Here is a 55,709-nt window from a genome sequence, read left to right on the forward strand (position 1 = left end):
CTGAGCGTCCATCAAAATCTGCACCGCTAGACAGCCAAGTCGTGTTGGCCGCGCGATCCAGCGCACCGATAGCTTGGGTCAATTCCTCCGCATCAGGTGCATGGGCCGCAGGCTGAAGGCCCGCCAAGGCGGCACGCCAATCGCGCGCAGGTTTAAAGCTCAAACCTCCGCTGGGCAAATCCGTCGCCACGACAAACGCCACAAGACGGTCGTTTCGTTCGGCCTGTTCCAAAATATCATCGATGCGCGCGATCTGCGCTGACCAAATCGGCGCATCCGCCCAAGTGCCATCGACCATCAAAATCATCGGGCCGGTATCAGCGTCTTCGATCTTTGGGTTTAAAACAGGCCCCGCAAAGGCCAAAATCAGCGCGGCAATCGCCCCCATACGCAACAGCATCAACCACCATGGTGTAGCTGCGGCTTGGGCATCGGTATCTTTTAACCCCAACAACAAGGCCACGCCTGAAAACCGCAAACGCTTGGGCGCAGGCGGCACAGCGCGTAACAACAGCCACAGCAGCGGCAAGACCAACAAGCCCCACAGCAACCAAGGCGTTGCAAATCCGATTGGCCCTACGATCCACATTAGTTTGCGCCCCCATCTAAGGCTTGGAACAACCGGACCAAAGCAACCTGTGCAGGTGTATCTGTGTGGTGACAATCGTATTGCCAGCCAGCTTGCCGCGCCAAGTTGTGCAATGCATCTTTGCGCTCAGCCAATCGGTCAAGATAGCGGGCCTTCAAATCACCGGCCCGCAGGGTTTCATGCGACAGTCCGCCCCCCATCGAGGTGAAAACAGTACGCCCTTGAAATGGAAAGGCTTCTTCAACGGGGTCGAGAATTTGAAATATTACGCCACGAATGCCGCGATCCGCAGCGGCGCCAACAGCACGCTCAATAGCTTCCATCGGCCCCAAGAAATCGGACATCATAACGGCACGCGATTGTGGCAGGTAATCCGCCCCATCCACTACGCCGAATTCATCAGTCTGAGGCGCACATAAAGCCTGCGCGATCCGCCGCAATTGCTGCGTGCCATTGCGAGGTGGCGTGCCCACACCATCCAAAGCCACCCGTTCGCCGCCATTCATCAGCAAAATCGATAGCGCCAGCGTCAACACTGCGGCGCGGTCCAGCTTGCTGGTTTCGTCAGTCAATGATGAAAACTGCATCGAAGCTGACTGATCACACCAAAAATGTACCGATTGCGCAGCCTGCCATTCTTGTTCGCGGACAAAAAAACCATCAGATTGTCCCGATCGACGCCAATCGATAGATCGCGCGGGATCCCCAGCCTGAGCTGGGCGATACTGCCAAAACTCAGACCCATTGCCAGCACGCCGTCTGCCATGCCCGCCCATCATCATGGTGCGCGCAAGCGCGTCAGCCTTGGCCAAAAGTGCAGGCATCGGGCCTGCAACCTGTTCGGCCTGCGCCCTGAGGTGGCTTGAAGAGAGCCGTGGATCACTCACGCGGCGGCCCTGTTTTTTAACGCGGCCAGCGCTGCGGCATCAATCAAAGGCCCAAGGGCTTCCCCCCGCGCGCGCGCCGAGAACGTCAACGCCATACGGTGGCTCAACACAGGACGCGCCAACGCCAGAACATCATCAGGGGACGGTGCCAAGCGACCATCCAACAAGGCTCGTGCGCGCACAGTCAACATCAAGGCTTGTGCCGCGCGCGGGCCAGGCCCCCAAGCGACAGAGTTTGAAATCGCGTCTGAGGCATCAGGCGTATCGGGGCGGCAAGAGCGCACCAGATCAAGGATCATCTCGACCACATTTTCACCCACAGGCATTTTGCGCAACAAGGCCTGTGCCGCAATCAACTCGGCCGCGCTGAGAACCTCATGCGCCTCTTCTTCGGTCTCGCCTGTTGTGGCCAAAAGGATCGCGCGTTCTGTGACCCGATCAGGATAGTCCACATCCACTTGCACTAGAAAACGGTCCAACTGGGCTTCGGGCAGCGGATAGGTGCCTTCTTGTTCCAACGGGTTTTGCGTGGCGAGCACATGAAAAGGCGGTTCCAACTCATGCGCCTGCCCCGCGATGGTCACAGATTTTTCCTGCATCGCTTGCAGCAACGCAGATTGCGTGCGCGGCGAGGCGCGGTTGATTTCATCTGCTAGCAAAAGTTGGCAAAACACCGGACCTTTGACAAAGCGAAAGGCCCGTGTTCCATCTGGTGCGGTTTCCAACACTTCTGATCCCAAAATATCGGCAGGCATCAAATCTGGGGTAAATTGGACCCGCGCGCCTTTGAGGCCCATGACCGTAGATAATGTGTCAACCAGTCGGGTTTTGCCCAAACCTGGCAGCCCAAGTAAAAGCGCATGACCACCACACAGCAACGCCGAAAACACCAAATCGACGACCTGTTCTTGACCGATAAAACGCCGTGTCACCGAGGCTTTGGCCTGCGCCAATTTGGCCCCAAGCTGTTCGATCTCAACCACAAGATCATTTTGCGACATGTCTTCACCTATCCTAGAATTACGTGCACTATTAGAAACAGGTCTGAGCCAAAGCACAAACAGACAATAGTGTTATGGTGCCAATAATGGAGTGATTTAGGGTGAACTTATCGTGAGTGTCTCAGCAGATAGCATCGCGGCTGCAATCAGCGCCGCAAAAACCCGAGGATTACCGCCCGTGGATCTTTGGAATCCGCCCTTTTGTGGCGATTTGGACATTCAAATCAAACGGGACGGCACTTGGTTCTACCTTGGAACACCGATTGGGCGGGTGCGGTTGGCGCGCCTCTTCTCTACCGTGTTGAAAAAAGAAGGCGACGCCTATTTCTTGGTCACACCTGCCGAAAAGGTTGGGATCACAGTCGAGGACGCGCCCTTTTTAGCGATAGATTTCGATGTAAAAGGCACTGGCACGGAACAGGTTTTGACCTTTCACACTTCGATGGGCGATGAGGCGGTTCTGGATGCGCAGCACCCTTTGCGTGTCGAGACGCGCACCTCAGGTGAACCTGCGCCTTATGTCGAAATCCGGTCAGGGCTTGAGGCGCTGATTGACCGCAAAAGCTTTTTCCGTCTGGCCGAATTGGCGGTTGAGCACAGAATTGACGGCAGGCAGCGCATTGGAGTCTGGTCCTCTGGTCAATTTTTCAGCCTCGACACGGCCTCAACAAGCGAAAGCCCTTAATGCCAAAAAGCGCCGCCCTTTAAGACAGCGCTTTTCGACATCATATCGCGATTGGATCAATCGCCAAGTTTGGCGTGAACCTCATCCAGATCAATTTCCGCAATTGGAAATTTGTTGGCTGGATTTTCAAAATCATATTTGAACAGTTGGAAATCACGTTTGTAGATTTCCCAAATCAAATGTTTGGACAGATCATCAAAGTAATCTTCAACAGGGTGAAGACGTTTGGGGCCATGCCCCTCGGACTCGTTGAACCGTGGAATATTGGCCAAATCCACTTTGTGCGGCGTTTGGATTGCATTTAGAACGTCTTGCATTCCATCGTTGAACGTCTCGGTGTAAACGATTTTGTCGTAACGCCCGCCGTTGGCGATGAATGTCGACACATGGCCAGACATCGCAGACCAATGGATGTCAGGGTCCATAGGGCGACGCCAACGGATGGTATCGCGTACAAACAACAAAAACCGACGGAACGATGCGATTTGGTCAAACTCTTGTTTGCCATCATCCCCGCCCACTTCGATGCCATATTTTTGCACAAGCTGCGGCACCATGTTACCGCGGTAGCGTCTGCCATTGCGCTGAATGCCGCAAATTTTGTCAAAGAAAGACGACAGCACACGCGTGTACGGATTGCGCACACAAGTGAAGGCGTAAGACTTATGCCTTTGCGCGTTCGCTTCGATCAAGGGCTGGCTGTTTTCTTGCGACCACTTATGCATTCGATCTTTGCTGTCATGGATATCGCCGTCGAAAAATTCGCCGTGATCTGAATAAAACATGATCTGACCAATGGTCGAGCACGCACATTTTGGAACAACGCGGTACACCACGCTTTCACTCTCGGTCATCCAAGTTCCTGGAAAGCCCATATAGACCCGTTCTCCTCAAGACTGCACACAAACAACGTTTTGCACTTTAAAAGCAAATTAGGCTTGTTTATTCAATAACTGGTTACGATTATAATCCATAATGCGGCAAAAATGAGGATACGGTTTCTATAATGGCACGAATTGCATTCATTCTTCTGTGCCACAAAGACCCAGAAGCGATTATTGATCAGGCGCGCAGATTGACTGCAGCAGGGGATTACATCTCAATCCACTTTGATGCGCGCAGTGGCCGCGCTCCATTTGAAAAGATTCGCGAAGGCTTAAAAGACAACCCAAACGTCGCATATGCCACCAAACGCATCAAATGTGGTTGGGGCGAATGGTCACTTGTTCAAGCATCCTTGTACGCGGTTGAGGCCGCTGAAAAGGCATTTCCGCGCGCGACACATTTTTATATGGTCTCTGGCGACTGCATGTCCGTGAAGACAGCAGAATACATGCATAACTTCTTGGACCAAGAAGACGTGGACTATATTGAGAGTTTTGATTTCTTCGAATCGGAATGGATCAAAACCGGGTTCAAAGAAGAACGCCTCATTTATCGCCACTGGTTCAATGAACGCACACAAAAATGGCGATTCTATCAAAGCTTTTGGCTGCAACGTCGTCTAGGGCTTCAACGCGAGATCCCTGACGATATTCAAGTTCAAATCGGATCGCAGTGGTGGTGCTTGCGTAGACGGACGATTGAATGGATTTTAGAATTCACGCGCAAACGTACTGATGTGATGAGGTTTTTCCGCACCACATGGATTCCCGACGAGACATTCTTTCAAACTTTGGTCAGGCATTTAGTGCCCGAATCTGAAATTCAGGCACGCACGCTGACCTTTTTGATGTTTACCGATTACGGCATGCCCGTGGTTTTCTACAATGACCATTATGATCTACTGGTCACACAAGACTTTCTATTCGCACGAAAAATTTCTCCAGACGCCGCAGAGCTCAAAAAGAGGCTTGGCGATTTGTACGCAGCAAAAGGTGTGGAGTTTCAAATATCTGGTGAAGGACGGTCTTTGTATAAGTTTCTCACTGGACGGGGACGCAATGGCCGACGTTTCGCACAGCGGTTTTGGGAAACCGAAAGCTCGCTCGGGCGTGACCGCGAATTGTTAATGATTGTCTGCAAGAAATGGCATGTCGCCAAGCGGCTTGTGGCCGAAATCAAAGAACACAGCGATGTGCCCTGCATCGAATACCTGTTCAATGAAGAAAGCACCCCCCTGCCCGATTTAGGGGGCATCGAGAAAAGTCTTGAGAAACGCACACGACACCGGCGCGCTTGGGTGCGTATGTTGTTCGATTACTTTGAAACTGATCGCTTGGTGGTGTGTTTGGATTCTGACGGGTTGGATCTGATCAAAGATTTTTACAGCGACCGCTCTGGCACGCGATTGTTGGAAATCGAATGCGAGTTTACCGACGATTATCTTGAAGGGCACGCCAAACGCGTGGGGCTTGCTGGCGACCAAACACCCCAAGATGCACTCGAAAAACTGCTTCCAACGCTTAAATCCGACATCAATCATGAATATGATGGCATTCGCGACGCAGATTTTGAGAACCATGAGCGTATTTCGCAAACAAAAACGCCAGAAGAAAACGCAGGCCCCATCGCGCGTTTTTTGAAAATATCGCATGAAGACGCCCTAAAAATCGCCAACACAGACTATTTATTTTACGACTAAGCCAAAGGACCACCCATGGCCTATATCTATGATGATCAAAACATCTTCGCTAAAATTTTGCGTGGCGAAATCCCGTCCAAACCTGTGTTTGAAAGCGATCATACCATCGCCTTTCCTGACATTTCACCGCAAAAAAGCATACATATTTTGGTGATTCCGAAAGGCCCGTATCGCTGCTATGACCACTTTGTCACCACGGCAAGCGATGCAGAGCAGCTCGATTTTTTCAAATCTGTCGCCCACATCGCCAAGCAGACAGGCACATCCGAGGCCCATGGCGGCAATGGCTATCGCTTAATCACCAATTCCGGCCCTGACAGTCACCAAGAAGTACCACATTTTCACGTGCATCTGTTAGGCGGCGAGACTTGTGGCCCATTGACTGCAGGCTAGGCACCACAAAAGACACTACCAACCGGACCAATCAAAAGCCCCGCTGACATCAGTGGGGCTTTTTTTATTTTGATCAAGTTTCAGGTTGGCTACGCCCAAGCGTTATTTTCCAGAGGTCAAATCCACAAAGACATCCTCAAGATCCGGGTCAACCGTGCGCACATCGCCAATGACAATGCCCGCCGCCTTCGCCGCATCCAAAATCACGTTGGCAGAGGTTTTCGAGCGCGAGTAGGAAAAGGCCAGAGATCCGTCAACTTTGCGATCCAAGGTGACCCCTTCAGGTAGATCAAAAACTTCAGGCGCTCCGCCTTCAGGCTCGATCACCAAAGTTTTCGCATCCATCGCCCCGATCAGGTTTTTGGTCGTATCGCGCGCAACAACTTCGCCATGATTGATGATCGCAATTTCGTCACACATTTCTTGGGCTTCTTCCAAATAATGCGTCGTCAAAATAATCGTGGTTCCGTACGTTTCGTTCAAGCGCCGTACATTGGCCCACAACATATGGCGCAGTTCGATATCGACCCCCGCGGTCGGCTCGTCCAGCACCAAAACTTGCGGGTTGTGCACAAGCGCTTTGCCCAACAAAAGACGACGGCGCATTCCCCCCGACAAAGTGCGCGCATAGGACTCGGCCTTGTCACTCAACCCGACCATCTCGAGAATCTCGTCAGATCGGCGATCCTTTTTTGGCACGCCGTAAAGGCCCGCCTGCACTTCAAGCGCACCGCGTGGAGTGAAAAACGGATCAAGATTCAATTCTTGCGGCATCACGCCAATGGCGGCACGTGATTGACGCGGGTTGACGTCTTGATCAAAGCCCCAGATCTTGGCTTGGCCAGATGTTTTGACCACAAGCCCAGCCAGAATATTAATCAAAGTGGATTTCCCAGCTCCATTTGGCCCCAAAAGCCCAAAAATAGACCCTTTGGGAATATCCAGATCGATGCCTTTAAGCGCCTCTTTGGCAGGCGCTGTACCTTGACCACGATAGGTTTTGCGCAGGCCTCTGATCTCAATAGCATTGCTTGTCATCGTATCTCCCTTTCGCGCGGGGGTTTCCTGCGCTGATCTGGTCGCACCCCCTTGCCCGTGGCGCGCGGATCGCTATCATATGTCGTTGACATAAGCCGTCCAAACAGGTTCGGCAACAGTGACCGCCTGCGCACCCCTTGTGCAAATCAAACAAGGGATGCACTCAGCCAAAAGTGAGCGACAAACATGACCACCGATGCCCCAGAAACCGAAATCGTATCCTCTTGGAAAGTGGCCTGTGATGGCTCCGAAGGCGCTTTAGGCCATCCGCGTGTTTGGTTGGTAATACCGCATGAGACAGGATTCGTTGAATGTGGCTACTGCGATAAAAAATTCGTACACATTTCATCGAAATTGGAAAGCGAAGCTTAAGCCGCGTTTTTCGCCCCTAACTATCAAGGGTTAGATTTTTCAAAACAGCCGCGCTGACGCCGGCTGTTTTGTCATGTTTGGCCTCATGACGCTTCACCTTAGAAAACACTGCGCAAGCTGGGCATTTTAACACGATCACAGCTTGCAGGTGGGGGACCCCTTCGTGCTATCAAAGCGGGGCAGATTTACACAAAGGCGGCATGCATATGACTTTCGGCAAGGGACATCACCTTCACCTTATTGACGGCTCAGCCTTTATTTTCCGCGCCTATCACGCATTGCCGCCTTTGACGCGCAAATCTGACGGCCTGCCTGTCGGCGCAGTGTCAGGCTTTTCGAACATGTTGTACCGCTATATCGAGGCCAACACTGGTCCCGATGCGCCAACACACGCGGCAGTGATTTTCGACCACTCCGGCGACACGTTTCGCAACAAAATCTACCCGCAATACAAAGCCAACCGTCCACCAGCCCCCGAAGATTTACGCCCCCAGTTTTCGCTGACCCGTGACGCCACCCGCGCTTTCAATATTTCTTGCATCGAAGTCGAAGGTTTTGAGGCCGACGACATCATCGCAACGCTTTCGTGCAATGCGCGCGATGCGGGGGCCCGCGTCACCATTATTTCGTCAGACAAAGACCTGATGCAGTTGATCGGCGGGGGCGTTGAAATGCTCGACCCGATGAAAAACAAACGCATCGATTCCGAGGGCGTGGAAGAAAAATTCGGCGTTGGCCCCAACCGCGTTGTTGATGTTCAGGCACTCGCAGGCGACAGCGTTGATAACGTGCCCGGCGCCCCCGGCATTGGCATAAAAACGGCCGCGCTTTTGATTAATGAATACGGCGATCTGGAAACGCTTTTGTCGCGCACTGATGAGATCAAACAGCCCAAACGCCGCGAAAGCCTGCAAAACAACGCAGAGCTGATCCGCATTTCACGTGATCTGGTGAAACTGGATTGCGAAATGGATCTGGACTTCACGCTGGAAAGCCTTGAGGTCAAAGAGCCGAATGTCGATGATTTGGTCGCGTTTCTGGCCAAAATGGAATTTCGCACCATTGTCAAACGCGCCACTGAGCGCTTTGGCGTTGAGGCGCCGAAAATACCGGATGCGCCAACCTCTGCAAATGCAACCGCAATACAGCAGTCAGCAAAACCTGCAACGAAACCGTTTGACTTAGATGCCTATGAGCATGTCCGCACCATCGGTGCATTGGAGCGCTGGATCGATGCCATCTATGAGCGTGGCTATGTCGCCGTCGACACCGAAACCATGGGTTTGGATGCGATGCAGGTCGATCTGGTCGGCATCTCGTTATGTGTTGAAGCGGGCCAAGCCTGCTATATTCCTCTCGCGCATAAAGCAGGGGATGATGATCTGTTTGGCGGCGACAGCTTGGTCGAGGGCCAACTGCCGCTTGATTTGGTTATCGATACCCTGCGCCCCATGCTGCAAGATCCAAGCATCGTGAAAATCGGCCAGAACATGAAATACGATGCCAAGATTTTCGCGCGCTACGGCGTCACTGTCGCGCCTTACGATGACACCATGTTGATGTCTTATGCTCTGCACGCTGGTCTGCACAATCACGGTATGGATGCCCTGTCGGTCCGCTATTTGGACCATACCCCGATCCCAACCAAAGAACTGTTGGGGTCAGGCAAATCCATGATCACCTTTGACAAAGTGGAACTGGGCAAAGCGATCAAATATGCCGCTGAAGATGCCGATATCACCCTGCGCCTGTGGCAGGAGTTCAAACCCAAGCTGCATGTAGAACAGGTCACCACAGTTTATGAGACGCTGGAGCGCCCCTTGTCACCTGTGTTGACCCAAATGGAACGCAATGGCATCAAGGTTGACCGTGATGTGCTGTCGCGCATGTCCAATACGTTTGCCCAAAAGATGGCCGGACTTGAGGCTGAAATCCAAGAGCTTGCAGGCCAGCCGTTCAACGTGGGGTCCCCCAAGCAGCTCGGTGAAATTCTGTTCGATAAATTGGAATTGCCCGGTGGTAAAAAAGGCAAGACCGGTGCCTATGCCACAGGAGTCGATATTCTCGAAGACCTCGCATCTGAGGGCCATGAATTGCCAGCCCGCGTGATGGATTGGCGTCAATTGTCCAAGTTGAAATCGACCTACACGGACGCTTTGCAAACCTTTATCAACCCAGAGACAGGCCGCGTACATACGTCGTATATTCAGACGGGCGCAGTCACGGGGCGCATGTCATCGTCTGACCCGAATTTGCAGAATATCCCTGTGCGGTCCGAAGAAGGCCGCAAAATTCGCGAGGCCTTTGTTGCTGATACAGGCAAGAAACTGATCTCGCTGGATTACAGTCAAATCGAGTTGCGTATCTTGGCCCATGTGGCCAAAATCGACAGCCTCAAACAGGCCTTCCGCGACGGTCACGATATTCACGCCATGACCGCGTCTGAGATGTTCAACGTGCCAATGGAAGGCATGGATCCGATGGTGCGCCGTCAAGCGAAAGCCATCAACTTTGGGGTCATTTACGGCATCTCTGGCTTTGGTCTTGCGCGCAATCTGCGCATTCCACGCAAAGAGGCTCAAGGCTTTATCGATCGTTATTTTGAGCGCTTCCCCGGCATCAAAGAATATATGGATGAAACGGTCGCTTTTGCGAAAGACCATAAATACGTGCAAACGCTGTTCGGTCGCAAAATCCATACGCCTGAGATTGCTGCCAAAGGTCCGCAAGCGGGCTTTGCCAAGCGCGCTGCGATCAATGCACCGATCCAAGGCACCGCTGCCGATATCATCCGCCGCGCAATGATCCGTATGCCTGACGCCATCAAAGACCTGCCCGCCAAGATGCTGTTGCAAGTCCACGATGAATTGATCTTTGAAGTGGATGAGGACGCCTGCGATCAGGTGATTGAAGCCGTGAAAGACGTGATGGAAAATGCCTCGGAACCCGCTGTGAAACTTGATGTTCCAATCGAGGTTGACGCAGGTATCGGCAACAACTGGGCAGAGGCGCATTAGGGGCATCTTAGCCTGAAGACGTATAGGAAAAGGCGCGTGAGACTGATCTCATCGCGCCTTTTTTAATGTCTACTTTATTGCAGGCTTAGTTAAAGGGTACAGACACGCGAAATTGCAACGTCTCAAGGCCGGGGTTCACGTCCAACAGCTCTGCATTTGAGCGGTGATCATAGGACATGGCGTAGCGCCATCCATTGTCCGCCTCATAACCAAGCTCAACACCTGAACGGAAATGGATATGACCGCCAATGTCTTCCCCATCCCCCTTATCAAAAAGGCCACCCATCAAGTGAAGTTGGGCGTAGATGCCTGTGTCAGCCAGCTCTTTGGTATAGGCTGCTCCAGCACCGGCCCAAACCGCACCTTGGCCTGTAAAAGAGGCCCCTATGATGGGCTGAAACGGTCCGTATTTTTTGCCGAAGTCGTACCGAAAATAGGCTTCATGCGACACATGGTCTTCGTTAAACTCAACCAATCCTGTTGAGATAGAAAAACGCGAGGCTTCGTCAGACTGAGCCAAGCACCCAGAACCAGATCCACAATCGTTTAGGACCATATCAAGACCACCAAACAACAAAAAGGCGGCTGCCATAGCTCCGTCCATCACATATTCCTATCTTAGTTAATCGTGTTCACCGAAAACCTAGAGCAGCCCAGCGTCTTTGAACAGGGTTTTAAGATCAACCTCAGGCCGTGGACCAATATGCGAGATGACTTCAGCTGCGGCGACACAGCCCATTTTGCCTGAAACTTCCAAACTTTGGCCTGTGGCATAGCCGTACAAAAATCCTGTCGCAAACTGGTCGCCTGCGCCGGTTGTATCAACAGGTTGCACACGTTCGACAGGCACGACAATCTCTTCGTCGCCTTGCACCAGCACGACACCACCTCCGCCGCGCGTACAGACCACCAAGCCACATTCGGCCGCCGCAATTTCAAGTGCTGCGGACAGGTCGGTTTGATACAGGCTTTCCCATTCGTGTTCATTGCCGATCACAAAGTCCATCTCTTTGACGAATGTCCGAAAATCATCGCGATGACGGTCAACACAGAACGGATCGGACAAAGAAATCCCAACCTTTCCACCAGCCGCATGAGTTAATTTCGCAGCTTGATCAAACGCTGCTTTGCCCATGTCTTTGTCGTATAGATATCCTTCTAGAAACATAATAGCCGTATCAGAGGCAGCATCCGCGTTCACATCCGCTGACGAAATCTCAGAAGAAATTCCAAGATAGGTGTTCATAGACCGTTCCCCATCAGGAGAGACAAAAATCATAGACCGCGATGTCGGCAGCTCGCCCCCTGCGACAGGCGGGTTCACGAAAGCCGTGCCATCAGCCTCCATCTCAGCGGCATAGAACCGCCCCAAAGCATCGTCATGCACACGACCGATAAAGCCGGTCTTTAACCCAAGATTGCCCAAGCCTGCCAGAGTGTTGGCGACAGAGCCACCGGGCGTTTGCACACGGTTTTCCATCGCACCGTACAGCATCTCACCCCGCGATTGTTCCACCAATTGCATGATGCCTTTTTCGATGCCCATGAGCTCTAAAAAGCTATCATCTGCTTGCGTAATCACATCGACGATCGCGTTGCCGATGCCGACAACTTGGTAGGTTTTAGTCAAAATTCTTCTCCTCAAAGGCGCAGATGTCTCTTATCAGACAAGTGCTGCACAAAGGTTTACGCGCCTTGCAGGTATAACGACCATGCAGGATCATCCAGTGATGTGCGTGTTGTTGAAATTCAGCGGGGATTTGGTCTTCGATGGCGCGCTCAACCGCGACGACATCTTTGCCCACAGCCACACCAGAGCGATTGCCAAAGCGCAAGATATGCGTATCGACGGCCTGCGTCGGCACATGCCACCACATATTCAACACGACATTCGCAGTTTTACGGCCCACACCCGGCAGGCTTTCCAAAGCGGCACGCGATGAGGGCACGACACCATCAAAGTCATCGACCAAGATTTGCGCAGTCTTCATCACATTCTTGGCTTTTTGGCGAAACAACCCGATGGTTTTGATGTGTTCTGTCAGCCCTTCAATCCCAAGATCAAGCATCTTTTGCGGGGTATCAGCAATCTTGAACAGCTCTTTGGTGGCCTTGTTCACGCCCACGTCTGTGGCCTGCGCAGACAGAGCCACCGCCACAACCAAGGTATAGGCATTGGTGTGATCAAGCTCGCCTTTGGGTTCGGCCTCGGCGGCGCGAAAGCGTGAAAATATTTCAAAGATCGTATGATAATCGAGTTGTTTGACCATAGTTCGCTTAATGCCTTTTTGTGACCTTAACGGCAAGGCTCGGGTTTTTATAAAATGAGCGCCAAATCAGCTATCGCAGTTAAGACTGCCTTGATCAATTCACCGCATCCTTGCCACAAGGCTTCTCAGTAAACGCGGCTAAAGCCATGGCCTCTTAGCGCACTTACTCTTTGATCAAGTTTCGGGTCGCCTCACGGCTGCATTTCGTGTGAGTATCCTCTCAAACACATGGGGGCCCAAATGACTGTCGAAAATCACTACCATTATCAGGTCATTCGTCGTGCAATATCGCACATCGATCAGGCAGAAACCCCTTTGACGTTAGAGGGGCTCGCCACAGATCTAGGTATGAGTTCGCAACATTTTCAAAAAGTGTTCTCAAAATGGGCTGGCGTCTCGCCCAAACGTTATCAGCAATATTTGACCTTGGATCATGCCAAAACACTGATGAAAACGCGACATACTTTGTTAGACGTGACGAGTGACGTTGGCTTAACGTCAACAGGCAGGCTGCATGATTTGTTTTTACGTTGGGAAGCCATGTCTCCAGGCGATTATGCTCGCAAAGGCGCTGGCTTACAAATTACTTTTGGCTGGCTTGAGACACCTTTTGGCGAAGCTTTGGCCATGGCCACGCCACGGGGCTTATGCGGCCTTGGCTTCACATCTGAAATCGGGCGCGAGGCAAGCTTTGCCGATCTCAGCGGGCGATGGCCAAATGCAACCTTTGTCGAAAATCTCGCCGAAGTACGCCCTTTTGTTGAGGCAGCCCTCTCAGGTGGCACAGCGCAGCTTCAATTGATCGGCGGCCCTTTTCAAATCAAAGTTTGGGAAGCGCTTTTGTCGATCCCATCAGGTGATGTCACCACCTACGGCGATATCGCCGCAGCCATCGGTAACCCCAAGGCCGTACGCGCAGTGGGGACAGCAGTGGGTCGCAACCCGATCAGTTGGCTGATCCCATGCCACCGCGTGTTGCGCAAGTCTGGCGATCTGGGCGGGTATCACTGGGGCACCCCAGTCAAACGCGCCCTATTGGCCTATGAAACCGTACAGGCTGAGGCCAGGCCTTAGGCAAACTCATAAGCACTTTTCCGCCAATTTTTCATCGCATGCGTTATGGCGCTGCGCATCGCGCCAGACGTAAGATAAAAGAAGCGTAAAAGCAGTTTAACAAAAAGGTAGTCTCATGAAGACCCGCACCCTTATCGCCTTTCCCATTGTCGCAGCCGTCGTTTTAGCCGGATGTATGGACAGCAGCAATATGAGCGACCCGGACTCCAAAGCTCGCCAAGGCGCAGTCGCGGGCGCGGTTCTCGGTGGCATCGTAGGCCTATCGCAAAATGACGGTAAGCTCGGCAAAGCCGCTGTCGGCGCCGTGATTGGCGGCGCTATTGGCGCCGGCATCGGCGGTGCGCTTGATCAACAAGCCGCTGACTTGCGCCAAGACCTTGGCAATGATGACGTTCAAATCGTCAATACCGGTTCAGAACTGGTTGTGACCTTGCCACAAGACATTTTATTCGCCACCGACAGCGCTGTTGTGCGTGCGGGCCTTCAATCTGATCTCGGTGCGCTTGCACGTAACTTGCAAGAGTACCCATCGACGACAGTTCAGGTCATTGGCCACACCGATAACACGGGCGATGCAAGCTACAACCAAGAGCTGTCCACACGTCGCGCCTCAGCCGTATCTACAATTCTGCGGGCAAACGGCGTCGAAGCCTACCGTGTGAACGCTTACGGCCGTGGAGAAGACGCGCCCGTGGCAACCAACCTTACACCAGAAGGTCGCGCACAAAACCGCCGCGTTGAGATCATCATCACCCCTGCTGCGTAAGTCACTTTTCAATTCTTTTAAAAGGCCGGCACAGTGTCCGGCCTTTTTTCATGGCCAGTGACGCGTCTTGGTCATATAAATTGACCAATCATATCGATCAGTCGCCGGAGACGTCATGCCCTTTCAAAAAATCCAATCTGAAAAGCTGGCACAAAGTGTGGTCAAACAAATTGAATTGCTGATTTTGCGCGGCATTCTAAGGCCGGGGGAACGACTTCCAGCAGAGCGCGATTTGGCCGAACGTTTAAACGTATCGCGTCCGTCATTGCGCGAAGCGATTGGTGACCTAAGTACCAAAGGCCTGTTGGAAACACGCGCGGGCGCTGGTGTGTTTGTCGCCGATGTTTTGGGGTCGGCCTTTTCACCAGCTTTGGTAAAGCTCTTTGGCGACCACGACGAAGCTGTATTCGACTACATCGCCTTTCGCCGCGATATGGAAGGCTTGGCCGCAGAGCGTGCCGCAACTTTTGGGTCTGAGACGGATCTAAAGGTCATCAATACCATTTTCGAGAAAATGGAAGCGGCTCACCCCAAACGCAATCCGTCGGACGAAGCCCGCTTAGATGCCGAATTTCACTTGTCCATAATTGAGGCCAGCCACAACGTCGTGATGCTGCACATGATGCGGTCGATGTTTGATTTGCTGCGCGAGGGCGTATTTTACAACCGCTCCGTCATGTTCAAACAACGCACCAATCGCGCCGATTTGCTAGATCAACACCGGCGGATCAATAATGCCGTGCAAGCGCGCGATCCAGAGGCGGCCCGTTCTGCTGTGGTGTCACATCTGAATTACGTTGAACAGGCGCTGAAAGATCAACAGAAGTTCGAAAAGAACGAGGCAATCGCACAATTGCGATTTGATCACGAACAAAAGCGCTAAAACCCACCTCTGCACTGTGAGCTTTGAAATGTAGCAGCGCCCTAATCTCATCTTTGCTCAAAAGAAAAAGCCCCGCGTTTCCGCAGGGCTTCAAAGATTTAGAGCTAATTTAGCGGCTTAGTGCAGCTTATCAGCGACATCGCCAATGGCGTCATCAATCAATTTGTTAGCCTCTGCGGCAGTCATCTGCTTGGCAATCACGTCTTGTGCTGCGGCAACAGCCACGGTGACAGCAGTGTTGCGCACGTCACGAACAGCTGCAGCTTGCGCAGATGCGATCTGATCTTGAGCAGAGGCAAGACGGCGCTCGATAGACGTCTGGATGACCTCTTTCGCTTTGGCGGCAGCAGCCTCGGCATCGATTTTAGCTTGCGCTACAATCGCGTCAGCTTGCTCTTGAACTTCACGTTGTTTGCGCTCGTAAGATGCCAAAATTGTTTGGGCTTCTTCGCGCAATGCACGGGCTTCTTCAAGCTCGGTCGAAATGCCTTCAGCGCGTTTATCCAAAAGACCACCAAGCATGGAGGGCACTTTTGCGTAAACCAAAACACCGATGAAGACGATGAAGCCAAGCAAGACGATAAAGTTTGTGTTACTAAAGGACAAGAACGGACCATCAGCTGCGAAAGCAGGTGTCGCAACAACAGCGGCGGTGAGGGCGAGAAGTGTTTTCATGATCTTACCCTTTCAAGCGCGCGTTGATCGCGGCGGTCAATGTCTTGGCATCGGCTTTGCCACCAAATGCTGCAACAAGTTCTTTGGCGGTGTCTTTGGCAACCACTTTAACGCTGTCTGCGGCATTGTCGCGGATCTCTGCGATCATTGCCTCGGATTCGGCAGCTTTCGCTGCGATCTCTGCGTCGGCTTTAGCCAAAGCGACATCCAAATCAGCTTGAATAGCTGCGCTGGCTTCGCCTGAAATACGCTGGGCTTCGGCCTTGGCCTCGGCGAGCGCTTTGTTATATGCGTTTTCTGCATCTTGGGCCTTGAGCTTGAGCTCTTCAGCAGCAGAAATGTCGTTCATGATCGTGCCAGAGCGTTCTGCAAGCACCGAAGAGATGCGCGGCAGTGCAATTTTAGACAGCACGAAATAGATCACGACGAGCGTGACAAGAAGCCAGAAAATCTGGTTCGGGAAAGTAGCAAAATCAAGCTGCGGCATCGCCACTGCTTCAGTTGCCCCATGTGTCTCTGTCGCCATGGTGTCCTCCTGGCTCTGGATAATTCCTTCCGAGGATCGGAAGGAGCCAAATTACGCTAGGGTGGATCACTTAAGACCCACCCTGCCGTAAGGATGTGTGAGTCTGACTTAGACTGCGAACATCAACAAGAGAGCAACGAGGAAAGAGAAAATCCCCAAAGCTTCGGCAAACGCCATGCCGATGAAGAGTGTAGCAGTTTGTGAAGCAGCAGCGGATGGGTTGCGCAATGCGCCCGCGAGGTAGTTGCCAGCAACATTGCCAACACCGATAGCTGCGCCACCCATGCCGATTGCTGTGAGACCTACACCGATGTATTTGCCGAGTTCTGCGATATTGCCTTCCATGGGGGTATCTCCTTACGTTGGAATTGGCTGAAAAGTAGTTAGAGTTCGAACCTGATCCGATTAGTGTGACGGATGCAGCGCGTCTTTAAGGTACACGCAGGTTAGAATGGTGAACACGTAGGCCTGAATGAAGGCTACGAGAAGTTCGAGACCATACATGGCTGTAATGGCCGCGATAGAAACGGGTGCGATAAGTTTGATGGCCGCGAATGTCGCGAAAACTTTGATCACAGCGTGACCAGCCATCATGTTGCCGGCCAAACGAATGGAGTGGCTAACAGGACGCACGAAATATGAAATAAGCTCGATCACGGCCAGAACAGGACGCAGCGCGAGCGGCGCGGATTTGACCCAGAACAGTTCAAGGAATTTCGCACCGTTTTTGACAAAGCCAAGAACCGTGACAAAAACGAACACGAGCAGCGCCAGAACACCGGTGACCGCGATGTGGGTCGTTGGCGTGAATGACAAAGGCAAGAGGCCCAAGATATTTGAGAATGCGATGAAGCAGAACAATGTCATCACGTATGGGAAGTACCGTACGGAGTCTTTGCCGCCCACATCTTCGAGCATTTTGTAAACGAAACCATATGTGAGCTCAGCAAGGGACTGGCCTTTAGATGGCACGATTGAGCGACCACGTGAGCCAACAACCAAAAGCAAAACCACACCCAAAACAGCGAGACCCATCCAAAGGGTTGCGTTGGTTACCGTGTACCAGTGAACAGCGCCATCCCCGAAAAGCGGCGTAATTCTGAACTGATCCATCGGGTGGAATGCAAGGCTGCTCTCAGTACCATGTGCTTCGGTCGCCATGTTCAATCCCTCTCGTCACCTGCGGCTTTTGCCGCGTTATCATCTACCGCAGTTGCCTGCGCATTCAGTTTCGAGGCTTCCGCCTCTTGTTCCGCTTGGATCGTCTGAGCTGTGCGCATCATCGTTTTGACGCCCGCAGCCAGTCCAAATCCAACCATCAGCACGATAAAGATGGGCGTTGTGCCAAAAAGCTTATCCAAGCCCCATCCCATGCCGAAACCGATCAACAGACCGGCCACCAATTCTATCACCATCCGCCACGCCATATTGGCCTGAGAAAAGTGTTCTTCACCGCGGGAGCTTGTTGGCTCTTGCGCCTTTTTCAATGTCGCGATCCGCTCATCCAAGGCTTTAAGCCGCTTCGGATCATGCGGGTCAGTCATCGTCAAAGCCCCTCTGGTCAGTTGCCGGCAAACTATGGCGCAGGGTGGCGTGAGTCAATACGGGATTAGGCTTTTCAAAAACGAAACAACACGTTGATATTAAACAATAATGATATTTAATGACTGCAAAGCCGCGCTTCAGACTGAGCGCAAGGGACGCATTTCAAGCCCCTTCACTATATTCAACCAAATGGTTGACCAAGAAGCCCAGCCCTCTTAACGCTGACACTATGACCCATACCAATCACGCAAAATCCCTCGACCTTGTCTTTGCTGCCCTCGCCGACCCCACACGTCGCGCGATCCTTGAGATGTTGCTGGAAGACGACATGGCCGTCACAGACGTGGCCGAACCATTCGAGATGTCTCTGGCCGCCGTCAGTAAACACCTGACACTGTTGATGCGCGCAGGGCTAATCGGGCAAGAAAAACGTGGGCGGGTGAAATGGTGCAAACTTGAACCCGACGCCATGCGTGCTGCGTCGATATGGATGCAAGGTTTCGGCCAGTTCGAAGCACTGGATTTAGATGGGCTTGAGCGGTTTTTAGAAGCCGAACTGAACGAGACTGACGACGCGCACCCCACATAGCGGGGCGGGTGAGGTCAGCGTCACTCATGCTTAGCGCGTCTTATTCCTCATGCTTCAGCAGCAAATACAGCGCCAGTATCGTCAAGCCGATGCCACCGAAAATCAAAGCAGGCGGCACGCCGTTGCCCAATGCGATTTCCCATAGGATCACCCAAGATGGCGTCAGATACGTGTAGGCCATAACCTTAGCGCTGTCCAAACGCACCGAGGCGAATGTCAGCAAAGTCGCGGTAAAAGTGGTGGCGATGATCGCCGTATACCCCATGGCGATCCAAACGATACTGGGCAGACCAACCCAATCCGTCGCCATAATGTCTGATGCACCAAAAGCGAGTGCGACAAGTGTGGTCGCGATCAAGATAAGGAAGATGAAAACAAAAGTACGCTCGCCTCGATTCAGACGCGGCACAAGCGGCGTATAAAGCGCATGTCCAACCACGCCGATAAAATAGATCATCTCGCCGCGCCCGACCTCAAACGCCAAAAGAGCGGAAATATCAGCTCGGAAAATCACCCAAAGCGCACCAGAGGCCCCGACGGCCAAAGCGAAAGCGATGCGCTTGGTGGTGATTTGGCGCATGATGAAATAGCCAAAGACCGCTGACATCAAAGGCGTTAAGGTAAACAGCGCCGAAATTGAAATAGGCGCAGCTGTTTCCAGACCTATAAACATCATAATAAAGTAAAGCGCGAACAATCCGCCCAAAATAACGTAGCGCCAAGGCGCCTGCAGCGCGGATCGCGGAATCCCGCCCGTGGCCATCGCCAAAACGCCAACAGCACAGGTCGCAATCACAAACCGCACACTGTTGAAAGCAATCGGTGAAATCGTGTCCGTTTTCATGGCCAAGCCGCCCAACGAGAAACTACCCGCCACAAGAAAAGAAAAAACGAGCATCGCCAGATGTCCGTTACGGCGCTCAAGGCGGCTTGCAGCGTCAGTCAAAGTTCCATTCCTTTGCACGTTCTTTTAGGTAGCTCAGCATCGCCTGCACTTTAGGGGTTCGGTGCAAATCGACGTGCGTCACAATCCAATTGGGCGCTTCCCAATCTGCTTGCGTCGGGAAAATCCGCGTCAGATTATCGTCTGTTGCTGCGAAATCATGACTGACAAACCCCGCACCAGCCCCAGCCAAGACAGCCTCAAGGCTTGCCTCTAAACTAGAGACACGAAAACTGATTTGTTCGGGCGACACCGTGTCACGCAGCCAAACCATATGAGGCGCACGATGCGTCAGGTCGTCAAATCCAACGAACCGCATCTCGGTGAGCATATTTTCTGGCGCAGGCATACCAAACCGATCCACATAAGATTTATGAACGAACAGCCCAAATTTCTGCGTGCCAAAAGGTTGCACAACGTTGTCAGGCTCTTGGGGTGCAGACCCCGTGCGAATCGCGACATGCGCTTCGCCGTACTCCAACCGAAACACCCGCTCACCAGTCAGATACCGCACAACCAACTTGGGGTGCAGCGCCTGAAAATCGGCCAAAATCGGAGCAATGCGACGCGAGATAAGGGGCAAGGATGTGATGATCAACTCGCCACTCACATCTTCGCCACGCCCTTTGATCCGATTGACCAGTTGGGAAAATTGATCGTCTGTGGCCTGCGCCACCTTTAACAGATCTGTACCAGCTTCTGTCGATGTGTACCCGCGCGCGTGGCGTTGAAACAGCTTGACCCCAAGGGTTTGCTCAAGCGAGTCGATATGACGAATGACAGTGGCGTGGTGCACCCCCAAAGCCTGCGCCGCACCGGACACTGTGCCCATTTTAGCAACTTGAAATGCGGTGCGAATTTCGTCCCAGTTTTCTATATTCATGACTGTCTCAAATCTGTGCGTTAACGAACGGGTCCTCCCGTTTACACGGCGGTCGTTCAAAAAGACAAGTGCGGACTATGACCTCTCGGCTGAAAGTCGCGACTGAAAAATGTCTGGGCCTCAGCGGGTTTCACCAAAGGCGCGCAGCCAAGTTGCATCAATTTTTGCGATGACATCCGCCTCAAACCGGTCGATCTGTTCCCAATACCTGCCCGATGGCACGAAATAGTCGAATTGCCGCTCAAGTGATGCGGCCTCGCTTGCGACAGCAATGTCGTATATCTCGGCCTCCACATCGCGCAACGCATCAGATTTGTCACAACGCGGATAAGGTAACACACTCTCTCCAGCACTTAAATTTACAACAGCACAGCCTTGCTGCGCCGCGCAAACTTGCAACCGTCGTGCTTTGGCACGCAGCGACACCAACGTCGGGTCTTTGCGCAGCGGGTCTGCCGCGCCTGAGCCATAAAAGTGGGTCGCGCCCGTCTTTGGGTAAACCATGTCACAGGCGAAAAATGCCAAAACATCGGGGCGAAACGCATCGAGCGCCCAATAGGCAGACGTAAACGCCATCGTGCCGCCTGCATAAACAAATCCACCGTATTTATTTTGCGCAGGTACATAAGTATCAGCACCGATTTGCAGACGTCCTTGAGGGATTTCTTGTGGGCGACGCTCTGGTGGAAAGTCCTCTGGGTGGATGAAATGCGTCCATTGTGGCACCGCTTGCCAAGCGTTGTTTATAACGACAACCGCGTCAAAACCACTGATATCCCAAGAGGCGACCTCGGGCGCGTTTGGGGCACTGCCGACGATAAGAACTGAAGTATGGGACATGATCCGTGGGGCCTGTTTGTGTTTTTAGGGAGTGTAGCTCGATCCTGCAAAACGTCTAGGCACCCCCCTGCATTCAAGGTTCATTTGCGAACGCTTTATGCGCGAGAATACCGACTTACGTCGATTTCAAAGCGTCCCTAATTCTTGTGCTCAGATAAAACGCGCCTTCAACTCCAAGGATATTTCATGACACATGTACTTACGATCAACAGCTCAGCACGTCACGCGACCTCAGCATCGCGCAAACTAACGGCGCAAATCGTTCAATCATTGAACGCTGACATAACAACGGAACGTGATCTGTCTCAATCCATTGCCCATATCAACGAGGCATGGGTTGGGGCGAACTTCACGCCTGCAGAGGACCGCACTGACACGCAAAAAGACATCTTGGCCTTGTCAGACGCATTGGTGGATGAACTGATTGCCGCGGATGTTATCGCCATAGGCCTGCCCGTCTATAACTTTGGCGTTCCTGCCGCAATGAAAGCATGGATCGATCAAGTTGCGCGCGTCGGGCGTACATTCAACTATACAGAAAACGGCCCTGTCGGAAAACTGGCAGGCAAGAAGGCCATCGTTGCTTTCGCATCCGGTGGCACCCCATTGGGCGCGGACTATGATTTTGCATCAACCTATTTGCGTCACATTCTTGGTTTTATCGGAATCACTGACGTGAGCTTTGTGACCTCGGAGGATCAGATTGCCGCGCTTGCGGCCTAATCGCACGAACCCAAACGTTCTAAGGCGCACTATATATAGGGTGCGCCTTATTATATAGAGATGCCATTGGCACAGCGCTTGACTCACCTCGCACGTCAGCGTAATGCAAGCACAACTCTCCGGAAGCACCTAGACTTCCGGTCCCATGGCATAAGCCGGGATCGCCCTCCGTCAGCGCGTTGCGCCCACGGGGGCGCTCATCGTTTGGCAAATTGTCTTGGAACGTCGCCGCCTCATCCTCACATGAGGCACATCAGTCTTTAAGGTCTTAGGAGGGCCGGCATGTTTGAAAATCTATCCGAACGCCTCTCCGGTGTTTTTGACAAGCTGACGAGCCAAGGCGCGTTGTCCGAAGATGACGTCAAAACAGCACTGCGCGAAGTGCGTGTGGCCCTTTTGGAAGCTGACGTTTCCTTGCCTGTGGCCCGCGATTTCGTCAAAGCCGTGCAAGACCGCGCCACGGGCCAAGCTGTTACCAAGTCCGTGACCCCTGGCCAGCAGGTGATCAAAATCGTCCACGACGAATTGGTCAATGTGCTAAGCGGCGGTTCTGAAGAAAACGCAGAGCTGCTCAAAGTCGACAATCCCCCTGCCCCGATCTTGATGGTCGGTCTGCAAGGTGGTGGTAAAACCACAACGACTGCGAAACTGGCAAAACGTCTGAAAGAAAAACAAGGCAAGCGCGTCCTGATGGCCTCGCTCGATGTGTACCGCCCTGCGGCGATGCAACAGCTTGAAGTCTTGGGCCAACAAATCGGCGTCGACACTCTGCCGATCGTTGCAGGCCAAAAACCTGCCGACATCGCCAAGCGTGCCAAGCAACAAGCGACCATGGGCGGCTATGACGTTTACATGCTCGACACGGCTGGCCGCTTGTCTATCGATGACGAACTGATGGCCGAAGTCGAAGCCGTCCGTGATGTGACCAACCCACGCGAAACCTTGCTCGTGGTTGATGGTCTCACCGGTCAGGATGCAGTCAACACAGCCGAAAACTTTAACGACCGCATTGGCATTTCCGGCGTCGTTCTGACCCGTATGGATGGTGACGGACGCGGTGGTGCTGCGCTGTCTATGCGTGCTGTCACTGGCAAGCCGATCAAATTCGTCGGTCTTGGCGAAAAAATGGATGCGATCGAGGAATTCACTCCTGATCGTATCGCTGGCCGTATTCTTGGCATGGGCGACATTGTTGCCCTTGTTGAAAAGGCCCAAGAGACCATCGAGGCCGAGCAAGCAGAGCGCATGATGCGCCGCTTCACCAAAGGCCAGTTCAACATGAACGACATGAAAATGCAGCTCGAGCAGATGCTCAAAATGGGCGGCATGGAAGGTCTCATGGGAATGATGCCAGGCATGGGCAAAATGGCCAAGCAGGTCAAAGACAGTGGCTTTGAAGATAAAACCATCAAACGCCAAATTGCTCTGATCCAATCCATGACCAAACGTGAACGCGCCAACCCCGCGCTGTTGCAAGCTTCGCGCAAGAAACGTATCGCCAAAGGTGCGGGTCTTGAAGTGTCAGAATTGAACAAGCTTTTGAAAATGCACCGTCAAATGGCGGACATGATGAAAAAGATGGGCAAAATGGGCAAAGGCGGCATGCTGAAACAGGCCATGAAAGGCATGATCGGCAAAGGCGGCCCTCAAGGTTTGGAAGATATGGATCCCGCGAAAATGGCCGAAGCCACCAAAGCCCTGCAAGGCGCTATGCCGCGCGGCATGGGCCTGCCTGGTCTTGGCGGCGGCATGGGTTTGCCCGGCAATCTCACGGGATTGGGTAAGAAGAAATAACCATGACCACAGCCCCAACCATAGAAACCCAACGCTTGCGCCTTCGTGCGCATGTCAGCTCAGATTTCGACGCTTACGCCGATGTCTTTGCCTCTGACCGTGCGGGTTACATGGGGCAACTCAAACGCCGTCAAGCATGGTTCAGCTTTTGCTCTGACGTGGCGCAGTGGTCTTTGTTTGGCCATGGGGCTTGGGGCGTTGAGACCTTAGAAGATCGCAAGTTTGTTGGCCAAGTGGCATTGCTCAAGCCAGACCATTTCCCCGAATTGGAATTGGGCTGGATGATGACCGCTGAAGGCGAGGGCAAAGGTTACGCCTTTGAGGCCGCCCAAATGGCGCGTGACTTTGCCTATGCAGAGCTTGGCCAAGACACGCTTGTGTCCTACATCGATCCAAAAAACACGCGATCCATCGCCTTGGCCACACGCCTTGGTGCGCTGCGCGATGATACAGCCGCGCGCCCCGATGGGGAAACTTTGGATGAAACAGTTGTATACCGCCACCCAGAGGCTTCGGCCTTGATGGATGGCGGAATGGAGGCTTACGCATGAGTGATCCAATCGCCTTGGCCCAAGAGGTCCTTAAAGAACATCGCGAGAGCATTGATCGCCTCGATGCAATCCTTGTTTACACCCTTGGTGAGCGTTTCAAGCACACCCAAGCGGTTGGCAAACTCAAAGCCGAACATGATCTTCCGCCCTCTGATCCAGCGCGTGAGACCAAACAAATTGCCCGCCTTGAGGATCTCGCAAAACGCGCAGACCTTGATCCGGAATTCGCAAAAGCTTTCCTGAAATTCATCATTCAGGAAGTTATCCATCATCACGAAAAACACCAAGAATAACCGGCACTTCGATCCGGTCCCTTACTCAATCAGGAGAATTCACTATGTCTATGAAAATTCGTCTCGCCCGCGGTGGCTCTAAAAAACGCCCTTTTTACCGTATCGTAGCAGCTGACTCACGCATGCCACGCGACGGTCGTTTCATCGAGAAACTCGGCACATACAACCCACTCTTGGCCAAAGATTCCGAAGAGCGCGTGATCATGGATCTCGATCGCGTAAAATACTGGTTGGGCGAAGGCGCACAGCCAACAGACCGCGTTGTACGTATGCTCGAAGCGGCTGGTGTTGTTGCTAAAACTGAACGTAACAACCCGAAAAAAGCTGTTCCAGGCAAAAAAGCACAAGAGCGTGCTGAAGAAAAAGCTCAAAAAGCTGCTGACGCGGCTGAAGCTGCTGCGGCACCTGCCGAGGCTGCTGCTGAGGAATAAGCCCCTTGGCCCTGTCCACGTCTTTTACCGACAACGAGCGCATAGCGCTTGAAAAGGTGATGCGATTGCGGCGCGATGTGCGGCGTTTTCGCAGCATCCCCGTCGATCCAGAGATTATGGACATATGCCTGACGAGCTTTTCTTTGGCCCCATCCGTCGGACTGTCACAGCCTTGGCGGATTGTGGATGTCAAAAGTGATAACGCCCGCGCGGCGGTTCTTGATAATTTCGAGACCGCCAACACGCGGGCGTTGCGCGGTTATACGGGTGACACGGCGAAACTCTATGCCGGATTGAAACTGGCCGGTCTGCAAGATGCCCCCATTCATTTGGCCGTCTTTTGCGACGAAGCCACCCAAAAGGGCAAAGGTCTTGGCGCAGGAACGATGCCTGAAATGCGCCGATATTCTGTCGTCTGCGCGATCATGCAGTTTTGGCTGACCTTGCGCACTCATGGGCTTGGGCTGGGTTGGGTGTCTATTTTAGATGCCGCGCGCCTGAAAGCGGATCTCGACATTGCTGACGATTGGGAATTGGTCGGTTATCTGTGTATCGGGCATCCCGAATCTGAGGGGTTGGACCCGGAACTTGAACAGCTGGGCTGGGAAGAACGTTTGCCTTGCCCGAAACTTGAGACACGGTAATCTGACGCAAAAGCCTTTTACCCAAAGCCGCACTCTCGGGTTTTGGTAAATGGCCTTAGACTATGAAAGAGCACGCTATGAGCGAACCGAGAATTATCGTTGGGGCCATCGCAGGGTCATTTGGCGTCCACGGCGATGTGCGCCTCAAATCCTTTTGCGCGGACCCACAAGCGATTGCTGACTACAGCCCGCTGTTCACCGAAGACGGCACGCGCAGCTTTGACGTAACCATAAAACAATCGATCAAGAACGGCTTTGTCGTGTCTTTATCTGGCGTCAAAACCAAAGAAGATGCCGATGCGCTCAAAGGCGTCACAGTTTTTGCAAACCGTGATCAACTGCCCTCTTTGCCCGATGATGAATATTACTACACCGACTTGATTGGCCTCGAAGTCTTTGACACTGGCGGCACCAAATTGGGCGAAGTGCGGCTTGTGGTCGATCACGGTGCTGGCGATCTGTTAGAGGTCCATGCGCCAAATCTACGCGAACCTGCCTTGCTGCCCTTCACCAAGGCCGCCGTCCCGACCGTCGACTTGGCCAGCAAACGCATTATCGCTGACCCACCCGAAGGTTTATTCGAGTAAAGAGCACATGAGCAGGCGTGTCGTCATACATGCAGGGTTTCACAAAACAGGTACGAAAACCCTACAGGCCACGCTTGCCCAAAACAGCGCATTGCTGTTGCCCCATGTTGAACTGTACCTGCAACAAGGGGCGTTGATTTCAGCGCTGTCACAAGCAGTTTTAGATTTCTCGGGCAATCGCTGCAAAGACACGAAAGCCAATATCACCGCCCATGCGCGTGCATTTTTTTCGCTTATAGACCTAGATGATCCACGTCCCGTGTTGGTCAGTAGTGAAAGCCTTGCGGGGCACTTCCCGGGGGCCTCAGGCGTAGGCAAATACGAACCGGCACCAATTGCGATGGAATTAATCCGCGATGCTTGGGGCGATGTCGTGGGCGATGCAGACGGTTTTGAGACATATTACACGACACGGCGTGAAGGATGGTTGGCCTCATGCCATTGGCAACGACTGAAAAACAATCGATCCACCATGAGCCTTGATGACTATGTCGCAAAATACGCAGCCGCAGCAGATCATGACAAGATTATCAACGATCTACGCGCCCGCTTAGGTGATCGGGTCGTTCACACCAAAGCGATAGAAGACCTCAATCATCCTATTGATCCCCTGCTAGATATTCTCAAGTTGACGCATCTGCGCTCGGACCTGATACTGCCCGAAAATGTGAATGTTTCCTTATGCGATGACGCGCGTGCGCAGCTTTTAGAGCTCAATCGTCGTAAACTTTGGGGCGAGGATTTTAAAACGGCTAGAGCGGCGATCTTACGTACAGCCCCCTAAGCCCTTTCCCTTTGCACCCTCGCGCGTCTATATGGGCCTATGAGCACAGATACACCCAACACCGCCCCTAAGCTTGCCACCAAATCCCACGGCCGTTTGGCTGTGCGCCCAACTGCGCAACCGCGCGAATTGATGCAAGACACGCCTGACATCGCGGGCATGTGGAAGGCCAAAATTATCACGCTTTTGCCAACCGCCTTTCCAGGAATGTTGGGCGAAAGCTTGACAGGTAAAGCGCTGCAAGATGGGCTGTGGCAGATCGAGCCTATTGATCTGCGTATCTTCGGCGAAGGCAAGCACCGCAATGTCGATGACACGCCTGCGGGCGGTGGTGCAGGTATGGTCTTGCGTCCTGATATCATGGGCAAAGCTGTGGACTTTGCGATGAACGGCCTGCCGACAGATCGCAAAAAATGGCCACTGGTTTATCTATCCCCGCGCGGCAAACGCTTTGATCAGGCCACGGCAAAACGTTGGTCCGAAGCTGAAGGTGTCACCCTGATTTGTGGTCGTTTCGAAGGCCTTGATGAACGGGTCATTGAACATTTTGATATCGAAGAGATATCGTTGGGCGATTTCGTTTTGACCGGTGGTGAAATCCCCGCGACAGCGATGATCGACGCCACCGTGCGGCTCTTGCCCGGTGTGCTCGGCAATGCCCAAAGCATAGAAGACGAAAGCCATTCAAACGGCCTGTTGGAACACCCGCAATATACCCGCCCCAAAGACTGGCGCGGGCATGAAATTCCCGAAGTACTGATGTCTGGTCACCACGGAAAAATCGCGGACTGGCGTCTGAAAATGGCGCAAGACATCACCAAAGACAGACGGCCAGATATGTGGACCGAATACGTCAAACATAAATAGCACAAGCCGCGCCATTCCATGCTTGTCCAAGCCACAATTCGCGCCTATACACCGACTGTTCGGGATTGGAATCAGTCACCGGACCGTTTGTGTATTGGCATTTGTGCTTTCTTCGGCACAAGATCTTGCCCCATAGCAGACGCGACAAATGAAAACGATCTGAACCCTCTGGCGGGCATCATCTGATGGACCCGATAGAAGACACAGAGCTCTGGGGACGTACACACCTTCACGGAAAATACCGTGAGCATATATTGGAGAATAGCGATGGATCTTATCGCACAGCTGGAAGCCGAGCAGGTTGCTGCTCTTGGCAAAACTATTCCAGATTTCAAAGCGGGTGACACCATCCGCGTTGGTTACAAAGTCACTGAGGGCACGCGCTCTCGTGTACAGAACTACGAAGGCGTTTGTATCGCTCGTAAGAACGGCAAAGGCATCGCCGGCTCGTTCACAGTTCGCAAAATCTCATTCGGTGAAGGCGTAGAACGCGTATTCCCGCTGCACTCAACCAACATCGACAGCATCGAAGTTGTGCGTCGTGGCCGTGTGCGCCGTGCGAAGCTCTACTACTTGCGCGATCGTCGCGGTAAATCCGCACGTATCTCTGAAGTCACCAACTACAAAGCGCCAAAGGCGTAAGGGGCACTATCATGAAAAAAGATACACACCCAGAATACCACATGATCAACGTCAAAATGACAGACGGTACAGTGGTTCAAATGAAATCCACTTGGGGTTCCGAGGGCGACCAGCTTGCACTCGACATCGACCCAACTGCACACCCTGCATGGAATGGCGGCAGCTCCCGTCTTCTCGATGCTGGCGGCCGTGTGTCCAAGTTCAAAAACAAATACGCAGGTCTTGGCTTCTAAGCCAAATACCTTTGACTGTATTACAGAAAACGCCGCTCCTTGGAGTGGCGTTTTTTTGTGGCCATGCACCAACTCTGATCTGCACGTAATGCAGGCAACAATCCCTTTTCAATTGAGCTCAGTTTCGCAATTGCTCTTGCACCAATACGGCCAACGGCGGCATATAGAGACAACGCGAAACAGGAGCGTGCGATATAAGCGCGCCGCAAATAAGGTGAATGACACGTGGCTCATATTATCATCGTAGGCAATGAAAAGGGCGGCGCGGGTAAGTCGACCGTATCTATGCATGTCGCAACAGCCTTGTCACGCATGGGGCACCGTGTTGGGGCGCTGGATCTGGATTTGCGCCAAAAAACCATGGCACGCTACCTTGAGAACCGCTTGGCGTTCTGTTTGCGCGAAGGCTTTGACCTTCCCACACCAGAATATCGCGATCTACCCGATGTCGATGCCTCTGACCTTGATGAAGGCGAAAACATGTATGACCGCCGGCTGTCTTTGGCTGTCGCGGACTTGAAAGAAACATGTGATTTCATTTTGATCGACTGCCCAGGATCACATACACGCTTGAGCCAAGTCGCCCATTCACTGGCCGACACTTTGGTCACCCCTATGAATGACAGCTATATCGATTTCGATTTGCTGGCGCGGGTTGACCCTGAAACCAATAAAATCATGGGACCATCCGTGTATTCTGAAATGGTCTGGAATGCGCGGCAATTGCGTGCCACCGCGGGACTTAAACCCATCGACTGGGTCGTCTTGCGCAACCGTCTTGGTGCGCAGAACATGCACAACAAGAAAAAAATCGGCGACGCGATGAACGATCTGTCCAAGCGCATCGGCTTTCGTGTATCTCCAGGTTTTTCTGAACGTGTTATCTTTCGCGAACTGTTTCCACGCGGCTTGACCCTGCTAGATCTCAAAGAGATCGGCGTCAAAAATGCACTTAACATTTCGAATGTCGCTGCCCGTCAAGAGGTCCGTGACCTGATGAAAACACTAGATTTACCGGGCGTTGACATTAATTTTTAGCACACCGGTCCAATAGAGAACTTCAATCCAATTGAACAGTTGTCACGGTTGATGGATCAAGACCTTTGGCTGCCATAATGGCGACAAGGTCTTGCCCTGCGTCAGTGGGATCAACCCGAATGGTTTTGGTGTTGAGGCGAATGGATTTTGGCCGGTCTTGCCAAAGGCGACGCGGATCATACTTGGCCCAATTCACGCCATTCTGAAATCGCTCTGAGATAACGCCCAAGTCAGACAAGCCTGTGTCGTGACTATTGTCCGCAACCTGCGCGAGGGATGAAAGATCGCCCGTTTTCGACGCTGCCCGAAGCCCGTCAGATTTCGAAAAAATAAAGAAAAGTGCTGCAGCAGAAAGTATCACTGCCTGAATGACCATTTTTAACATTCTATTTTTTCACCTATTCGTACCGCTAAAATCACTGTGCCCAAAAATAGTTGAGACTTCCTTACGCCAAACGCTCAAGACGCGACAAAAACGGATCTTTCTTTTGCCCGATCAAAAGGCGTCCAGATTTACTATCGTCGCAAGGCATATGGCTGTGACGCACCCCCAATACTGGACGGCTCGTACGCGAACACTGTGTTATCTGGTTTTTCTCTCGTGCTCTCTTTTCAAAATGCCGCTGGATCAATAAAGCGGCCACCGCAAAAATCATCAGGCCAAACCCGATCACGCCGAGAGCGAGACTATCCGCAGCACTAAGTCCGTTTGACCAAATTTCAAAAGAAAGCCGTGCATTTTCTAAAAGTGCCATGTTCGATCCCAATCTCATTGCTGTTGATTAAGCTTCGCAGTGCAAAAAGGCGAAAATCGGGCATGATCGCGGAAACAAATGTGGTTCTTTGCGCGTAAATTACGTCAAAGGCATCTCCAATTGGCCCCTTAGGAGTCCTTTCAAGAATGAATTATTGCGCACGTGTGGCCCACAAAGATCGTGCTGTGCCATTCGGGTTTGAAACCCCTAAAGTGTCCAAGGCCAATGCCGCAGTGCTGATAACGATCCCTTCGGCAAAAGCATCATCTGCGGTACCGTCCCACAGGTCGCGCAATCGCTTGGGGTCCGTTTCACCATCATTAAGTTTACGCGTAGCCTCTAAATCAGGGACATAACTGTGTTCCCAAGACGCACCACCGCGCAGGCCAAAGGCAACGACGTCTTTCGACGGATTACGTTCAAATTCGCCTCCGCCGCCTTTGATCACCGTCAGAGATGTCAGCGACAGCAATTTAGACGCATCCGCCTGAAGCTCGCGATATGAGGGGTGAAAGACCCCTTGCACACTGGCATCAGCGGCACCGGGGTTGAGCATCCGGCTGACTGTATTGAGGCAAGAACGAAGGTTAAAGTCGCGGCGCAACTGTAAAAGACGGTGCAATTCCGGCGCGAAGTTTTCAAGCGGCAGATAAGCGATATTTTCAGCAGTAAGCGCGGCAGTCGCCCCGCCGATATCGTCGCAGACAGGAATACCAGCATAGGGCAGCGCATCGCGAATGGTCTGGGCCGCCTCGCCTTCGCCGTTGAAGCCATGCATCAAAACGGAATGGCCTGCAGCTGCAACCAATTTGGCGGACAGCAGAAAATATGGCAGGCCACGCGTGCGCCCTGCGGCATAGCTGGGCCAATCAAGGTCAGGTTTGGGGGCATTGGGCAGGTCATCACGCAAGGCTTGGGTAAACCCCGCGATCTCATCTGCAACCTCGCCTTTCATGCGCAAGAGCATCAACAAAGCTCCGACAGATTCAGGAGCAGCTTGACCACTTAGAATGATCCGCATCGCGTCATAGGCTTCGTCACGTGTCAGCGACCGCGAGCGTCCTGGGCCACGACCTAATGTGCGCACATGGGGGGCTAATGTCATTCTGCTGCCTCTTTCGCTTGTGTCTGCGCCTCCCGTACTTTCTCAAGCAGGTCAGCAATCTCAGGTCTGCAAGAGCCACAATTCGTGCCCGCCTGCAAGGCTTTGCCAACGGCTTCGACGCTCATCAACCCATCGGCTTCAATTGCAGTTACAATCGTATTGATGCCCACATTAAAGCAAGAACAAACGACAGCGCCCGGATTTGGTTGATCCGCAGGCGACACGCCCGCAATCGCGTGTGGTGCATCGGTTGTGGGCAAGGTGGCAAGATAGTCGCGCATCACAGCCACAGGATGCTTCGAGATAAACAAAGCCGCCTTGAGCACTGTGCCATCATAAAACGCCAAACGTGCAGTGCCAGAATTTGCATCGATCATTATCTGCGCTGGCATGTCGGGCAGATCGAACATGCGACGCGCCTCGGCTTCCCAATCTTTAGGGGTGACAGCGCCAGCCAATTCCAAGCGATAGCCTGTGCGGGTTTTGGCGCGTGCCCAATAATCACAATTGGGCGCAACCTCATCGGACGACACAGCAAAGCCGTACCATTCGGCCTCAAATGGCGTCACAGCCACCACGGCGGCTTTGCTTTCCGGCTGGCCTGAGACAGGGTCAACGACAGGCGGCACAAGGGCGTCTATGCGTGCACTGGGGGCGGTCTCGCCCGTCCAATGCATCGGTGCAAACACATCGCCTTGGCGCACGCGGTCTGTGATCATCGCGCGCAAAATGCCCGACCCTGCGGGGCTTTTAACCTGCACAAGCATCGATGGTTTGATCCCTGCGGCATCTGCGTCGTTGGGGTGAATTTCTATAAATGGCTCAGCCAAATGCGCCGACAGGCGTGGCGACAGCGCCGTGCGGGTCATGGTGTGCCACTGATCACGAATGCGACCTGTGTTCATGCGCAAAGGATAGCGCTTGCCGGTTTTGGCCGCAGGGGCGCGATAGGTCAGCGGCAGCATGTTGGCCTTGCCATCCGCCGTGAAAAACTGCCCATCGGCAAAAAACCGGCCGCCTTGACGCGCATGCGTGATCGGCCAGCGCTGCGGTACAAGACTATCATAGGCAGTATTGTCGATGTCGCTCAAAGCAGAGATATCAAAGTCCTTGCCAAAGACCGTACCAAGGCGCGACATATCCGCATATTCGCGAAAAATATCAGCAGGTACTTTGAAATCAAAAGCACCGCCCCAGCCCATGCGACGGCCGACATCGGCTAAGATATCCCAGTCAGCCCGCGCTTGCCCTGGCGCCGCCATAGCGGGACGCTGGCGCGAAATGGTACGGTCCGAATTGGTGACGGTGCCGTCTTTTTCACCCCATGCACTTGCGGGCAAAAGCACATCCGCCAAGCGCGCGGTGTCTGTGGCTGCGGTGATGTCAGAGACGACAACAAAATCGCAAGATTTCATAGCCGCGACCACTTTGTCAGCATCCGGCATTGAGACAGCCGGATTGGTGTGAATGACCCAGAGCGCCTTGATGCGCCCATCGCCCACAGCCTCGAACATGTCGACGGCTTTCAGGCCCAATTTTGATGCCACATGATCTGTCTGCCAAAATTCAGAAACGGCCGCATGATGCACAGGGTTTTCGATGTCCAAATGACAGGCCAACATATTGGCCAAACCGCCAACTTCGCGCCCGCCCATGGCGTTGGGTTGTCCTGTGACAGAAAACGGCCCACAGCCTTTTGTGCCGATACGCCCCGTCACAAGGTGGCAGTTCAATATCGCATTGACCTTATCTGCACCCGCAGAGGATTGATTGACGCCTTGGGAAAACACCGTGACGGTTTTGGGCGTGTTGATCCACATATCATAGAAACGCTGCAAGGTCTCAGGCGCGAGGCCCGTGACAGTTGGGTCGCCCCCCCTTGCGGCTTGGATCGCAGCATCCGCGCCATTCACATACGTCAGATAGCTCTGATCGATAGCACCTTGCGATGCGATTTCAGCCAGCAACCCGTTGAACAAAGCCACATCGGAGCCTATGCGTAAAGGCAGATGCAAATCAGCCAGATCGCAACTTGCGGTGCGGCGTGGATCGACCACGATGATTTTCAAATCGGGGTTATTTTCACGCGCGGCCACGATGCGTTGATACAAAACCGGATGGCACCATGCCAAATTTGATCCGACCAGTACGATTTGATCTGCTGCCTCCAAGTCTTCATAGGTTCCGGGCACTGTATCTGTGCCAAAAGCACGTTTGTGCCCCGCCACGGTAGAGGCCATGCACAGCCGCGAATTGGTGTCGATATTGGCAGACCCGATGAAGCCTTTCATCAGCTTATTGGCAACGTAATAGTCTTCGGTCAACAGCTGGCCAGAAACGTAAAATGCAACGCTGTCAGGCCCGTGTTCTGCGATGGTCTGTTTAAACTTTTGCGCTACCAAATCTAACGCTGTGTCCCAATCGGTGTCTACGCCGTCAATTTGTGGGGACAACAAGCGGCCCTCATGCGACACGGTTTCGCCCAAAGCAGAGCCTTTCGAACATAAACGCCCGAAATTGGCAGGATGCTCAGGATCACCGCGCACAGCTAACCCGCCTTGATCGTCAGGTTTAAGCAAAACACCGCAGCCAACTCCGCAATAAGGACAGGTGGACCGCGTTTCGTTTGATTGGCAAGGCAGTGTCATTGTAGGCTTTCTTGAATCATCGGAATAGAAGCGGCGCGCGCGATGTCTGACGTGATCGCAGACTGAGGCAGTTGCGTGTGATCTGCATCAAAAGCAGGCCCGAATATGAGCTGATCACGCAATGACGCCACATTTGTGCCAGCTGTGATATGGTTGTAGAACCACACGCCATCGGCAGTTTCACCATAAAGAACAGCACCTATAAGTTTGTTTTTCTTGATCACCAGCCGCTTATAGACACGCCGTATTTTGTCGTGAAACACGATGCTTTCACGATCATCACCATCTTCGAAATCTCCGGCAGAGAACAAATCGCAACCGGTGACTTTCAACTTGGTCGTCAGCTCTTTGGGCACGAACTGCGCGCTTTGGCCCAGCAGGGTTTTGGCCAAGACCTCGGCTTGATCATAAAGCGGGGCCACCAACCCAAACAGCGCGTCTTTATGTTCTACACATTCGCCCAAGCTGAAAATGTTCGGGTTCGAGGTTTGCATGCGATCATCGACAACAACGCCTTTGTTCACCTCCAAACCTGCGTCCTTTGCCACGGACACATTGGGCTTGATCCCAACAGCCATCACCAAAAGATCACAGGCAAGCTCCGTGCCGTCCGCCAATTGCAAGGCACGTACACGGCCATCAATGCCCGCCACAATTTGAGTCGACGCGGCATTGCAGAGCACCTGTATACCCCGCGCTTCAAGATCAGCTCTCAGCAAGCCACCCGCTGGTGCGTCGAGTTGGCGGTTCATAATATGACCCGCATTGTGCACCACCGTCACGTTGACACCGCGCGCAGCCATGCCGGCCGCAGCCTCAAGCCCCAAGACACCGCCACCGATCACAACAGCGCGGGCGTCAGGTTTGCGCCCAAGCGCGATCATCGCCTCAGTGTCTTCTAAATCGCGATAGGCGATCACGCCGGGTAAATCATGCCCCGGAATGGGGATCATAAATGGTGTTGACCCTGTGGCGATCACCAGCTTGTCATAGGCAACACTGCCCTTTTCCCCGACCACCATTTTGGCCATCGGATCAATCGATAGCACGCGCTCTTCAAATCGGCACGTCACACCATGCTTGACGTACCAAGCGTCATCATGTGTGACGATATCCGCATAGGTCTTTTCACCTGACAAAACAGGCGACAACATAAGACGGTTATAAGTGCCACGCTTTTCTGCGTTGAACAGCGTCACATCATAAGCTTGCGGATCAGCCGCGATCAAATGGTCAAGCAAACGACCAGGCGCCATTCCAGCGCCGATGATGACAAGTTTTTGTGGCATAGTTCGGGCTTTCTTAACTGTGCCCTATGCGTTTGCATGGGCGACATCATTCATCGCGTCAGACAAGACACCACAGGCTACGGGCCTCGAGTGCCTTTGTGTTTGGGCAACCAACAGCCGCACAAACATTTCTCAAGCGCATACCAAAAACAGCCCAAGGTCTTTACGCATCCATGTTGGTTACTCGGCTGCGACTGATTTCACGGTAGGCGTTTGCACTTTTGGTTTTGGCTTGGCCCCATGTTCGTATTCTTCCAAGAAATCGAGAACCTCTTGGCGGTAGTGATAGTAATCAGGGTGCTCAAGCAGCGCTTTGCGGGTGCGTGGGCGTGGCAAATTGACGTCAGTGATTTTGCCGATTGTCGCTTGCGGCCCATTGGTCATCATGACCACACGGTCCGACAACAAAATCGCCTCATCCACGTCATGCGTGACACAGATCGTGGTGACTTTTGTGCGTTCCCACACTTCCATCAGCACCTCTTGCAATTCCCACCGTGTAAGACTGTCAAGCATACCGAAGGGCTCATCAAGCAGCAGCAATTTGGGCGACAAAGCAAAGGCGCGAGCGATACCAACGCGTTGTTTCATACCGTTGGACATAGAATGCGCTTCTTTGTCCATCGCGTCTGCCAGCCCCACACGTTCCAGATAGTATTCGATCACATCTTGGCGTTCAGCTTGGCTGGCGTTGGGATAAACTTTATGCACACCGATGGCGACGTTTTCTTTGGCTGTGAGCCACGGGAACAGGTTCGGAGATTGGAACACAACCGCGCGTTCAGGGTCCGCACCGCGCACCTCATACCCATCAAGTTTGATGACACCTTTCGAGATATCATTCAAACCTGCCGCCATCGTCAAAACAGTGGATTTGCCGCAACCAGAGTGGCCGATAACCGAAATAAATTCGCCACGGTTCACCTTAAGATCAAAGTCTTCCACAACAGTCAGCGGCCCTTTGGGGGTCGGGTAAATTTTGTGAATTTGCGAGAAATCAAGGTAACGATCTTTGATCATGCCCTCTTGCGCTTTGGTCACGGCAGCAGGCACAGAATGGATCGGGGTTACATTTGGCAAGATGCGCGATTCTTCGTGTTTGGCGGTGATCCCGACATCCATCAAGTAAGACGTCACAGCAACGCGTAAGGCTTTGAATCCCGCATCGTTGTTCATTGCTCCACGGTCGCGAGGACGTGGAATATTGACCACAAAAGGCGTACCAAGCGTGCCATCAGGATTGAGCGGCACAATGCGATCCGCCAGTAAAATAGCCTCATCAACATCGTTCGTGATCAAGATACAGGTCTTTTTGTCCTGCTCCCAAATATCCAAAATCTCATCGGCCAAATTCGCACGTGTCAAAGCATCAAGCGCAGACAAAGGTTCGTCCAGCAACAACATTTCAGGGTCCATCGCCAAAGCACGGGCCACAGACACACGTTGACGCATCCCGCCAGACAATTCAGCGGGACGGCGCGCAGAGGCATGACCAAGCCCCACCATGTTGATGTAGTGATCGGCCTTGTCGCTTTGCTCAGCCTTGGACAGCTTTGGAAAGACGCTATGCACCGCCAGAAAGACATTCCCTTTGACCGTCAACCACGGCATCAAAGAATAGGATTGAAACACCAAACCGCGCTCTGGACCGGGGCCTTCAATCGGCTTGCCTTTGAAGCTCACACTGCCTGTGTCGGGCTTTTCCAGACCTGCGACCATATTCATGATCGTGGACTTGCCAGAGCCAGAAAACCCGAGGATGGCAAGGAATTCACCTTCTTTTACATCCAAGGAAATATCCTTGAGAACTTCTTGACGCGTCAGCCCGTTGCCGAAGCCTTTGTTGACGTTTTCGAACGTTAAAATGCTCATGAGATCACCGATTGTTCGAGAAAGTTGTCAGGGATTGCAGCGCGAACATCACACGGTCCAACAAGAACCCGATGATACCGATGGTCAGCACCGCAACGATGATTTTCGCCAAGGATTGCGAGGATCCGTTTTGGAATTCATCCCAAACGAACTTGCCCAATCCGGGATTCTGCGCCAGCATTTCAGCAGCGATCAAAACCATCCACCCCACACCCAATGACAGGCGCAAGCCGGTGAAAATCAACGGCAAAGCAGAGGGCAAAACCAGCTTGGTGATTTTACTGTATGTGTTCATTTTCAGAACTTTAGAGACAGAAATCAGGTCTTTGTCGATGGTGGCCACCCCCATCGCCGTGTTGATCAACGTGGGCCAAAGCGAACAGAGCGTCACCGTGATCGCGGACACCAAAAACGACTTGGAAAACATGCCATCGTTGGTGGTGTAGACGGCAGAAACAACCATGGTCACAATCGGCAACCACGCCAGCGGCGATACAGGTTTAAACAGTTGTACCAACGGGTTTATGGCTGAGTTTGCATAAGGCGACAGGCCTGCAAAGATACCCAAAGGAATGGCGATAACAGAACCAATCAAGAAGCCAAAGAACACCGTTTTGATCGAGGTCCAAATCTGTGTGTAGTAAGACGGCGACCCAGTGTAGGGGATGTCCTTAACTTTTTCAGGCTGGCCATTCGCAATAAAGCGATCATTGCGCTTAGCGACACGTTCTTCATGACTGGCTTTCTTTTCCGATTTTGCAATCGCATCTGCATGAAGGTTCTTGGCCTCAACCCAAACAGCGGCCGGTCCGGGGATCGCCCCAAGAGAGGTCACGACCTTGGGCGCCATAACGCCCCAAAGCAGTAAAAATCCGGTGATCGCCAAGACAGGCACACCCAAAAGGCGCCAAATTTCCTTGCCTTGCGCGCGTGGGTTGTCGCCCGCGAGCGCTTTCAAAATCGGTGTCATCCAGCTGAGGCCGATCACTTGAAACCATTTATCCGCCTTGTTGATACGGGTGAACAGTCTGGCGCGCTTGGCCTCTTTGGACTTCGCAATGCTATCTGCGTCCAAGGTATGTGGGTCAATGGCAGTCATTGGGGCGATCCTTAAAAACGGTAAAAGGTGGAGCGCCTTTAGGCGCTCCGCTTAAGATTAACCTTTGATGTCTGAACCTGAGACGATCTGTTCGCCTTTCAGGCCAATCGGCAGGCTTTCCAAGTAAGCATTCGGCGTGGCACCATTGAACTCGATACCATCGATGATGTCCTCAGCTGGTGTTGGCGCTTTATAGCCATCAGAATCCCAAGGGAAATCAGCTGAATCTGCCAAACCTTCTTCGACCAAAAGCTTTGCAGCTTCGAGGTAAAGCTCTGGCTTGTAAACAGATTTCGCAACCTCATCATACCAGCTGTCAGGTTTGGCCTCAGCAATTTGTCCCCAGCGGCGCATCTGCGTCAGATACCAAACAGCGTCAGAATAGAACGGGTAAGTCGCGTTATGACGGAAGAAAGTGTTAAAGTCAGGCACAGGGCGCGCATCACCTTTTTCGTACTCAAACGTCCCCGTCATAGAGTTGGCAATCACGTCATAATCGGCGCCCACATAATCGGGACGCGCCAAAATTTCGACCGCTTCAGCGCGGTTGGCGTTGTCGTTTTCATCAAGCCACATCGCAGCACGGATCAAGGCTTTGACCACAGCTTTGGTTGTGTTCGGGTACAGTTCAGAAAACTCGTTGGTGATGCCGAACACTTTCTCTGGATTGTTTTTCCAAAGCTCGTAGTCGGTGATCACTGGAACACCGATGCCTTTAAACACAGCTTGCTGGTTCCACGGCTCACCCACGCAATACCCGTCGATTGTGCCCGCCTCCAACGTCGCAGGCATTTGTGGTGGAGGCGTCACAGACAAGAAGACTTCTGCACCGATTTGACCGGATACGTTCTCAGGTGAATAATACCCAGGGTTGATGCCGCCTGCCGCCAACCAGTAACGCAGCTCGTAGTTGTGCGTGGACACAGGGAACACCATGCCCATGTTGAACGGTTTGCCTTTGGCGGCGTAATCGTCAAGCACAGGCTGCAAGGCGGAGGCTGAGATTGGGTGCGAAATTTTGCCATCAGGATCTGTTGGCAAAGTCGGCTTAATGGTTTCCCAAACCTCATTCGACAAAGTGATCGCGTTGCCGTTCAAATCCATTGAGAATGGCGTGACGATATGCGCTTCGGTGCCGTAACCGATTGTGGCCGCCAAAGGCTGACCCGCCAGCATATGCGCACCGTCCAATGTGCCGTCGATCACGCCATCCAAAAGCACTTTCCAGTTGGCTTGCGCTTCCAATGTGACAAACAGACCTTCGTCATCAAAGAAGCCTTGCTCGTATGCAACAGCGAGCGGCGCCATATCGGTCAATTTGATAAAGCCAAACGTCAGTTCGTCTTTTTCAACATCCAGCATTTCGGCAAAACCGGGTACTGCGAGTGCTGTGCTGGCGATGAGGCCAATAAGTAGTTTCTTCATTACCGTGTCCCTTTATCGTCATCCGCTTGAGGGTGGCTTGCTCGGCACACCGACCTCAAACACAAAAAAAAGCCGCCGATACGACCCACCCGGGAGGAGGAGGGTGAACGTATCGAGCGGCTTTGCTCTTCGTATTCCATCACTGGAAACATAATTCTGCGTCGTGGCGCCATTGCCTTCGACTGAGTTCATTGGACCGTTCTGGTACGAAGTCCGCAATGCATCATGGGATGTTTTTTCAACTGCAGCAAAACCCGCAGTGATTTTGCTTGTTATTTAAGCTCTAGCTCAAATTTGGCTCAAAAACGCGCCCATCGAAAAACCTGTCAGGCTGCAAAATGATCTGACCTGATTCTGATGCTACAGCTGTTGGCACCTCGACACCGCCTTCAACTTTGCCCGATGCAATCGGCATATCTGCGGAGGTGCGCGCATGTGCGGCGCGATATAGGTCAGATCGAAACACCGATCCTGCAGCAGCCAAAGCCGCGGGGCGATCAAGCCCCAAACGCGCCGCGAGCTGCCCACCAATCCATTCCGCTTGAGATCGCCACGGAAAACAGGCCGCCGCAGTGTTGAATTCCATGAATTGATCGACGCGACGCTCAGCACCTGCTTTGGAAATCACCAGTCGTCCCTCAAAAGACCGATCCAGAATTTCGGACGACACGTTCAGATATTCAGGGCGTGCCAAAAGTTCGGACCGCAAAAGACGCGATGACGGATCGGCCAGCCACCGCCCAGCGCGACATACAGACCGGATTAAACGCCCCATCAGGGCCGTTTCCTGTTCGGCCCAATCAGAGCGCACGGCCAAAACTTTTTCCGGGGCAAACGCCCATATGGCAGACCCCGGCAATAACAATTCGCCAACGCCGTTTTCCACAGCGATAGACCCCCAAGGTTCCCCGACACAAAACGCGTCGATTTCCCCCGCCTGTATAGCCTCTGCCATCAACGACGGGGGGACCGTTTTAATATCGACACCCTGCGGCGCGGGAAGACCCAACGCGGACAACCAGTAATACAAAAGTTCCGCATGCATCGAAAATGGAAATGGCACACCGATGCGCAATCGCGCGCCTGCAGCCGCGATAAGCGCATTGCCCGCCGCATAAGCGTCGTGAAAATCAAAACTATGCCCCTGCCCGCGCATTTTCTGCGCCAAAGCGTTAGACACACCAATCACAGTCCCATTTATGGACAAAACCGAAACGGCAGACAGTTTCGCATGTGCGCCCCCCAAGCCCAAAGCAGAGGCAACAGGTACAGGTGACAACATATGTGCCGCTTCAACTTGGCCAAAACTGAGCATGTCACGCAAAGACGACCACGATGGCGCACGGCGCAAATCCAGTGCGATACCTTCTTCAGCAGCGAACCCCATTTCTTGTGCAACAATCAGTGGCGCTGCATCCACCAGCGGCATGAAACCAACAGAGAGAACCGTGCCCTTCATGCCAAAAGCCCCGCAGCAGTCACTAAAGCGTTGGCCACATCGGCCACACGTTTGCCTTGGTCCATCGCGGTTTTGCGCAAAAGCGCATAGGCTTCATCCTCGCCAATTCCGCGCGCCCGCATCAACATGCCTTTAGCGCGATCAATGACTTTACGTTCTTCCAAAGCGCGCTTGGTTTCCGCCAGTTCCGTCCGCATACGTTGAAACATGCGGAACCGTGCGATGGCAGCGTCGATCACAGGTTTCACACGCTGGCTTTGCAACCCGTCGACCACATAGGCAGAGACGCCCGCCTCGATCGCGGCAGTGGACAGACCATCATCAGAGCGGTCCACAAACATCGCCACCGGACGGTCCAGCGGACCAGATGCAAGTGTGAGCTCTTCGAGTGTGTCCCGTGATGGACTTTCAACATCGATCAGCACGATGTCTGGGTTATGCGCCTTGATATGACGCGCCAACCCCGTGGGTTCAGCAATGACATGCACGTCATAATCGCCCGCATCACACAGGCTATCAATGATAAGCTGCGCGCGCGCGGGATCGGGTTCGACGATGATAACGGAAAGGGTATTGGCCATGATTTGACAAGGGTCACAGGGATTATGCGTTGTAAAGTCTGCGTTGGGCTGCGTTGTGCAAAAAAATGGCCCGCCGCCCATTTTTTAATCGAAGCGCGCAAGATTGCTCTCTAAGATGGTGACATTGAATCTTGGCCCATCTTGCGCCTCAAACCACGACCCGTCAGATTGAAAGCCCTATATATGGACCACCAAATGACTGATAGCCCCCTCAGACCACCAATAAACACCACCCCCGCAATGATTTTGGCAGGCGGGCGAGGAATGCGTATGGGCGCGCGTGACAAAGCGCTGTGCTCGCTGAGCGGCAAAACATTTTTGGAACACGGGCTTTTGCGTCTGGGCGCGCAATGCAATCCTGTTGCCTTGAATGCCAATGGGGATGTGTCGCGGTTTTCGCAGTTTGATGTTCAGGTTGTCCCTGATCCTTTGAGCGGCCATCTTGGTCCCCTGTCTGGTATATTAGCGGCGATGGAATGGGCTGCAGATCTGGGGCATGAGGCCGTGATCACTGTGGCCGTTGATACGCCGTTTTTTCCCCGCGACCTTGCCAATCGCCTTAATGCAGAACGTACCGAGGGCAAAATAGCTTTAGCTGGCACACGTGACACGGCAGGTAAGCTATGGCTGCATCCCACATTCGGGATTTGGCCCACGAATGCCCGCGATCAACTGCGTACGGATCTATTGGCAGGCACCCGCAAGGTAACCCAATGGACCCAAGCGCAGGGCGCTGAGGTCATCGTCTTTGACGTGAAACCCTTGGACCCGTTTTTCAACATCAATACACCCGAAGATTTGGAACAAGCGGAAGTGTTGATCACGCAACAGACTTAACCGCGCTTGATGAAATAGAAATGCGCCACGCCTGTGGGACTAAGCTTGCACTGCGCCGCGTCTGCTTGGGTTTGTGCCAACAGCTTATGGCCAGCTTCGGCACAGAAATGCGGCACGTCGATCACAGCGGCAGGGTCTGACGCTACAAGGCGCAAAACCTCACCGGTTTTCATCGCCAACAATCGCTTACGCGCTTTGAGCACAGGCAAAGGGCACAAAAGGCCGATGGCGTCGATGTCTTGATCCCAGTTCATAAGCATTTGCATAAGAGGCTGCGCGCGTCTTGTCTATTGCAGAGTCTATTGCAGATTTTGACAGATAGAATCCGAACGCCAACGTTATCATTGGCGAATTAGCGCAACAGCAGCCCGCTCCTATCTGATCTAGATCAGAGACCTGCCCAATTTAGAACGTTACGACATCTTGAGCTCAAGCCTATTGGGTCAGCTCAATTGCACCAGAGTATCGAAAGCGGGCAGATCATGCGTTTGACAACAAAAACCAATCTCGCGGCGCGTGTCTTGATGTTTTGTGCGGTCCACAAAAACGAGACTGTGCGGTCATCTGACATCGCGCAGGCATGCAACGCATCAAGCAATCATTTGGCACAAGTCGTGCATCAATTACATCTGCATGGATATGTTTCGACCCAGCGCGGGCGATCAGGCGGTTTGCGACTGGGACGTGATATGAATGAAATATCTATCGGCCAGTTGTTTCGTATTTTTGAAAGCAATGTGCCGTTTGCGGAATGCTTTTCGCCAAGTACAAACACTTGCCCATTGTCTAACAGCTGTAGATTGCGCCAGTATATAGAGCGTGCTCTGGAAGCCTTTTACAATGAACTCGACGCCGTCACATTGGCTGATTTGGTCCATGGCAATTGCGGCTTGGAAGCCATCCTCAGCCTGACGCCACCCCAAATCGATGCCTGCACTGCCAACGCATGATAATACGCGTGGCCCAGCCCCTAAAAGTAATGCTATCAGACACTAAAAAAGCATAAATATGCACCACATGTCTCTACCTTAGGCAATAGCCAGTTTCCGCCTGTATACTTAGGGTCCGCGCAAGATTAACGAGGCACAAACGCCCAAAATTCATTAACATAAAAAACCAGCTTTAATTGGAGGGGCTATGCAAAACCTAGAAGCATTTTTCGGGGTCATTAATGATCTCACGTGGGGATGGGCCCTTATTCCCATACTTGTCATATTTGGCATTTTCATGACACTCATGTCTGGGTTCGTTCAGATCCAGTTTTTCAAACGCATGTTCCGCGTGTTGTCTGGCGACAACCAAAACCAAGACCCGAACGCTTTGTCCGCCCGCGCAGCTTTGCTTGTGTCGGTTGGTGGTCGCGTTGGCGGTGGCAACATTGCTGGTGTGGCCGTGGCGATCACGCTTGGCGGGCCTGGTGCAGTGTTCTGGATGTGGGCGATTGCCTTTGCTGGCATGGCGACATCTTTGATCGAATGTACTTTAGCGCAAGTATATAAACAATCTGAAGGCGAAAGCGCCTTTCGCGGTGGCCCAGCAGATTACATTCGTCGCGGACTTGGCGCGCGCTACAACTGGATCGCTGTGATCTATGCTGTTTGTTTGCTCGCGTCCTTTGGTCTTGGTTTTAATGCCTTCCAAGGCAATACCGTTGCCGGTGCTGTGCAAGAATCCTTTGGCATTGACCGCCTGTACACAGGCATCGCACTTGTCGTGGTCACGGCTTTTGTCGTGTTCGGCGGTATCAAACGCATCGCCAAAGCGGCGGATGTCATTGTGCCCGTGATGGCTGTTGGTTACATCGGCTTGGCAGTTCTTGCGATACTCTTGAACATTGGCGAAATCCCACGGGTCTTCACCGAAATCGTCAGCAGTGCATTTGGCTTTAACGAAGCGGTTGCAGGTGGCATGGGTGCTGCGATTGCCAACGGTTTGCGTCGAGGGCTGTTCTCGAACGAGGCTGGTTTGGGTTCTGCGCCAAACGTGGCGGCCACAGCGCTTGTGCGCCACCCAGTAAGCCAAGGCATCACACAGTCTTTCTCCGTGTTCATCGACACCATCATCATCTGTTCTTGTACAGCTTTTGTTGTGCTGCTGGGGGATGTCTATGTCCCAGGCGCTGAAGGCATTGATGGCGTAGTCTTGACGCAGCAATCTTTGGCAAGCCACTTTGGCGATTGGTCCAAATACGCTTTGACTGTGGGCATTTTGCTTTTTGCGTTTTCGTCGATCATCTACAACACCTACCTTGGCGAAAATGCCATGGCGGCGATCACGAAATCCAAAGAAGCGATCATCGGCTTGCGTGTGGCGATTTTGGGCATCGTGATGTTGGGAGCAGTCGCGCCTAACGCGACATCTGTGTTCTTCTTCTCAGATCCGATGATGGGCATTTTGGCTGTCGTCAACCTTGTGGCCTTAATGATGCTCTTCCCGACTGCGATGCGTGTTGTGGATGATTTCCGCAAGCAACTTAAAGCTGGCGTCAAACGGCCTGTGTTTAATCCTGACGATTTCCAAGACCTGAACTTGGACCGTGAGGCGTGGAACACAGCGCGTTGGAAAGACGATTAAGATATCACGTGAGAACCACGGCTAAGATATATTGGGTCGCCTTCGGGCGGCCCCTTTTTATTGTGAAACGCATATAAAAGACGCTTCAACGACAACACCTTTAACGGATCAGTTCAACCACAGATGGACCAAAGCCGCCTCTGGCGTCTCACGTCCACCGTTTTGCACACCAGTATTCCACAAAGCTGCCCCCGCAGCATAAGTGCCTGGTTCAAGTGATCCGACCTCACATTGACTAACGGCGCGGATTTGCACGCCACGGTCGACGGCCTGTGACAATGCCGCAATAAGACCCGCGTCACTCATCATCGTGCCCGTACCAAAAACCCGCAAAACAGCCCCATCCAGTTCCGCCAGCATCGCCGCAAGTGCTGCTGCGGGTAAACCTGCAGCCAAGGTCACAATAGCCAATCGTTTTGTCCCAAAGCGACGATGCTTGGGCCGTGTCATTGGGTCTTGCGGAATAGTCCGAAATGAATCAAGCGCATAACTGTGATGTTTCACCACGGCCCGCGCTGGCATCAATGTGTTGTTAAAAGCCAGAAATACCCCAAAGGCTTTGTCATGCAGCAAAGCGTCGATGGCAGAACTTAAGTTGCCCTCTGCATCACCGCCCGCCCCAAGTGGCACCATAGAAGCGCATAGCACCACGCGTCGCTTTAAACCTTCTAAAGCTTGCGACAAAGCCGCACCGGTGAAGGCCATCGTATCAGTGCCTTGGATCACCAAAACAGGGCAGTCAGGATGTGCATCTATGACATCTAATATCTCGTTCCAATGGGTCGGCCCAAGATTGGCACTGTCGACCAAAGGTTTGAAAACATGCTGCTGCATATCGACACCTGCGGGCAAACGCGCAGCCACAGCCGCTTCGACAAGACCGGCTTGTGGGGTCAACCCCTCGTCGCTGGGCACCATTCCGATGGTGCCGCCTGTATGGATCAATAGCAGCTTCATAGATCAATCTTTCGCGCGGTGATCGCGCGGGTTACCAGCGTTTCCGCCACACACTCCGTCACGTCTATAAATGTTTTGCCCGCCACATCTGCGGCAATCAATGGCAACTCTGTGCAGGCCAAAACAACAACGGATGCGGTCAAATCTTGAGCTATATCCTCAAAGCGCTGCGCCAACCCGTCGTGGTTCTGTCCGAACCGTTTCACATCTTCGATTAAAAAGTGCAATGGTTCGGCTTGCTTAGGTGTTTCAAACTCTATGTCCGAACAAAGTGTCGTGTAAACGGAATAGTCATCAAGTGCCGCAACGGGACCCGCAGCCAAGAGACCGACAGAGGTCTGACCTGTTTGCACGAGTGCATTCCTTAACACCGACTGAAATGACAAAAACTCACCTGCATCCGGCAAGGTGGACAGCAAAGCGTCGATCCGCGGCGCGAACCAATTTAATGTGTTACAGGCAATTGCAAAGACATCCACTTGTGGCGCGATTTGGCGCACACTGCGCTCCAAGGCCTCCCACGTTTCAATCTCATTGGCACGCAACGCCATCGACAAGCCCAGTTGCGGCTCAGATACAATCAAAACGCGCGGTGCATCAAGGTCGCCCCGAAACGTGTCTCCCATTATCTTTTGATTTGATATCAAAACCTTGGACCATAAATCGATTCCTGCTTCGGGGCCAGATCCTGCAATGATCCCGATCGTATATGGCCTGTTTGTCATAGAAGTCTCCTTACCTAGATCATGCGCGGTTTACCTGTTGTTGACAATTGGTTCATTGCGCGCAAATTGGTGCTATCTGATGCAATTACCGCGAGAAAAAGAGCAAGATGTCCGAAATATCTGAAAATTTGCGCCTACTGTGCTCCTTCAAGACATCCATCTCTCAGGTCAGTCGCGATTTGGGCATCAATCGCAGTCAACTCAATCGTTATCTTGCTGGCACATCGACCCCAAGGACAGGGCTGATGCGCAAAATATGTGACTACTTTGGCGTTGAGATGCACGAACTAATGTTGCCCCCCAAAGACTTTGCTGAGTTGATCCAATTGCGCGGCCTCGACAGCGACGACAGTACGGGGCGCATGTTGCGCCAATACATCGACAAACTCATGGCCAGCAATGAACCGCGCATTCAGAACATGGCCGGCACATTTTGGGAATATTACCAGTCCATGTCGCAGCCCGGAAAGGTCATTAGAAACCTGATCACCTTTGAAGCCCGTGACCATTATATGTTTTACAGACGCCTAGAGCGCATGGGCCCCCACGACAAACCCTGCCACCACCATTTTCGCTATCAAGGGGCTGCTTTAATGACAGGGGATCGCATTTTCATGTCGGATCACGAATACGGTGCCGAGGTCGAGCTGACGCAAACAGTTCTTTACCCCGATTATTCAATGCGCTGGACTCGCCTGCATGGCATTAAACTTGGCGTATCAGCCGATAGCAACCACATGCCCTGTGCCGTGCGTGTAGTGTTCGAACGTCCCCCCCATTCCATGCATTCCATGACTGCTCTGCGCCATAGCGGATTGTTTGACCGTGACAGCCCGCATATTCCAGAGCATGTTCTTGAAATGATCGACAACACGACAAGTGGCCCGCATTTGTTTGAAGCCTATTCACGTTAATCTGGGTCACGTTTACCAATCGCGCATCACCTCAAAAGGCATGGTCTTTTGACACAAAACGGCGCTGCAAGCTTTATCCCCGCAGCGCCGCTGTTTTTCTCAATTTCGTAGACCTATCGGCTTAAACAGTGCCACCAAGAGACCCCTCTAAACTGGCAAGTTCTTGTCCGCCCGCCATCATATCTTGCAGCTCTTCGGGAGACACTTTGCCGCGCGTTGCCGTGCCAAGGGTTTGACCACGGTTCAGCACTGTGAAACGGTCGCCAACCGCCATGGCATGTCGTACGTTATGCGTGATAAAGACCACAGCAACGCCTTGCTTGCGCACCTTGTCGATGGTGGCCAGAACGTTGGCGGTTTGACGCACACCAAGAGCAGACGTCGGTTCATCAAGAATAAGAACCTTTGCGCCAAAGTGTACCGCGCGCGCAATGGCAACTGTCTGGCGTTCGCCACCCGACAACGTGCCAACTGCTTGATCTGGCCCACGCAGGTTAATGCCCATCTTGCGCATTTCAGCCATCGTCACTTCATTAGCATGCTTGTGATCAAAGACTTTCAGCGGGCCGAACGACTTTTGAGGCTCGTTGCCCATAAAGAAATTGCGGCTCACAGACATCAACGGGATCATTGCCAAATGCTGGTGCACCGTCGCAATACCTGCATTGATCGCATCGCGCGGATCTGAGAAGTGCATCGGTTTTCCTTCGAACAAAATCTCGCCTTTGGTCGGCTTGTGCACCCCTGACATGGTCTTAATAAACGTCGACTTACCTGCGCCATTGTCCCCAAGAAGACAGTGACATTCACCGGGGAAAATATCGACAGACACACCAGCTAAGGCAATCACACGGCCAAAGTGCTTTTCGATATTTCTCATTTGAATGAGAGGCTTAACATCAGAAGTCATATTAACGTTCCCCTGTGATGATGCGGCGGATATAGGTGTTCAAGATCACAGCACCGAGCAAAATAACGCCTAAAAAGACGCGGAAAAGCGAGCTTTCAACACCAGCAAAGAACAGACCCTGCTGCACAACGCCAAAGATCAAAGCACCAAGCGCCGCGCCCAAAACCGAACCATAACCACCTGTGAGCAATGCGCCGCCAATCACAACCGCGATGATGGCTTCGAATTCTTTAAGCAAGCCACGCCCTGCGTCAGCTGAGCTGAATTCCATAACCTGCACCGTAGCCAAAACCGTGGCACAGAACGCCGTAAACATGAAAAGCAAAATCTTAACACGATCGACCGGAACACCAGAGTTGCGAGCCGCCTCAGAATCGCCCCCCGCAGCGAAAATCCAGTTGCCAAATTTCGTACGTGTGAGAATGAAGTGACCCAAGAAAATCAAGCCAAGGGCCCAAACGATCAACATTGGAACGCCTTCGATCACGGGTTGACCAGCTTTGGTGCCGCGTGAAAACGTGGCGATCAAATCATTGTCGCCCATCCACTGGAACAGCCCCTTAAAGATCTTGCCACCAAAGACAGACGCGAGCCAATCCCCCTCTGCGATTTCTTTGATGCCACCAATGTTGCTTTTGCCCTCAAAGGCATATGGCAAAAAGATCGCAAAGCCGCGCAGAATAAACAGGAATGCAAGCGTTACAATAAAGCTGGGTAGTCCGGTACGCACAACAATTATGCCGTTCATCGCCCCAAGGCTGATCGTGATGGCAAATGTCACTAAAATCGCAAGCCACATAGGCCAGCCGAATGTCGTGGCAAAAATCGCCATAATCATACTGGCGAAACCAATCATGGAGCCGACAGACAGATCAAACTCGCCAGCAATCATCAATAGACATGCCCCAACAGCGATGATCATAAACTGTGCCGAAACTTGGCTCCAGTTCATCACGCCTTGCGGGTTAAACATGCCGCTATCACCAGCAAAAATTATAAACAGAACGAAAACGATAACCGTCCCACACATGCCGCCAAGTTCAGGGCGAATTAAGGCTTTGCGTAGGGGGGAAATTTGTTTGACTCGTTCGTCACCCTCAATGGCCTCATTGGCTTGTGACATGAGAACTCCCTCTCATTTTAAGTATAAAAACAAAGGGTGCGCGAAAATATGCGCACCCTTTTTAAAGGCTTGATTTAGCGGTAAACACCCGCAAACTCTTCAACTTTTTCAAGCGCATCTTTGGTCACAAAACCTGGACCAGAGTTGATATTGTTGCCTGGAAGTACGCCGTAACGGTCGTAGTTGGACAAGATCACAACAGGCAGGTAGGCCTGCAAGAATGGTTGCTGGTCGATGCCCCATTCAATAACGCCGCTTTTGATGCCTTTTACGATTTCTTCACCAAGATCGAATGTGCCAAAGTAGATCTCGCCAGAGAGACCCATTTCATCAAGCGCAAGCAGCGTAGGGTCAGCGGAAACCGGACCAAGTGTCAGAACCGCGTCGGTATCAGGGTTTGCATTCAAGTAAGCTTGAACGCGGTTTTTAACTTCCGAAGGGTCTTCGCCAGAGTCAATCATTTGGCTGCCGAGTTCGACACCCAAGCCATCTGCAAAACCTTGGCAACGCTGCGCTACAACAGTGTTAGAGATCGCGTGGTTGACACAAACAAAGCTCTCTACACCGTCACCTTTGGCGCGAATGCCCGCTGCGAGACCAGCATCATACTCTGGCTGGCCAACGAACATAAGCGCGCCAACGTCGCGTGCTTGCTCAACAGTGCCAGAGTTCATGATGATGACGTCAATACCTTGATCAACGGCTGCGCGAATAGGGCCGCTCAGAACGTCGAAGTCAGCAAGCGTTGTGATGATGCCGTCTGGTTGTGTCGCGGCAGCTTGCTCGATGATGCGTGCCATATCTGCCAAATCACCAGTTGGTGGATTACGATACTCAACACTTACATCCATTTGCTCACCCGCAAGGGCGATGCCGTTTTTAACTGTGTTCCACCATGTATCAGAATCAGGGGCATGGCTGACAAGAACATATTTCAGGTCGTCATTGTGATCGTCTGCAGTTGCCAAAACAGGTGATGCGATCACCGCTGCACTCAGCATAAATTTGGTAAAAATAGATTTCATGTTGTTCCTCCCAAGAACGCGATTTTATCAGCAATCGAGCGGGCTGCGCCCTTCTCAAACAGAACAAAACACGGATTCGTTTTTTTTGCAACCGGTTGCAAAAATTATTTTACAGCCCTACGCTCACCTCTACTGACATTTCAAAGAGATACGGGCATAACATGGTCTGCCAAGGAGGATGACGAGATGACTGCAACACTCAAAGATGTCGCGAACCGCGCTGGGGTTTCGACCTCGGCTGTCTCGCGCACCTTTACAGATGGTGCGTCCGTTTCCCTCAAAATGCGGCGCAAAGTTGAGAAGGCCGCCGCCGAACTTGGTTACAGTCCGAACTTTTTGGCCCGCAGCTTAACGACGCGCCGCACCAAACTGATCGGGTTGGTCAGCAACAACTTTCACAACCCCATCTTTTTACAAGTGTTCGATCTGTTCACACGCGGACTTCAAGATCGCGGGTTGCGCCCTCTTTTGGTTAATTTGAGTGACGAAGTTGATCCCGAGAACTCATTACGCATGCTGCAGCAATATTCGGTAGATGGCGCCATCGTCGCTTCATCCACCCTGCCGCCAGTGTTCTCAAAAGCATTTCGCGATCAAAAGCTGCCTGTCGTGCACACCTTTGGCCGCTATACCAGCAGCCCGGATGTACATGTTGTCGGCATAGACAACGTCGAAGCGGGACGCATGGCAGCACGCGAACTTGTTGAGCGCGGCTATAAGAAAGTGGCCTATTTGGGTGGTCCGCAGCTGGCGACATCCGCGCAGGATCGCCTTGAAGGCTTTGAGCGCGAGCTATCGCAACACCCTGACGTGGCACAGTCTCACAGCTACGCCGCCGCCTATTCTTTTGAGGCCGGCCGCGCTGAAATGCTGCGCCTGTTGAAAGAAAACCCAGCTGAAGCGTATTTTTGCGCGGATGATGTCTTATCCATTGGCGCGCTCAGTGCAGTTAAAGACATGGGACTGCGCGTACACGAAGATATCGGCATCATTGGCTTGAACGATATGGAAATGTCAGGCTGGGAAAACATCAATTTGACAACGATCCATCAGCCTATTCGTCAAATTATCAGCTCGTCGATCGAATTGATGGTCGCGATGCTGGACGAGCCTGATCGATACCCTGAGGCACGATTATTCCCGTGTCGCGTGGTGGAACGGGGCACATTGCGGCCCCGCCCCTAGCTGTTTATTTGAAGATAGATGGACGCGCATCCATCCAAACGCCGCCCTCTTTCGCGGACGCCACAGCCGTGTGAACCGCTGCCATAGACCGAACTCCGTCTGACGCATTTGGCAGGCCATTACGCGTTTCACCCGCAATCGCATCAGCCAAATCGCAATAGATATTCGCTACAGCCAATGGAAAGCCCTCAGGGTGCGCGATAGAGACGCGTGACAAACGCTGCGCGTCTTCTGACAGGCCAGCTTCGCCCTTTTCAATGATTTGAGTGCGCCCGCCTACAGGGGTATAGATCAACTGATTTGGTTGCTCAGAAGCCCAACGCAGGCCGCCCGTTTCCCCAAACACTTGAATATCGAACCCATGCTGCCGACCGATCGCCACCGACGAGGTCCAAAGCCGCCCAACAGTGCCGCCTGACATGCGGAAATTGACCATAGCGTCGTCTTCCAACTCACGGCTGGAAATCGTGGACGCGAAGTCAGCAGACAATGTTTCGACCTCATCGTTACAGATGAAACTCGCCATATGCAGCGCGTGAATACCGCAGTCTGCAAACTGACCAGAAACACCAGCCATAGCAGGATCATAGCGCCAGCGTACTCGCGGATTATCAGCATCCGTCGCATCGCCGTGGTGGCCGTGTGAAAAGTTTGTCACAACCAAACGCGGTTTGCCAAGCTCACCCGACTGCACCATCGCACGCGCTTGGCGCACCATGGGATAGGCGGAATAACAATAGTTAACCGCACAGATTTTACCTGTCTTTTCTGCGATACCAACAATGGCTTCGCCCTCTTCAACAGTCATCGTCATCGGCTTTTCGCACAACACGTTAAAGCCCGCTTCCAAGAAGGATTTGGTGATCTCGAAATGCGTCGCGTTTGGCGTTGCAACCGTCACCAGATCAACCCGATCCGCACGGTCTTTTTCGCCCGCAAGCATCTCGGTCCAATCGCCATAAGCGCGGTCTTGGGCAATGCCTAAACGCTGCGCATAGTCACGACCAGCATCAGCCCGATGATCCAATGCGCCAGCGGCAAATTCGAACCGCCCGTCAGCCAATGCGCCCAAGCGGTGCGCGGGGCCAATTTGGCTCCCCTCGCCGCCGCCAATCATACCCCATTTTAACTTTGCCATAGGTAAGTCTCCTTAGAATCCAATGGATTGCAAATATTCACGATTGGCGCGCGCATCTTCAAGCGGCGTGCCAGGCATAGATGGATCACAGTCTTGTTCAACAGTGCACCAGCCCTCAAAGCCCGCATCCAAAAGACGCTGGCGTACAGCTGGGAAATCAACATCACCTTGACCGAGATTGCAGAAAATACCCTGCCCGCAAGCCGTGTAAAAATCGGTGCGTTTTTCAACGACATCCGCTTTGACTTTAGGGTCGATATCTTTGAAGTGCATGTAAGAAATGCGGTCAATGTAGCGGTCCATAAAGGCCACTGGATCGAAGCCAGCATAAGAGTGATGGCCTGTGTCAAAACAGATCTTGAGGATCTTTTCGTCGACCTCGCTGAGCAGGCGCTCTAGTTCAGGCTCAAAATCCATAAACCCAGCGGCATGCGCATGAATACCAACAGTCAAACCGTAGTCTTCAGCGCCCATTTTTGCGATGGTTGCGATGCGATCACGAAAAGCTGTCCATTCGGCCTTGTCCATTTGTTCGGCCTCGGACGCCCGTCCAGCCGTTGGCGCCCGACGCGCTGAAATGCTGTCGATCAACACCAAATGTTGCGCGCCGTGAGCGACAAGCGCCTTGCAGGTGCGCGTTGCAGCGTCCAACAAAGTGTCCCAATTGTTTGGGTCGTGAAACGCTTGGAACACCACACCACCGATGATTTCCAAATCACGTTCAGCCAAAGCTGGAGCCAGCACTTTTGGGTCTTCAGGCATATAGCCGATGGGGCCAAGTTCGATGCCTTTGTAGCCAGCGCCAGCACATTGATCCAACACCGATTGCCATGTTGGATACGCTGGATCGCTTGGAAATTCGATCCCCCAAGAACAGGGGGCGTTGCCGATTTTAATAGTCATGTCAGAGCCTTTCAAAAACGCTAAACAGCGGTCACATCAATCCACGCTTTTGCGCGAGAAGATGCCAATGCTGCAGCGACAACTTGAGTAACGTCCAACCCATCTTGGAATGTGGGCCAAACGGGTGTTTGAGTTTCGATCGCACGTAAAAAGTCGCGCGCTTCAATAATAATTTGATCTTGGTATCCTGTGCCGTGGCCGGGGCCTTGGCAGAAGTTTTCGTAATCTGGGTGCGCAGGGCCAATCAGGATTTTGCGAAATCCGCGTGTGGCCTCTGGTTCGTCTGCATTGTAAAGCCACAGCGCATTTTGATCTTCTTGGTCGAATCTTATCGCGCCTTTGGTGCCGGTAATTTCATAGGCATAGCCCATCTTACGGCCATGACTGATACGGCTAAAATACATCTGCCCCATCGCCCCATTTTCAAAACGACACATCAGTTGACCGTGGTCGTCGTTGTCCACTGTGCCGCCTGGACGTGTCGTGTGAACGGTCTCGACTTCGGCGATCAATTTGGCAATCGGCCCGATCAAGGCCATCGCACCGTTGATCATATGAGGCGCCAAGTCGCCCATAGTGCCGTTGGCATCGCCCATGGTCCGCCAAGTCGCGGGGCTTTCAGGATCGGCCATAAAATCTTCGGTATGTTCACCACGGAACCATGTAATATCGCCGATTGCGCCCTCGGAAATCAGCTTGCGGGCAAACTGGCTTGCAGGAGTCCGGATGTAATTGAACCCAGTCATACTTATCTGGCCACGGGAAGCCTCGGTCATGATTTGACTGTCATTCAGCGACGCACCCAGAGGCTTTTCGCAAAATACAGGCTTGTTCAACGCAAAGGCGGCCAACGCAATTTCTCGGTGGGTCTCTTGCGGCGATGCGATCACGATGGCCTCAACATTTGGATCATTCACCAACGCCCGCCAGTCGTCTGTTGCGCGCTTAAACCCATAAGCTTCAAGATACCGCTGCGCACTTGCAGGTGAGCTGGCACAGATCATTTCTAAACGCGGGCGCAGCGCCGTGTTGAACACC

60 protein-coding genes and 1 pseudogene (2 of these 61 running past the window's edge) are annotated in these 55,709 nt (G+C 52.7%); 26 read left to right on the plus strand and 35 right to left on the minus strand.

Annotated elements, in window-relative coordinates:
• The 3 genes in view from KO503_RS10970 to KO503_RS10980 are tightly spaced (at most 59 nt apart) and all read right to left on the minus strand, a layout consistent with a single transcriptional unit that may run on beyond the window.
• On the minus strand, positions 1–589 hold the 5' end (the start) of the coding sequence (locus tag KO503_RS10970) for a DUF4159 domain-containing protein (RefSeq protein WP_215991595.1). 2,177 nt of this gene lie to the left of the window's left edge; only the first 589 of its 2,766 coding nucleotides appear in the window; it begins with the start codon at positions 587–589; its stop codon lies beyond the left edge, outside the window.
• Positions 589–1,413: a DUF58 domain-containing protein gene (locus tag KO503_RS10975; protein WP_215991733.1), complete on the minus strand. Its 825-nt coding sequence runs from the start codon at positions 1,411–1,413 to the stop codon at positions 589–591. The genes KO503_RS10970 and KO503_RS10975 overlap by 1 nt, the downstream gene beginning before the upstream one ends.
• Before the next feature lie 59 nt (positions 1,414–1,472).
• Entirely contained in the window at positions 1,473–2,477 is a 1,005-nt protein-coding gene (locus tag KO503_RS10980) for an AAA family ATPase (protein ID WP_215991596.1), read from the minus strand.
• A 112-nt stretch (positions 2,478–2,589) separates the two neighbouring features.
• On the opposite strand from KO503_RS10980, the gene KO503_RS10985 reads away from it, so the two are divergent.
• Complete coding sequence (locus tag KO503_RS10985) at positions 2,590–3,162, plus strand: DUF1285 domain-containing protein (RefSeq protein ID WP_215991597.1); 573 nt, start codon at positions 2,590–2,592, stop codon at positions 3,160–3,162.
• Positions 3,163–3,218: 56 nt separating this feature from the next.
• Here the strand turns inward: KO503_RS10985 and KO503_RS10990 are convergent, their stop codons facing one another.
• Complete coding sequence (locus KO503_RS10990; protein ID WP_215991598.1) at positions 3,219–4,037, minus strand: sulfotransferase family protein; 819 nt, start codon at positions 4,035–4,037, stop codon at positions 3,219–3,221.
• Between the two features lie 131 nt (positions 4,038–4,168).
• On the opposite strand from KO503_RS10990, the gene KO503_RS10995 reads away from it, so the two are divergent.
• Together KO503_RS10995 and KO503_RS11000 are read left to right on the plus strand one after the other, a co-directional pair.
• A complete protein-coding gene (locus KO503_RS10995; RefSeq protein WP_215991599.1) occupies positions 4,169–5,746 on the plus strand; it encodes a DUF5928 domain-containing protein in 1,578 nt (525 codons plus the stop codon).
• A 15-nt stretch (positions 5,747–5,761) separates the two neighbouring features.
• Positions 5,762–6,139, plus strand: coding sequence for an HIT domain-containing protein (locus KO503_RS11000; protein ID WP_215991600.1), 378 nt, complete (start codon positions 5,762–5,764; stop codon positions 6,137–6,139).
• Positions 6,140–6,241: 102 nt separating this feature from the next.
• Here the strand turns inward: KO503_RS11000 and KO503_RS11005 are convergent, their stop codons facing one another.
• Positions 6,242–7,177, minus strand: a complete 936-nt coding sequence (locus tag KO503_RS11005) for an ABC transporter ATP-binding protein (protein ID WP_215991601.1) — start codon at positions 7,175–7,177, stop codon at positions 6,242–6,244.
• Between the two features lie 186 nt (positions 7,178–7,363).
• Between KO503_RS11005 and KO503_RS11010 the strand changes: the two genes are divergently transcribed.
• Positions 7,364–7,549 carry a zinc-finger domain-containing protein gene (locus KO503_RS11010; protein WP_215991602.1) on the plus strand — a complete coding sequence of 62 codons (186 nt, stop codon included), beginning with the start codon at positions 7,364–7,366 and terminating at the stop codon, positions 7,547–7,549.
• A gap of 206 nt (positions 7,550–7,755) precedes the next feature.
• Positions 7,756–10,566, plus strand: coding sequence for a DNA polymerase I (polA, locus tag KO503_RS11015; RefSeq protein ID WP_215991603.1), 2,811 nt, complete (start codon positions 7,756–7,758; stop codon positions 10,564–10,566).
• A gap of 85 nt (positions 10,567–10,651) precedes the next feature.
• Here the strand turns inward: polA and KO503_RS11020 are convergent, their stop codons facing one another.
• The 3 genes from KO503_RS11020 to nth are packed head-to-tail and all read right to left on the minus strand — an operon-like array spanning position 10,652 to position 12,836.
• Positions 10,652–11,158, minus strand: coding sequence for an acyloxyacyl hydrolase (locus KO503_RS11020; RefSeq protein ID WP_252731044.1), 507 nt, complete (start codon positions 11,156–11,158; stop codon positions 10,652–10,654).
• Between the two features lie 51 nt (positions 11,159–11,209).
• The gene (locus KO503_RS11025; protein WP_215991605.1) at positions 11,210–12,196 is read right to left on the minus strand and encodes an adenosine kinase; all 987 of its coding nucleotides are present in this window, start codon (positions 12,194–12,196) and stop codon (positions 11,210–11,212) included.
• Positions 12,189–12,836 (minus strand): endonuclease III, encoded by a 648-nt coding sequence (gene nth / locus KO503_RS11030; protein ID WP_215991606.1) that lies wholly within the window; start codon positions 12,834–12,836, stop codon positions 12,189–12,191. Before nth ends, KO503_RS11025 begins: the two co-directional genes overlap by 8 nt.
• 240 nt (positions 12,837–13,076) lie before the next feature.
• On the opposite strand from nth, the gene KO503_RS11035 reads away from it, so the two are divergent.
• The 3 genes from KO503_RS11035 (at position 13,077) to KO503_RS11045 (ending at position 15,559) form a co-directional block, all read left to right on the plus strand.
• Positions 13,077–13,910, plus strand: a complete 834-nt coding sequence (locus tag KO503_RS11035) for a methylated-DNA--[protein]-cysteine S-methyltransferase (RefSeq protein ID WP_215991607.1) — start codon at positions 13,077–13,079, stop codon at positions 13,908–13,910.
• 115 nt (positions 13,911–14,025) lie between these two features.
• Positions 14,026–14,676 carry an OmpA family protein gene (locus KO503_RS11040; protein ID WP_215991608.1) on the plus strand — a complete coding sequence of 217 codons (651 nt, stop codon included), beginning with the start codon at positions 14,026–14,028 and terminating at the stop codon, positions 14,674–14,676.
• A 115-nt stretch (positions 14,677–14,791) separates the two neighbouring features.
• Entirely contained in the window at positions 14,792–15,559 is a 768-nt protein-coding gene (locus tag KO503_RS11045; protein ID WP_215991609.1) for a FadR/GntR family transcriptional regulator, read from the plus strand.
• A gap of 117 nt (positions 15,560–15,676) precedes the next feature.
• Here the strand turns inward: KO503_RS11045 and KO503_RS11050 are convergent, their stop codons facing one another.
• The 5 genes from KO503_RS11050 to KO503_RS11070 all read right to left on the minus strand — a co-directional run bounded on the left by KO503_RS11050 (position 15,677) and on the right by KO503_RS11070 (position 18,304).
• The gene (locus KO503_RS11050; protein WP_215991610.1) at positions 15,677–16,234 is read right to left on the minus strand and encodes a F0F1 ATP synthase subunit B; all 558 of its coding nucleotides are present in this window, start codon (positions 16,232–16,234) and stop codon (positions 15,677–15,679) included.
• Positions 16,235–16,238: 4 nt separating this feature from the next.
• Positions 16,239–16,760 (minus strand): F0F1 ATP synthase subunit B', encoded by a 522-nt coding sequence (locus KO503_RS11055; RefSeq protein WP_215991611.1) that lies wholly within the window; start codon positions 16,758–16,760, stop codon positions 16,239–16,241.
• Between the two features lie 108 nt (positions 16,761–16,868).
• Complete coding sequence (locus KO503_RS11060) at positions 16,869–17,105, minus strand: F0F1 ATP synthase subunit C (protein ID WP_123792676.1); 237 nt, start codon at positions 17,103–17,105, stop codon at positions 16,869–16,871.
• A gap of 60 nt (positions 17,106–17,165) precedes the next feature.
• Positions 17,166–17,921, minus strand: coding sequence for a F0F1 ATP synthase subunit A (locus tag KO503_RS11065; RefSeq protein ID WP_215991612.1), 756 nt, complete (start codon positions 17,919–17,921; stop codon positions 17,166–17,168).
• 2 nt (positions 17,922–17,923) lie between these two features.
• A complete protein-coding gene (locus KO503_RS11070) occupies positions 17,924–18,304 on the minus strand; it encodes an AtpZ/AtpI family protein (protein WP_215942463.1) in 381 nt (126 codons plus the stop codon).
• A 230-nt stretch (positions 18,305–18,534) separates the two neighbouring features.
• Between KO503_RS11070 and KO503_RS11075 the strand changes: the two genes are divergently transcribed.
• Positions 18,535–18,894: an ArsR/SmtB family transcription factor gene (locus KO503_RS11075; protein WP_215991613.1), complete on the plus strand. Its 360-nt coding sequence runs from the start codon at positions 18,535–18,537 to the stop codon at positions 18,892–18,894.
• 40 nt (positions 18,895–18,934) lie between these two features.
• On the opposite strand, the gene KO503_RS11080 is transcribed toward KO503_RS11075, so the two are convergent.
• From KO503_RS11080 to KO503_RS11090, 3 genes are all read right to left on the minus strand, one after another.
• A complete protein-coding gene (locus tag KO503_RS11080; protein WP_215991734.1) occupies positions 18,935–19,792 on the minus strand; it encodes a DMT family transporter in 858 nt (285 codons plus the stop codon).
• A gap of 40 nt (positions 19,793–19,832) precedes the next feature.
• On the minus strand, positions 19,833–20,714 hold the full coding sequence (locus KO503_RS11085) for a LysR family transcriptional regulator (RefSeq protein ID WP_215991735.1): 882 nt from the start codon (positions 20,712–20,714) through the stop codon (positions 19,833–19,835).
• 126 nt (positions 20,715–20,840) lie between these two features.
• Positions 20,841–21,560 carry a hypothetical protein gene (locus tag KO503_RS11090; protein ID WP_215991614.1) on the minus strand — a complete coding sequence of 240 codons (720 nt, stop codon included), beginning with the start codon at positions 21,558–21,560 and terminating at the stop codon, positions 20,841–20,843.
• A 186-nt stretch (positions 21,561–21,746) separates the two neighbouring features.
• Between KO503_RS11090 and KO503_RS11095 the strand changes: the two genes are divergently transcribed.
• The 12 genes from KO503_RS11095 to KO503_RS11150 all read left to right on the plus strand — a co-directional run bounded on the left by KO503_RS11095 (position 21,747) and on the right by KO503_RS11150 (position 30,147).
• Positions 21,747–22,283: an FMN-dependent NADH-azoreductase gene (locus tag KO503_RS11095; protein ID WP_215991615.1), complete on the plus strand. Its 537-nt coding sequence runs from the start codon at positions 21,747–21,749 to the stop codon at positions 22,281–22,283.
• A 282-nt stretch (positions 22,284–22,565) separates the two neighbouring features.
• Positions 22,566–24,077: a signal recognition particle protein gene (ffh, locus tag KO503_RS11100; RefSeq protein WP_215991616.1), complete on the plus strand. Its 1,512-nt coding sequence runs from the start codon at positions 22,566–22,568 to the stop codon at positions 24,075–24,077.
• A 2-nt stretch (positions 24,078–24,079) separates the two neighbouring features.
• Positions 24,080–24,628, plus strand: a complete 549-nt coding sequence (locus tag KO503_RS11105) for a GNAT family N-acetyltransferase (RefSeq protein WP_215991617.1) — start codon at positions 24,080–24,082, stop codon at positions 24,626–24,628.
• The gene (locus KO503_RS11110) at positions 24,625–24,921 is read left to right on the plus strand and encodes a chorismate mutase (RefSeq protein WP_215942456.1); all 297 of its coding nucleotides are present in this window, start codon (positions 24,625–24,627) and stop codon (positions 24,919–24,921) included. The genes KO503_RS11105 and KO503_RS11110 overlap by 4 nt, the downstream gene beginning before the upstream one ends.
• A gap of 44 nt (positions 24,922–24,965) precedes the next feature.
• The gene (gene rpsP, locus KO503_RS11115) at positions 24,966–25,352 is read left to right on the plus strand and encodes a 30S ribosomal protein S16 (protein ID WP_215991618.1); all 387 of its coding nucleotides are present in this window, start codon (positions 24,966–24,968) and stop codon (positions 25,350–25,352) included.
• Positions 25,353–25,357: 5 nt separating this feature from the next.
• Complete coding sequence (gene bluB / locus KO503_RS11120) at positions 25,358–25,996, plus strand: 5,6-dimethylbenzimidazole synthase (protein WP_290122931.1); 639 nt, start codon at positions 25,358–25,360, stop codon at positions 25,994–25,996.
• A 77-nt stretch (positions 25,997–26,073) separates the two neighbouring features.
• The gene (gene rimM / locus KO503_RS11125) at positions 26,074–26,583 is read left to right on the plus strand and encodes a ribosome maturation factor RimM (RefSeq protein ID WP_215991619.1); all 510 of its coding nucleotides are present in this window, start codon (positions 26,074–26,076) and stop codon (positions 26,581–26,583) included.
• A gap of 7 nt (positions 26,584–26,590) precedes the next feature.
• Positions 26,591–27,367 carry a hypothetical protein gene (locus KO503_RS11130; protein WP_215991620.1) on the plus strand — a complete coding sequence of 259 codons (777 nt, stop codon included), beginning with the start codon at positions 26,591–26,593 and terminating at the stop codon, positions 27,365–27,367.
• A 39-nt stretch (positions 27,368–27,406) separates the two neighbouring features.
• The gene (gene trmD / locus KO503_RS11135) at positions 27,407–28,234 is read left to right on the plus strand and encodes a tRNA (guanosine(37)-N1)-methyltransferase TrmD (protein WP_215991621.1); all 828 of its coding nucleotides are present in this window, start codon (positions 27,407–27,409) and stop codon (positions 28,232–28,234) included.
• Between the two features lie 267 nt (positions 28,235–28,501).
• Positions 28,502–28,876, plus strand: coding sequence for a 50S ribosomal protein L19 (rplS, locus tag KO503_RS11140; RefSeq protein WP_215942451.1), 375 nt, complete (start codon positions 28,502–28,504; stop codon positions 28,874–28,876).
• An 11-nt stretch (positions 28,877–28,887) separates the two neighbouring features.
• Positions 28,888–29,109: a 50S ribosomal protein L31 gene (rpmE, locus tag KO503_RS11145; protein ID WP_215942450.1), complete on the plus strand. Its 222-nt coding sequence runs from the start codon at positions 28,888–28,890 to the stop codon at positions 29,107–29,109.
• Positions 29,110–29,334: 225 nt separating this feature from the next.
• Positions 29,335–30,147: a division plane positioning ATPase MipZ gene (locus KO503_RS11150; RefSeq protein WP_215991622.1), complete on the plus strand. Its 813-nt coding sequence runs from the start codon at positions 29,335–29,337 to the stop codon at positions 30,145–30,147.
• Positions 30,148–30,169: 22 nt separating this feature from the next.
• Here KO503_RS11150 and KO503_RS11155 read toward each other — a convergent pair whose 3' ends face one another.
• From KO503_RS11155 to KO503_RS11200, 10 genes and pseudogenes are all read right to left on the minus strand, one after another.
• Positions 30,170–30,523, minus strand: coding sequence for a hypothetical protein (locus KO503_RS11155; protein ID WP_215991623.1), 354 nt, complete (start codon positions 30,521–30,523; stop codon positions 30,170–30,172).
• A 70-nt stretch (positions 30,524–30,593) separates the two neighbouring features.
• The gene (locus KO503_RS11160) at positions 30,594–30,902 is read right to left on the minus strand and encodes a hypothetical protein (RefSeq protein ID WP_215991624.1); all 309 of its coding nucleotides are present in this window, start codon (positions 30,900–30,902) and stop codon (positions 30,594–30,596) included.
• A 151-nt stretch (positions 30,903–31,053) separates the two neighbouring features.
• A complete protein-coding gene (locus tag KO503_RS11165) occupies positions 31,054–32,007 on the minus strand; it encodes a glycosyl transferase family protein (protein ID WP_215991625.1) in 954 nt (317 codons plus the stop codon).
• Positions 32,004–34,655, minus strand: a complete 2,652-nt coding sequence (locus KO503_RS11170; RefSeq protein ID WP_215991626.1) for a nitrate reductase — start codon at positions 34,653–34,655, stop codon at positions 32,004–32,006. The genes KO503_RS11165 and KO503_RS11170 overlap by 4 nt, the downstream gene beginning before the upstream one ends.
• A gap of 23 nt (positions 34,656–34,678) precedes the next feature.
• Positions 34,679–35,944: pseudogene (locus KO503_RS11175) on the minus strand (NAD(P)/FAD-dependent oxidoreductase); the annotation flags it as partial.
• A gap of 180 nt (positions 35,945–36,124) precedes the next feature.
• Positions 36,125–37,816: an ABC transporter ATP-binding protein gene (locus tag KO503_RS11180; protein ID WP_215991628.1), complete on the minus strand. Its 1,692-nt coding sequence runs from the start codon at positions 37,814–37,816 to the stop codon at positions 36,125–36,127.
• A gap of 4 nt (positions 37,817–37,820) precedes the next feature.
• Positions 37,821–38,915, minus strand: coding sequence for an ABC transporter permease (locus KO503_RS11185; protein ID WP_215991629.1), 1,095 nt, complete (start codon positions 38,913–38,915; stop codon positions 37,821–37,823).
• Between the two features lie 57 nt (positions 38,916–38,972).
• Positions 38,973–40,340, minus strand: a complete 1,368-nt coding sequence (locus KO503_RS11190; protein WP_215991630.1) for a CmpA/NrtA family ABC transporter substrate-binding protein — start codon at positions 40,338–40,340, stop codon at positions 38,973–38,975.
• Between the two features lie 283 nt (positions 40,341–40,623).
• On the minus strand, positions 40,624–41,799 hold the full coding sequence (locus KO503_RS11195) for an ABC transporter substrate-binding protein (protein WP_215991631.1): 1,176 nt from the start codon (positions 41,797–41,799) through the stop codon (positions 40,624–40,626).
• Positions 41,796–42,380 (minus strand): ANTAR domain-containing response regulator, encoded by a 585-nt coding sequence (locus KO503_RS11200; protein ID WP_215991632.1) that lies wholly within the window; start codon positions 42,378–42,380, stop codon positions 41,796–41,798. The genes KO503_RS11195 and KO503_RS11200 overlap by 4 nt, the downstream gene beginning before the upstream one ends.
• A 195-nt stretch (positions 42,381–42,575) precedes the next feature.
• Here KO503_RS11200 and mobA point away from each other — a divergent pair, with 195 nt between their 5' ends.
• Entirely contained in the window at positions 42,576–43,217 is a 642-nt protein-coding gene (gene mobA, locus KO503_RS11205; protein ID WP_215991633.1) for a molybdenum cofactor guanylyltransferase MobA, read from the plus strand.
• On the opposite strand, the gene KO503_RS11210 is transcribed toward mobA, so the two are convergent.
• Positions 43,214–43,471 carry a sulfurtransferase TusA family protein gene (locus tag KO503_RS11210; protein ID WP_215991634.1) on the minus strand — a complete coding sequence of 86 codons (258 nt, stop codon included), beginning with the start codon at positions 43,469–43,471 and terminating at the stop codon, positions 43,214–43,216. The two genes, mobA and KO503_RS11210, sit on opposite strands and share 4 nt — an antisense overlap.
• Before the next feature lie 228 nt (positions 43,472–43,699).
• On the opposite strand from KO503_RS11210, the gene KO503_RS11215 reads away from it, so the two are divergent.
• A complete protein-coding gene (locus tag KO503_RS11215) occupies positions 43,700–44,167 on the plus strand; it encodes an RrF2 family transcriptional regulator (protein WP_215991635.1) in 468 nt (155 codons plus the stop codon).
• 187 nt (positions 44,168–44,354) lie between these two features.
• Positions 44,355–45,791 (plus strand): alanine/glycine:cation symporter family protein, encoded by a 1,437-nt coding sequence (locus KO503_RS11220; protein WP_215991636.1) that lies wholly within the window; start codon positions 44,355–44,357, stop codon positions 45,789–45,791.
• Between the two features lie 108 nt (positions 45,792–45,899).
• On the opposite strand, the gene KO503_RS11225 is transcribed toward KO503_RS11220, so the two are convergent.
• Together KO503_RS11225 and KO503_RS11230 are read right to left on the minus strand one after the other, a co-directional pair.
• A complete protein-coding gene (locus tag KO503_RS11225; RefSeq protein WP_215991637.1) occupies positions 45,900–46,748 on the minus strand; it encodes an asparaginase domain-containing protein in 849 nt (282 codons plus the stop codon).
• Complete coding sequence (locus tag KO503_RS11230; protein ID WP_215991638.1) at positions 46,745–47,473, minus strand: aspartate/glutamate racemase family protein; 729 nt, start codon at positions 47,471–47,473, stop codon at positions 46,745–46,747. Before KO503_RS11230 ends, KO503_RS11225 begins: the two co-directional genes overlap by 4 nt.
• Before the next feature lie 107 nt (positions 47,474–47,580).
• Here KO503_RS11230 and KO503_RS11235 point away from each other — a divergent pair, with 107 nt between their 5' ends.
• Complete coding sequence (locus KO503_RS11235) at positions 47,581–48,387, plus strand: helix-turn-helix domain-containing protein (RefSeq protein ID WP_215991639.1); 807 nt, start codon at positions 47,581–47,583, stop codon at positions 48,385–48,387.
• Positions 48,388–48,508: 121 nt separating this feature from the next.
• Here the strand turns inward: KO503_RS11235 and KO503_RS11240 are convergent, their stop codons facing one another.
• The 3 genes from KO503_RS11240 to KO503_RS11250 all read right to left on the minus strand — a co-directional run bounded on the left by KO503_RS11240 (position 48,509) and on the right by KO503_RS11250 (position 51,445).
• On the minus strand, positions 48,509–49,297 hold the full coding sequence (locus tag KO503_RS11240) for an ATP-binding cassette domain-containing protein (protein ID WP_215991640.1): 789 nt from the start codon (positions 49,295–49,297) through the stop codon (positions 48,509–48,511).
• Between the two features lies 1 nt (position 49,298).
• Positions 49,299–50,420 carry an ABC transporter permease gene (locus tag KO503_RS11245; protein WP_215991641.1) on the minus strand — a complete coding sequence of 374 codons (1,122 nt, stop codon included), beginning with the start codon at positions 50,418–50,420 and terminating at the stop codon, positions 49,299–49,301.
• 74 nt (positions 50,421–50,494) lie between these two features.
• Positions 50,495–51,445, minus strand: a complete 951-nt coding sequence (locus KO503_RS11250; RefSeq protein WP_215991642.1) for a sugar ABC transporter substrate-binding protein — start codon at positions 51,443–51,445, stop codon at positions 50,495–50,497.
• A gap of 186 nt (positions 51,446–51,631) precedes the next feature.
• Here KO503_RS11250 and KO503_RS11255 point away from each other — a divergent pair, with 186 nt between their 5' ends.
• Positions 51,632–52,630, plus strand: coding sequence for a LacI family DNA-binding transcriptional regulator (locus KO503_RS11255; RefSeq protein ID WP_215991643.1), 999 nt, complete (start codon positions 51,632–51,634; stop codon positions 52,628–52,630).
• Positions 52,631–52,634: 4 nt separating this feature from the next.
• Here the strand turns inward: KO503_RS11255 and KO503_RS11260 are convergent, their stop codons facing one another.
• The 3 genes in view from KO503_RS11260 to KO503_RS11270 are tightly spaced (at most 20 nt apart) and all read right to left on the minus strand, a layout consistent with a single transcriptional unit that may run on beyond the window.
• Positions 52,635–53,768 (minus strand): Gfo/Idh/MocA family protein, encoded by a 1,134-nt coding sequence (locus KO503_RS11260; RefSeq protein WP_215991644.1) that lies wholly within the window; start codon positions 53,766–53,768, stop codon positions 52,635–52,637.
• A gap of 12 nt (positions 53,769–53,780) precedes the next feature.
• A complete protein-coding gene (locus KO503_RS11265; protein ID WP_215991645.1) occupies positions 53,781–54,671 on the minus strand; it encodes a sugar phosphate isomerase/epimerase family protein in 891 nt (296 codons plus the stop codon).
• A 20-nt stretch (positions 54,672–54,691) separates the two neighbouring features.
• Positions 54,692–55,709, minus strand: the 3' portion of a protein-coding gene (locus KO503_RS11270; RefSeq protein ID WP_215991646.1) for a Gfo/Idh/MocA family protein. It continues 80 nt past the right edge of the window; the window shows 1,018 of its 1,098 coding nt (coding positions 81–1,098); its start codon lies off the right edge, out of view — the gene reads right to left on this strand; its stop codon occupies positions 54,692–54,694.

The sequence above is a fragment of the Pacificibacter marinus genome, from assembly GCF_018860505.1.
GTDB classification, from domain to species: Bacteria; Pseudomonadota; Alphaproteobacteria; order Rhodobacterales; family Rhodobacteraceae; genus Celeribacter; species Celeribacter marinus_B.

What these genes read in the sequence shown, in the direction of transcription:
- KO503_RS10975 (WP_215991733.1), bottom strand. Translation starts at nt 1,413, where the DNA reads ATGCCTGCACTTTTGGCCAAGGCTGACGCGCTTGCGCGCACCATGATG.
- KO503_RS10980 (WP_215991596.1), bottom strand. Translation starts at nt 2,477, where the DNA reads ATGTCGCAAAATGATCTTGTGGTTGAGATCGAACAGCTTGGGGCCAAA.
- KO503_RS10990 (WP_215991598.1), bottom strand. Translation starts at nt 4,037, where the DNA reads ATGGGCTTTCCAGGAACTTGGATGACCGAGAGTGAAAGCGTGGTGTAC.
- KO503_RS10995 (WP_215991599.1), top strand. Translation starts at nt 4,169, where the DNA reads ATGGCACGAATTGCATTCATTCTTCTGTGCCACAAAGACCCAGAAGCG.
- KO503_RS11000 (WP_215991600.1), top strand. Translation starts at nt 5,762, where the DNA reads ATGGCCTATATCTATGATGATCAAAACATCTTCGCTAAAATTTTGCGT.
- KO503_RS11005 (WP_215991601.1), bottom strand. Translation starts at nt 7,177, where the DNA reads ATGACAAGCAATGCTATTGAGATCAGAGGCCTGCGCAAAACCTATCGT.
- KO503_RS11010 (WP_215991602.1), top strand. Translation starts at nt 7,364, where the DNA reads ATGACCACCGATGCCCCAGAAACCGAAATCGTATCCTCTTGGAAAGTG.
- polA (WP_215991603.1), top strand. Translation starts at nt 7,756, where the DNA reads ATGACTTTCGGCAAGGGACATCACCTTCACCTTATTGACGGCTCAGCC.
- KO503_RS11020 (WP_252731044.1), bottom strand. Translation starts at nt 11,158, where the DNA reads ATGGCAGCCGCCTTTTTGTTGTTTGGTGGTCTTGATATGGTCCTAAAC.
- nth (WP_215991606.1), bottom strand. Translation starts at nt 12,836, where the DNA reads ATGGTCAAACAACTCGATTATCATACGATCTTTGAAATATTTTCACGC.
- KO503_RS11035 (WP_215991607.1), top strand. Translation starts at nt 13,077, where the DNA reads ATGACTGTCGAAAATCACTACCATTATCAGGTCATTCGTCGTGCAATA.
- KO503_RS11040 (WP_215991608.1), top strand. Translation starts at nt 14,026, where the DNA reads ATGAAGACCCGCACCCTTATCGCCTTTCCCATTGTCGCAGCCGTCGTT.
- KO503_RS11045 (WP_215991609.1), top strand. Translation starts at nt 14,792, where the DNA reads ATGCCCTTTCAAAAAATCCAATCTGAAAAGCTGGCACAAAGTGTGGTC.
- KO503_RS11050 (WP_215991610.1), bottom strand. Translation starts at nt 16,234, where the DNA reads ATGAAAACACTTCTCGCCCTCACCGCCGCTGTTGTTGCGACACCTGCT.
- KO503_RS11055 (WP_215991611.1), bottom strand. Translation starts at nt 16,760, where the DNA reads ATGGCGACAGAGACACATGGGGCAACTGAAGCAGTGGCGATGCCGCAG.
- KO503_RS11060 (WP_123792676.1), bottom strand. Translation starts at nt 17,105, where the DNA reads ATGGAAGGCAATATCGCAGAACTCGGCAAATACATCGGTGTAGGTCTC.
- KO503_RS11065 (WP_215991612.1), bottom strand. Translation starts at nt 17,921, where the DNA reads ATGGCGACCGAAGCACATGGTACTGAGAGCAGCCTTGCATTCCACCCG.
- KO503_RS11070 (WP_215942463.1), bottom strand. Translation starts at nt 18,304, where the DNA reads ATGACTGACCCGCATGATCCGAAGCGGCTTAAAGCCTTGGATGAGCGG.
- KO503_RS11075 (WP_215991613.1), top strand. Translation starts at nt 18,535, where the DNA reads ATGACCCATACCAATCACGCAAAATCCCTCGACCTTGTCTTTGCTGCC.
- KO503_RS11080 (WP_215991734.1), bottom strand. Translation starts at nt 19,792, where the DNA reads ATGCTCGTTTTTTCTTTTCTTGTGGCGGGTAGTTTCTCGTTGGGCGGC.
- KO503_RS11090 (WP_215991614.1), bottom strand. Translation starts at nt 21,560, where the DNA reads ATGTCCCATACTTCAGTTCTTATCGTCGGCAGTGCCCCAAACGCGCCC.
- KO503_RS11095 (WP_215991615.1), top strand. Translation starts at nt 21,747, where the DNA reads ATGACACATGTACTTACGATCAACAGCTCAGCACGTCACGCGACCTCA.
- ffh (WP_215991616.1), top strand. Translation starts at nt 22,566, where the DNA reads ATGTTTGAAAATCTATCCGAACGCCTCTCCGGTGTTTTTGACAAGCTG.
- KO503_RS11105 (WP_215991617.1), top strand. Translation starts at nt 24,080, where the DNA reads ATGACCACAGCCCCAACCATAGAAACCCAACGCTTGCGCCTTCGTGCG.
- KO503_RS11110 (WP_215942456.1), top strand. Translation starts at nt 24,625, where the DNA reads ATGAGTGATCCAATCGCCTTGGCCCAAGAGGTCCTTAAAGAACATCGC.
- rpsP (WP_215991618.1), top strand. Translation starts at nt 24,966, where the DNA reads ATGTCTATGAAAATTCGTCTCGCCCGCGGTGGCTCTAAAAAACGCCCT.
- rimM (WP_215991619.1), top strand. Translation starts at nt 26,074, where the DNA reads ATGAGCGAACCGAGAATTATCGTTGGGGCCATCGCAGGGTCATTTGGC.
- KO503_RS11130 (WP_215991620.1), top strand. Translation starts at nt 26,591, where the DNA reads ATGAGCAGGCGTGTCGTCATACATGCAGGGTTTCACAAAACAGGTACG.
- trmD (WP_215991621.1), top strand. Translation starts at nt 27,407, where the DNA reads ATGAGCACAGATACACCCAACACCGCCCCTAAGCTTGCCACCAAATCC.
- rplS (WP_215942451.1), top strand. Translation starts at nt 28,502, where the DNA reads ATGGATCTTATCGCACAGCTGGAAGCCGAGCAGGTTGCTGCTCTTGGC.
- rpmE (WP_215942450.1), top strand. Translation starts at nt 28,888, where the DNA reads ATGAAAAAAGATACACACCCAGAATACCACATGATCAACGTCAAAATG.
- KO503_RS11155 (WP_215991623.1), bottom strand. Translation starts at nt 30,523, where the DNA reads ATGGTCATTCAGGCAGTGATACTTTCTGCTGCAGCACTTTTCTTTATT.
- KO503_RS11160 (WP_215991624.1), bottom strand. Translation starts at nt 30,902, where the DNA reads ATGGCACTTTTAGAAAATGCACGGCTTTCTTTTGAAATTTGGTCAAAC.
- KO503_RS11165 (WP_215991625.1), bottom strand. Translation starts at nt 32,007, where the DNA reads ATGACATTAGCCCCCCATGTGCGCACATTAGGTCGTGGCCCAGGACGC.
- KO503_RS11170 (WP_215991626.1), bottom strand. Translation starts at nt 34,655, where the DNA reads ATGACACTGCCTTGCCAATCAAACGAAACGCGGTCCACCTGTCCTTAT.
- KO503_RS11180 (WP_215991628.1), bottom strand. Translation starts at nt 37,816, where the DNA reads ATGAGCATTTTAACGTTCGAAAACGTCAACAAAGGCTTCGGCAACGGG.
- KO503_RS11185 (WP_215991629.1), bottom strand. Translation starts at nt 38,915, where the DNA reads ATGACTGCCATTGACCCACATACCTTGGACGCAGATAGCATTGCGAAG.
- KO503_RS11190 (WP_215991630.1), bottom strand. Translation starts at nt 40,340, where the DNA reads ATGAAGAAACTACTTATTGGCCTCATCGCCAGCACAGCACTCGCAGTA.
- KO503_RS11195 (WP_215991631.1), bottom strand. Translation starts at nt 41,799, where the DNA reads ATGAAGGGCACGGTTCTCTCTGTTGGTTTCATGCCGCTGGTGGATGCA.
- KO503_RS11200 (WP_215991632.1), bottom strand. Translation starts at nt 42,380, where the DNA reads ATGGCCAATACCCTTTCCGTTATCATCGTCGAACCCGATCCCGCGCGC.
- mobA (WP_215991633.1), top strand. Translation starts at nt 42,576, where the DNA reads ATGACTGATAGCCCCCTCAGACCACCAATAAACACCACCCCCGCAATG.
- KO503_RS11210 (WP_215991634.1), bottom strand. Translation starts at nt 43,471, where the DNA reads ATGAACTGGGATCAAGACATCGACGCCATCGGCCTTTTGTGCCCTTTG.
- KO503_RS11215 (WP_215991635.1), top strand. Translation starts at nt 43,700, where the DNA reads ATGCGTTTGACAACAAAAACCAATCTCGCGGCGCGTGTCTTGATGTTT.
- KO503_RS11220 (WP_215991636.1), top strand. Translation starts at nt 44,355, where the DNA reads ATGCAAAACCTAGAAGCATTTTTCGGGGTCATTAATGATCTCACGTGG.
- KO503_RS11225 (WP_215991637.1), bottom strand. Translation starts at nt 46,748, where the DNA reads ATGAAGCTGCTATTGATCCATACAGGCGGCACCATCGGAATGGTGCCC.
- KO503_RS11230 (WP_215991638.1), bottom strand. Translation starts at nt 47,473, where the DNA reads ATGACAAACAGGCCATATACGATCGGGATCATTGCAGGATCTGGCCCC.
- KO503_RS11235 (WP_215991639.1), top strand. Translation starts at nt 47,581, where the DNA reads ATGTCCGAAATATCTGAAAATTTGCGCCTACTGTGCTCCTTCAAGACA.
- KO503_RS11240 (WP_215991640.1), bottom strand. Translation starts at nt 49,297, where the DNA reads ATGACTTCTGATGTTAAGCCTCTCATTCAAATGAGAAATATCGAAAAG.
- KO503_RS11245 (WP_215991641.1), bottom strand. Translation starts at nt 50,420, where the DNA reads ATGTCACAAGCCAATGAGGCCATTGAGGGTGACGAACGAGTCAAACAA.
- KO503_RS11250 (WP_215991642.1), bottom strand. Translation starts at nt 51,445, where the DNA reads ATGAAATCTATTTTTACCAAATTTATGCTGAGTGCAGCGGTGATCGCA.
- KO503_RS11255 (WP_215991643.1), top strand. Translation starts at nt 51,632, where the DNA reads ATGACTGCAACACTCAAAGATGTCGCGAACCGCGCTGGGGTTTCGACC.
- KO503_RS11260 (WP_215991644.1), bottom strand. Translation starts at nt 53,768, where the DNA reads ATGGCAAAGTTAAAATGGGGTATGATTGGCGGCGGCGAGGGGAGCCAA.
- KO503_RS11265 (WP_215991645.1), bottom strand. Translation starts at nt 54,671, where the DNA reads ATGACTATTAAAATCGGCAACGCCCCCTGTTCTTGGGGGATCGAATTT.